This is a genomic window from Sanguibacteroides justesenii (assembly GCF_003204205.1).
In the GTDB taxonomy this organism is placed as follows: domain Bacteria; phylum Bacteroidota; class Bacteroidia; order Bacteroidales; family Marinifilaceae; genus Gabonibacter; species Gabonibacter massiliensis.
Window position 1 is genome coordinate 1 of sequence record NZ_QJPL01000007.1, and the last position, 57,671, is coordinate 57,671.

The 57,671-nt window shown below is 42.8% G+C and carries 46 protein-coding genes (1 of these 46 running past the window's edge); 28 read left to right on the forward strand and 18 right to left on the reverse strand.

Annotated elements, in window-relative coordinates:
* Positions 1 to 517: 517 nt before the first annotated feature.
* The 11 genes from metG (at position 518) to DMB45_RS11615 (ending at position 18,606) form a co-directional block, all read left to right on the forward strand.
* Positions 518 to 2,548, forward strand: a complete 2,031-nt coding sequence (gene metG, locus DMB45_RS11570) for a methionine--tRNA ligase (RefSeq protein WP_041504231.1) — start codon at positions 518 to 520, stop codon at positions 2,546 to 2,548.
* A gap of 298 nt (positions 2,549 to 2,846) precedes the next feature.
* Complete coding sequence (locus DMB45_RS14935) at positions 2,847 to 4,070, forward strand: TonB-dependent receptor (RefSeq protein ID WP_237143305.1); 1,224 nt, start codon at positions 2,847 to 2,849, stop codon at positions 4,068 to 4,070.
* A gap of 60 nt (positions 4,071 to 4,130) precedes the next feature.
* Positions 4,131 to 5,438, forward strand: coding sequence for a TonB-dependent receptor (locus tag DMB45_RS14940; RefSeq protein WP_237143306.1), 1,308 nt, complete (start codon positions 4,131 to 4,133; stop codon positions 5,436 to 5,438).
* A gap of 18 nt (positions 5,439 to 5,456) precedes the next feature.
* Entirely contained in the window at positions 5,457 to 7,181 is a 1,725-nt protein-coding gene (locus tag DMB45_RS11580) for a hypothetical protein (RefSeq protein ID WP_041505084.1), read from the forward strand.
* Between the two features lie 457 nt (positions 7,182 to 7,638).
* On the forward strand, positions 7,639 to 8,232 hold the full coding sequence (locus tag DMB45_RS11585; RefSeq protein WP_052634793.1) for an RNA polymerase sigma-70 factor: 594 nt from the start codon (positions 7,639 to 7,641) through the stop codon (positions 8,230 to 8,232).
* 40 nt (positions 8,233 to 8,272) lie between these two features.
* Entirely contained in the window at positions 8,273 to 9,436 is a 1,164-nt protein-coding gene (locus DMB45_RS11590; RefSeq protein WP_041505085.1) for a FecR family protein, read from the forward strand.
* Positions 9,437 to 9,507: 71 nt separating this feature from the next.
* Positions 9,508 to 13,068: a SusC/RagA family TonB-linked outer membrane protein gene (locus tag DMB45_RS11595; RefSeq protein WP_110688788.1), complete on the forward strand. Its 3,561-nt coding sequence runs from the start codon at positions 9,508 to 9,510 to the stop codon at positions 13,066 to 13,068.
* A 12-nt stretch (positions 13,069 to 13,080) separates the two neighbouring features.
* Complete coding sequence (locus tag DMB45_RS11600; protein WP_041504235.1) at positions 13,081 to 14,616, forward strand: RagB/SusD family nutrient uptake outer membrane protein; 1,536 nt, start codon at positions 13,081 to 13,083, stop codon at positions 14,614 to 14,616.
* Positions 14,617 to 14,642: 26 nt separating this feature from the next.
* Positions 14,643 to 15,257 (forward strand): hypothetical protein, encoded by a 615-nt coding sequence (locus DMB45_RS11605; protein ID WP_041504236.1) that lies wholly within the window; start codon positions 14,643 to 14,645, stop codon positions 15,255 to 15,257.
* Between the two features lie 113 nt (positions 15,258 to 15,370).
* Positions 15,371 to 15,796 (forward strand): hypothetical protein, encoded by a 426-nt coding sequence (locus tag DMB45_RS11610; RefSeq protein ID WP_052634797.1) that lies wholly within the window; start codon positions 15,371 to 15,373, stop codon positions 15,794 to 15,796.
* 20 nt (positions 15,797 to 15,816) lie between these two features.
* Complete coding sequence (locus tag DMB45_RS11615) at positions 15,817 to 18,606, forward strand: M16 family metallopeptidase (protein ID WP_041504237.1); 2,790 nt, start codon at positions 15,817 to 15,819, stop codon at positions 18,604 to 18,606.
* A gap of 62 nt (positions 18,607 to 18,668) precedes the next feature.
* On the opposite strand, the gene DMB45_RS11620 is transcribed toward DMB45_RS11615, so the two are convergent.
* Entirely contained in the window at positions 18,669 to 20,435 is a 1,767-nt protein-coding gene (locus DMB45_RS11620) for a bifunctional metallophosphatase/5'-nucleotidase (RefSeq protein WP_110688789.1), read from the reverse strand.
* Positions 20,436 to 20,615: 180 nt separating this feature from the next.
* On the opposite strand from DMB45_RS11620, the gene DMB45_RS11625 reads away from it, so the two are divergent.
* Positions 20,616 to 22,025 carry a NupC/NupG family nucleoside CNT transporter gene (locus DMB45_RS11625; protein ID WP_082027515.1) on the forward strand — a complete coding sequence of 470 codons (1,410 nt, stop codon included), beginning with the start codon at positions 20,616 to 20,618 and terminating at the stop codon, positions 22,023 to 22,025.
* A gap of 207 nt (positions 22,026 to 22,232) precedes the next feature.
* On the opposite strand, the gene DMB45_RS11630 is transcribed toward DMB45_RS11625, so the two are convergent.
* Genes DMB45_RS11630 through DMB45_RS11645 form a run of 4 tightly spaced genes read right to left on the reverse strand, consistent with a single transcriptional unit; the run spans position 22,233 to position 27,232 of the window.
* Positions 22,233 to 23,510, reverse strand: coding sequence for an MFS transporter (locus DMB45_RS11630; RefSeq protein WP_041504239.1), 1,278 nt, complete (start codon positions 23,508 to 23,510; stop codon positions 22,233 to 22,235).
* Positions 23,503 to 24,828: a SpoIID/LytB domain-containing protein gene (locus tag DMB45_RS11635; protein ID WP_041504240.1), complete on the reverse strand. Its 1,326-nt coding sequence runs from the start codon at positions 24,826 to 24,828 to the stop codon at positions 23,503 to 23,505. Before DMB45_RS11635 ends, DMB45_RS11630 begins: the two co-directional genes overlap by 8 nt.
* 3 nt (positions 24,829 to 24,831) lie before the next feature.
* Positions 24,832 to 25,809, reverse strand: a complete 978-nt coding sequence (locus DMB45_RS11640; RefSeq protein WP_052634800.1) for a DUF4922 domain-containing protein — start codon at positions 25,807 to 25,809, stop codon at positions 24,832 to 24,834.
* The gene (locus tag DMB45_RS11645) at positions 25,802 to 27,232 is read right to left on the reverse strand and encodes a glycosyltransferase family 2 protein (RefSeq protein WP_041504241.1); all 1,431 of its coding nucleotides are present in this window, start codon (positions 27,230 to 27,232) and stop codon (positions 25,802 to 25,804) included. Before DMB45_RS11645 ends, DMB45_RS11640 begins: the two co-directional genes overlap by 8 nt.
* Positions 27,233 to 27,349: 117 nt before the next feature.
* On the opposite strand from DMB45_RS11645, the gene DMB45_RS11650 reads away from it, so the two are divergent.
* A complete protein-coding gene (locus tag DMB45_RS11650; RefSeq protein WP_237143307.1) occupies positions 27,350 to 29,638 on the forward strand; it encodes a sensor histidine kinase in 2,289 nt (762 codons plus the stop codon).
* Positions 29,639 to 29,873: 235 nt separating this feature from the next.
* On the opposite strand, the gene DMB45_RS11655 is transcribed toward DMB45_RS11650, so the two are convergent.
* The 3 genes from DMB45_RS11655 to cls all read right to left on the reverse strand — a co-directional run bounded on the left by DMB45_RS11655 (position 29,874) and on the right by cls (position 35,175).
* A complete protein-coding gene (locus tag DMB45_RS11655; RefSeq protein WP_041504242.1) occupies positions 29,874 to 31,151 on the reverse strand; it encodes a M64 family metallopeptidase in 1,278 nt (425 codons plus the stop codon).
* Between the two features lie 18 nt (positions 31,152 to 31,169).
* Positions 31,170 to 33,617, reverse strand: a complete 2,448-nt coding sequence (locus DMB45_RS11660; protein ID WP_041505087.1) for a bifunctional UDP-N-acetylmuramoyl-tripeptide:D-alanyl-D-alanine ligase/alanine racemase — start codon at positions 33,615 to 33,617, stop codon at positions 31,170 to 31,172.
* 103 nt (positions 33,618 to 33,720) lie between these two features.
* Positions 33,721 to 35,175 (reverse strand): cardiolipin synthase, encoded by a 1,455-nt coding sequence (cls, locus tag DMB45_RS11665; RefSeq protein ID WP_041504244.1) that lies wholly within the window; start codon positions 35,173 to 35,175, stop codon positions 33,721 to 33,723.
* Between the two features lie 109 nt (positions 35,176 to 35,284).
* Between cls and prmC the strand changes: the two genes are divergently transcribed.
* On the forward strand, positions 35,285 to 36,136 hold the full coding sequence (gene prmC / locus DMB45_RS11670) for a peptide chain release factor N(5)-glutamine methyltransferase (protein WP_041504449.1): 852 nt from the start codon (positions 35,285 to 35,287) through the stop codon (positions 36,134 to 36,136).
* A gap of 42 nt (positions 36,137 to 36,178) precedes the next feature.
* Entirely contained in the window at positions 36,179 to 36,628 is a 450-nt protein-coding gene (locus DMB45_RS11675) for a regulatory protein RecX (protein WP_041504245.1), read from the forward strand.
* Positions 36,629 to 36,748: 120 nt separating this feature from the next.
* On the opposite strand, the gene DMB45_RS11680 is transcribed toward DMB45_RS11675, so the two are convergent.
* Together DMB45_RS11680 and DMB45_RS11685 are read right to left on the reverse strand one after the other, a co-directional pair.
* On the reverse strand, positions 36,749 to 37,468 hold the full coding sequence (locus DMB45_RS11680) for a Crp/Fnr family transcriptional regulator (protein WP_052634804.1): 720 nt from the start codon (positions 37,466 to 37,468) through the stop codon (positions 36,749 to 36,751).
* A 16-nt stretch (positions 37,469 to 37,484) separates the two neighbouring features.
* The gene (locus DMB45_RS11685) at positions 37,485 to 39,068 is read right to left on the reverse strand and encodes an NAD+ synthase (protein WP_041504246.1); all 1,584 of its coding nucleotides are present in this window, start codon (positions 39,066 to 39,068) and stop codon (positions 37,485 to 37,487) included.
* 208 nt (positions 39,069 to 39,276) lie between these two features.
* Between DMB45_RS11685 and DMB45_RS11695 the strand changes: the two genes are divergently transcribed.
* The gene (locus tag DMB45_RS11695; RefSeq protein ID WP_041504247.1) at positions 39,277 to 39,819 is read left to right on the forward strand and encodes a 5-formyltetrahydrofolate cyclo-ligase; all 543 of its coding nucleotides are present in this window, start codon (positions 39,277 to 39,279) and stop codon (positions 39,817 to 39,819) included.
* Positions 39,820 to 39,863: 44 nt separating this feature from the next.
* Here DMB45_RS11695 and DMB45_RS11700 read toward each other — a convergent pair whose 3' ends face one another.
* Positions 39,864 to 40,034, reverse strand: coding sequence for a DUF362 domain-containing protein (locus DMB45_RS11700; RefSeq protein ID WP_071595998.1), 171 nt, complete (start codon positions 40,032 to 40,034; stop codon positions 39,864 to 39,866).
* A gap of 499 nt (positions 40,035 to 40,533) precedes the next feature.
* Here DMB45_RS11700 and DMB45_RS11705 point away from each other — a divergent pair, with 499 nt between their 5' ends.
* The 10 genes from DMB45_RS11705 to DMB45_RS11750 all read left to right on the forward strand — a co-directional run bounded on the left by DMB45_RS11705 (position 40,534) and on the right by DMB45_RS11750 (position 48,022).
* Positions 40,534 to 41,106: a 50S ribosomal protein L25/general stress protein Ctc gene (locus DMB45_RS11705; protein ID WP_041504249.1), complete on the forward strand. Its 573-nt coding sequence runs from the start codon at positions 40,534 to 40,536 to the stop codon at positions 41,104 to 41,106.
* Between the two features lie 16 nt (positions 41,107 to 41,122).
* On the forward strand, positions 41,123 to 41,692 hold the full coding sequence (pth, locus tag DMB45_RS11710) for an aminoacyl-tRNA hydrolase (RefSeq protein WP_110688791.1): 570 nt from the start codon (positions 41,123 to 41,125) through the stop codon (positions 41,690 to 41,692).
* A gap of 165 nt (positions 41,693 to 41,857) precedes the next feature.
* Positions 41,858 to 42,235, forward strand: a complete 378-nt coding sequence (locus DMB45_RS11715) for an RNA-binding S4 domain-containing protein (RefSeq protein WP_110688815.1) — start codon at positions 41,858 to 41,860, stop codon at positions 42,233 to 42,235.
* A gap of 10 nt (positions 42,236 to 42,245) precedes the next feature.
* Positions 42,246 to 42,785: a DUF4924 family protein gene (locus DMB45_RS11720; RefSeq protein WP_041504251.1), complete on the forward strand. Its 540-nt coding sequence runs from the start codon at positions 42,246 to 42,248 to the stop codon at positions 42,783 to 42,785.
* A 118-nt stretch (positions 42,786 to 42,903) separates the two neighbouring features.
* Complete coding sequence (locus DMB45_RS11725) at positions 42,904 to 43,944, forward strand: DUF4097 family beta strand repeat-containing protein (RefSeq protein WP_041505088.1); 1,041 nt, start codon at positions 42,904 to 42,906, stop codon at positions 43,942 to 43,944.
* Positions 43,945 to 43,979: 35 nt separating this feature from the next.
* Positions 43,980 to 45,197: a M16 family metallopeptidase gene (locus tag DMB45_RS11730; RefSeq protein ID WP_110688816.1), complete on the forward strand. Its 1,218-nt coding sequence runs from the start codon at positions 43,980 to 43,982 to the stop codon at positions 45,195 to 45,197.
* Position 45,198: 1 nt separating this feature from the next.
* Entirely contained in the window at positions 45,199 to 45,840 is a 642-nt protein-coding gene (locus tag DMB45_RS11735; protein ID WP_110688792.1) for an O-methyltransferase, read from the forward strand.
* 58 nt (positions 45,841 to 45,898) lie between these two features.
* A complete protein-coding gene (locus tag DMB45_RS11740) occupies positions 45,899 to 46,693 on the forward strand; it encodes a thymidylate synthase (RefSeq protein ID WP_041505090.1) in 795 nt (264 codons plus the stop codon).
* A gap of 89 nt (positions 46,694 to 46,782) precedes the next feature.
* Positions 46,783 to 47,274, forward strand: a complete 492-nt coding sequence (locus DMB45_RS11745) for a dihydrofolate reductase (RefSeq protein WP_041505091.1) — start codon at positions 46,783 to 46,785, stop codon at positions 47,272 to 47,274.
* 1 nt (position 47,275) lies between these two features.
* On the forward strand, positions 47,276 to 48,022 hold the full coding sequence (locus DMB45_RS11750; RefSeq protein ID WP_041505092.1) for a hypothetical protein: 747 nt from the start codon (positions 47,276 to 47,278) through the stop codon (positions 48,020 to 48,022).
* Position 48,023: 1 nt separating this feature from the next.
* Here DMB45_RS11750 and DMB45_RS11755 read toward each other — a convergent pair whose 3' ends face one another.
* From DMB45_RS11755 to DMB45_RS11765, 3 genes are read right to left on the reverse strand one after another with little or no spacing between them, the layout of a single operon-like run.
* Entirely contained in the window at positions 48,024 to 49,076 is a 1,053-nt protein-coding gene (locus DMB45_RS11755; RefSeq protein WP_041505093.1) for a CDP-glycerol glycerophosphotransferase family protein, read from the reverse strand.
* Complete coding sequence (locus DMB45_RS11760) at positions 49,076 to 49,810, reverse strand: phosphocholine cytidylyltransferase family protein (protein ID WP_041505094.1); 735 nt, start codon at positions 49,808 to 49,810, stop codon at positions 49,076 to 49,078. Before DMB45_RS11760 ends, DMB45_RS11755 begins: the two co-directional genes overlap by 1 nt.
* Positions 49,811 to 49,820: 10 nt before the next feature.
* Positions 49,821 to 50,879, reverse strand: a complete 1,059-nt coding sequence (locus DMB45_RS11765) for a pyridoxal phosphate-dependent aminotransferase (protein ID WP_041505095.1) — start codon at positions 50,877 to 50,879, stop codon at positions 49,821 to 49,823.
* Positions 50,880 to 51,139: 260 nt separating this feature from the next.
* Between DMB45_RS11765 and DMB45_RS11770 the strand changes: the two genes are divergently transcribed.
* Both DMB45_RS11770 and DMB45_RS11775 read left to right on the forward strand, forming a co-directional pair.
* A complete protein-coding gene (locus tag DMB45_RS11770) occupies positions 51,140 to 51,757 on the forward strand; it encodes a DUF4254 domain-containing protein (RefSeq protein ID WP_041505096.1) in 618 nt (205 codons plus the stop codon).
* Positions 51,750 to 52,808 carry a glycosyltransferase family 9 protein gene (locus DMB45_RS11775; RefSeq protein WP_041505097.1) on the forward strand — a complete coding sequence of 353 codons (1,059 nt, stop codon included), beginning with the start codon at positions 51,750 to 51,752 and terminating at the stop codon, positions 52,806 to 52,808. The genes DMB45_RS11770 and DMB45_RS11775 overlap by 8 nt, the downstream gene beginning before the upstream one ends.
* Here DMB45_RS11775 and DMB45_RS11780 read toward each other — a convergent pair.
* The 4 genes in view from DMB45_RS11780 to DMB45_RS11795 are tightly spaced (at most 41 nt apart) and all read right to left on the reverse strand, a layout consistent with a single transcriptional unit that may run on beyond the window.
* Positions 52,801 to 54,222: a capsule assembly Wzi family protein gene (locus DMB45_RS11780; protein ID WP_237143308.1), complete on the reverse strand. Its 1,422-nt coding sequence runs from the start codon at positions 54,220 to 54,222 to the stop codon at positions 52,801 to 52,803. The two genes, DMB45_RS11775 and DMB45_RS11780, sit on opposite strands and share 8 nt — an antisense overlap.
* 41 nt (positions 54,223 to 54,263) lie before the next feature.
* A complete protein-coding gene (gene ispD, locus DMB45_RS11785) occupies positions 54,264 to 54,992 on the reverse strand; it encodes a 2-C-methyl-D-erythritol 4-phosphate cytidylyltransferase (protein WP_052649387.1) in 729 nt (242 codons plus the stop codon).
* 15 nt (positions 54,993 to 55,007) lie between these two features.
* On the reverse strand, positions 55,008 to 57,116 hold the full coding sequence (locus DMB45_RS11790) for a GH92 family glycosyl hydrolase (protein WP_041505098.1): 2,109 nt from the start codon (positions 57,114 to 57,116) through the stop codon (positions 55,008 to 55,010).
* Between the two features lie 27 nt (positions 57,117 to 57,143).
* A protein-coding gene (locus DMB45_RS11795; RefSeq protein WP_041505099.1) for an ROK family protein crosses the window boundary here: on the reverse strand, positions 57,144 to 57,671 show its 3' portion. 423 nt of this gene lie beyond the right edge of the window; the window shows 528 of its 951 coding nt (coding positions 424-951); its start codon lies off the right edge, out of view — the gene reads right to left on this strand; the stop codon is at positions 57,144 to 57,146.

The window sequence follows — 57,671 nt, forward strand, 5'->3', positions numbered from 1 at the left end:
GTGGACGGCGAGCGTCGTGTTTGCTTTTAGGAGCGACCGGACGACGGATTGTCCGAGCATGGCGAGTCCCGGAAGAGGTATCCCCTTTGTAATTGTAGATTGACGATTGTAAATTGTAGATTCAAAGATTAAAGAGATTAGGTGATTTCGGATTCTTGACGATCGAGGACTGAAGAAGCGGGGATAAAAACGAAGGGGCATACATAGTGGACGGCGAGCGTCGTGTTTGCTTTTAGGAGCGACCGGACGACGGATTGTCCGAGCACGGCGAGTCCCGGAAGAGTTATCCCCTTTGCGATTGCAGATGGACGATTTAAATTATAAAAATCGGAATTGAATCGTAAATCAATTTGTAGTCTGCGATCTAAAATTTGCAAATTACAATCACAGATTAGGTAATATTTTTCTACCTTTGCGAATTCTTAAAGATCATGAAGTTTACGAGGTTATAGAACTTTGAATACGAGTGGCTTTATGGACGTTAGGAGCGTTTAACTTTACAAACTCAAATTTAGATATGAGCAAATTCAAGAGAAATTTAGTTACCACTGCGTTACCTTACGCGAATGGTCCGGTGCATATCGGACATTTGGCAGGGGTATACGTGCCGGCAGATATTTATGTGAGGTATTTGAGAAAAAAAGGAGAGGAGGTCGCTTTTATCGGAGGTTCGGACGAACACGGGGTGCCTATCACGATTAAAGCCCAGAAAGAAGGAGTGACGCCGCAGGATATTGTAGATCGTTATCATAAGATAATAAAGGAATCGTTTGCCGAATTGGGGATATCTTTCGATATCTATTCAAGGACGAGTTCCAAAACCCATCACGAACTTTCGTCTGCTTTTTTTAAAAAATTGTATGATGAGGGTAAATTTATCGAGAAGACCTCCATGCAATTCTACGATGAGAAGGCAGGGCAATTTTTGGCCGATCGTTATATTATCGGAACCTGTCCGCATTGTGGAAACGAGCGGGCATACGGAGATCAATGCGAGGCGTGCGGTACGAGTTTGAATGCCACTGACCTGATTGATCCGGTTTCGGCGATTACCGGAAACAAACCGGAACTGAAAGAGACCAAACATTGGTATTTGCCTTTGAATGAGTATGAGGATTGGTTGAAGAAATGGATATTGGAAGAACACAAGGAGTGGAAGCCGAACGTGTACGGACAGTGTAAATCATGGTTGGATAACGGCTTGCAGCCGCGTGCCGTCACTCGGGATTTGGACTGGGGTGTACCTGTCCCGATCGAGGGAGCCGAAGGCAAGGTCCTTTACGTGTGGTTTGATGCTCCGATCGGGTATATTTCGGCCACGAAAGATTTGACGCCGGAATGGGAAAAATATTGGAAAGACCCGGAGACCCGGATGATTCATTTTATAGGAAAAGATAACATCGTGTTTCATTGTATAATCTTTCCGGCCATGTTAAAGGCCGAAGGGTCTTATATCGTTCCGGATAACGTTCCGGCAAACGAATTTTTGAATTTGGAAGGCGATAAGATTTCGACTTCTCGGAATTGGGCGGTATGGTTACACGAGTATTTACGTGATTTCGAGGGGAAACAGGATGTATTGCGTTACGTTTTAACGGCCAATGCCCCGGAAACGAAAGATAACGATTTTACTTGGAAGGATTTCCAGACCCGGAACAATAGCGAATTGGTAGCGATATACGGTAACTTTATCAATCGTACCTTGGTATTGACACAAAAGTATTTCGATAACCGGGTACCGGAACGGGAAGAACTGACGGATTACGATCGGGAAGTATTGGACGAGATTCCTCGGATTGTCGAACAGGTGGAAAAGAACCTGGATACTTTTCATTTCCGGGAAGCTTTGAAAGAGGCTATGAATCTGGCTCGTTTGGGGAACAAATACTTGGCGGATACAGAACCTTGGAAGGTGATTAAAACGGACGAGGGGAGAGTGAAGACTATTTTGAATATATGTCTTCAGGTTTCAGCCGATCTTTCCACCTTGATGGAGCCTTTTATGCCGTTCTCTTCGGAGAAATTGCGAGGTTTCTTGAATATAGAACCGATAGCCTGGGAGGCTATGGGCGACCAGGTTATTCCGGCAGGACATCGTTTGGGTGAAGCAGGGTTGTTATTCGAGAAAATTGAAGATGCCCAGATACAAGCTCAAATCGATAAACTGTTGGCGACGAAAAAAGCGAATGAACTGGCTGCAGTAAAAGCAGCTCCGGCAAAAGCCAATATCAGTTTTGAAGATTTTTCAAAGATGGATATTCGCGTGGGGAAAATCACAGCCGCCGAGAAAGTGGCTAAAACTAAAAAATTGATGAAGTTAACCGTGGATACCGGGATAGATCAACGTACGGTTGTGTCCGGTATTGCGGAATATTATACCCCGGAAGAAGTCGTCGGACGTCAGGTCAGTATATTGGTGAACTTAGAGCCGAAACCTTTGAAAGGGATAGAATCTCAAGGAATGATTTTAATGGCGGAGAATGCAGACGGAACTCTTTCTTTTGTAGCTCCGGAAAAAGAGTTAAAACCCGGGTCTGAAATTCGCTGACAACTGCAATAAAATAGCATATTTTAAAAATATTTTTAAGAGGTGTTGTTCCTGTAATATAGCCGGGACGACACCTTTTTCATAGGAAAAATTAACATCTAATAAAAAGAACTCTCTCTCTTTTTATAAAATGTTAAACTCGTCTAAAAAATAGATATATTGAATCGAAATACTACCTTTGTAGCTCTCTTAATAAAAAATAAAAAGAAGTGTGAAATGTAATTTTTATCCTACAAGAAATTAATAATTGATTAACATTAAGGGTGCTATTTTGCTTACGAATTAAAAAAGTTAGATTATGAGAAAAGTGTTATTAAAATGCCTGATGTTGTTTATTCCGATGCTTTGTATGTCGTTGGCTACGTTGGCGGACGGCGTTATCAAAGGGAAAATTATTGATGCTAAGACGAACGAGGCATTGATTGGAGCAACTGCAACGATAGATGGGACTTCCATCGGGGCTGCTGCCGATATTGATGGGAAATTCGTGATTAAGACAAAAAAGGAAGGGAAAATGGTCATTTTATTCAGATACGTGGGGTATGAGGAGTTGAAGAAAGAGATAGATTTGAAAGACAAAGAGTTGGATATGGGAACTATAAAACTTACTCCTGTGACGGTAGGTTTGGATGAGGTGAAGGTAACAGCTTCTATTGTGACGAAAGATCGTGAGACCCCGGTGGCTATTTCGAATATCACTCCCTTAATGATTGAAGAAAAATTGGGAAGTCAGGAGTTTCCCGAAATTATGAAATCTACCCCTTCTATCTACGCGACGAAACAAGGCGGTGGATACGGAGATTCTCGTATTAATATGCGGGGTTTTGATTCCAATAACATAGGTATTTTGATTAACGGTATTCCTATCAATGATATGGAGAACGGAAGGGTGTACTGGTCGAATTGGGCCAGTCTTTCTGATGTGACTCAATTTATTCAGGTACAGCGCGGCTTGGGGGCTTCTAAATTGGCTGTTAATTCCGTGGGAGGAACCATGAATATGATTACGAAGAGTACGGATGCTATTAAAGGCGGTGGTTTATATTACGGAATAGGAAATGACGGTTACTCGAAAGCCGCTGTAAATGTTTCGACCGGATTGATGGAGAACGGATGGGCTGTAAGTTTAGCCGGATCCAGAACAGCAAGTACTCATGGGTATGTAGATGCGACTAATTACGAGGCATGGGCTTATTTTGTGAATGTGTCCAAGCGAATCAATGATAATCATCGTCTTTCTTTTACTGCTTTCGGTGCTCCGCAATGGCACAATCAACGCGGACAAATGCATACGATTCAGGAATATCGCGATAACCAAAACGGGACGAGATGGAATTCCAGTTACGGTATCTTGAACGGTGAAATATTCAACGGTCCTTATGCCTATAACGAGTATCATAAGCCTCAGATGTCCTTGAATCATTACTGGACGATTGACGAGCGTTCTTCTTTATCTACGGTGGTTTATTTGTCTTTCTCTAACGGAGGCGGAAGACGTAGCTATGGTGTTAATAAGAATTAGTTACAGTACAACTATACGGACGGAAAGCCTTACGAAGAGACGAAACTTACCCCGGACGGTTTGTTGGATTACGATGCCGTGATGAGAGAAAATCAGGCTTCCACGACCGGTTCCTTGTTAGTTTTGGCAAATGCGATAAACTCTCATGATTGGTACGGTGCGCTGAGTACCTATACCAATCAGTTAACCGATAATATCAAATTAACGGGAGGTTTGGACGTTCGCTACTATAAGGGGTATCACTTTATAAAAATTACGGATTTGATGGGGGGTGCTTATTATAACAATAAGTCTGATTTATTGGCTTACCAGGATCCTAACGTGGCTTTGAAAAAAGGAGATAAGATCGCTTTTGATAATACCGGAGAGGTCCTTTGGGGCGGTATTTTCGCGCAGGGAGAGTACGTGAAAGATAATTTTTCGGGATTCCTCTCTTTTTCGTTGACGGACGAGGCCTATCGCCGTATAGATAACGGTGCCTATAAAAAAGGTGACCCGATGCGTAAAACAAGTTGGCAAAACTTTTTGCCTTGGGGACTGAAAGCCGGAGCTAATTATAAATTCGGTGCTTTTCACAATGTTTATTTGAATGGCGGTTACTTTAAGCGGGCTCCTTATTTTAATGTGGTTTTCAAGAATAACACGAACGTAATTACACCGAACGTGAAATACGAGACCGTATACACTATTGAGGGAGGATACGGTTTAGAAATGCCCACTTTGACAGCCAAGATAAATTATTACTATACCCGCTGGAATGATCGCGGTTTGACCAAGAGTGTCGGTAACGGAAACGTGGCTAATATACGCGGCCTGAACGCCTGTCACCATGGTGTCGAATTTGAAGCCGAATACAAACCCGTTTATAATTTTAACCTAAAGGGAATGTTTTCGTGGGGTAACTGGGTTTTAACCGATAACCCGACGATGGTGGTTTTGGATGCAAGCAACGAAGTTATTAGCGAGAATGAGAAATTATACGTGAAAGACGTGCATGTGGGCAATTCGGCTCAGATGACTGCTGCTTTAGGAGCAAGTTACGAACCGTTCCCTCGTTTTAAGATCGGAGCCGATATGAATTTCTTCGGTAAAAACTATTCCGATTACACGATTGAAAACCGTGTTGCGGCGAGGGAAGAGGGAATCGATTCGTGGAGAATGCCGAATTACGTCACGGTAGATGCCAATTTACGTTACGGCTTGGATTATAAGGGCGTGCGTTTTACCCTGTACACGAATATCAATAACGTATTTAATGCAAAATACATTGCCGATGCTAAGGACGGAGCTTATCATAATGCCGCTTCTTCTTTGGTATATTACGGATTCGGTAGAACTTGGACACTGGGATTGAGATTGAATTTCTAATGATTAAAATTGAAAGATATGCGTAAAATATATAGTTTGATAACATTGGCATTGTTGGGGTTGGCATCCTGTAATCCCATGTCGGATGTGTATGATGATTTGGATGCCAATAAAGAGCCTGTTCATGCCGATATTGTTTACACGCTTGCGGATGCGGACTATGCCACGATCGCCTCTTTAGCTTATAAACGTTGCGAAAACGCTGCAGACTCTGCAAAGGTGAAAACTATCGCGGATAATAAGAATTTTTCTTCTTCTGTTCCGGCTAAAAATTATATTCCTGATTTTTTAACATCGAAATATCCGGCATTGAATAAAAATTCAACAGCTATGGTTACCTATAATTTTTATACGGCGGCAACCAGAATAAATAAAAAGACGTTGGGGGTAGCCGATTATAAAAAAGTAGGAGGAAACGTGGCTCAGTATCTTTGTTTTACGGGGGGAATGCCCGCGAACCGGGATAATATGACAAAGGCTATCGATGCCGATGGAGAAGACGGAGAATTGCTGATCGTGACTTATAACGAGACCTCCGATGCGGTTGACGGAAAAACGGCCAATGTGGTGAACTTCGAAATGAATAAGTATGATTATAAGAGTATTCTGGATTGGGTGAAGAGCAACAAAGAAGAGTTCGTGGATGGAAACAAAGAGTTTTATTTCGGTGTGGATGCAGATCGTCCGAATTTTAATCTGAGCAAAAAAGATTGGGAGAAGTACCAGGAAAAGCACGGTGTGACCATAACGGATGCATTTATCCTTCAACAGGTTAGATCCGGTATAAAGATTTTGTTGGCTAAATTGGGGAATAAGGCTGTAAAGGATGTGATTTACAATGTCAGATATGCCACTTATGGAAACAATAGCGCTCCGAAAAGTGTCGCTTATAAATGTACTTTAGCCGGAAAGACTCCCGAGTTTGAGATCGTAGGGAGTGTGGATCCCGTGTTGACCAAGGAAGTGGTTGCCGTATTCTCGTATAGCGAGAGGTATGGAAACTGGAGTCCCTACACGAAAAAAGATGTTTATATCGTGACGGCCGACGATTTCAGCCAGATGGGTAAGACCGATTGTTTCAATAGCGATGCGGACAATTATTTGCCTCAATTGTTGACGTTAAAATTCCCGTACGCCCAGGACAAGGATGTGGTGACGTTTATTTATAAAAATGACGGAGGAAGCAGTTACTCCATCTATACGGACGAGTATACTTTTACCGCAGGAGCCTGGATGAAATACAATCCGGTTTCTCAGAAAGCAGAACAATTCATGCATAATGGAGAGAAGTGGTTTGCTAATCCTCACATTACATTCGAAATGGGGAAATCGGATTATCAGTATATGTTGGATTGGGTTGATAAAAACAAACATGCTTATTTGGACGAGAAATATCCGGATACCGGAGAGTTCTATTTCGGTTCTACGACCTATAACGTGAATATCAATATGGGCGTGTCTTTATTGGTAAAATATGACGAGTTGGCTGGTGTTAACGAGTTAGCGGGCAAATCCGATGAAGAAGTATTGGAAATCCAGAAGCAGCGTTTGATTACGGAAGGTTTCCCGGCCGTCTTAGAAGGAAAATATCCCGAAGCAGAGCCGGTAGTCGACGGAACGCCGATCGAATACACGATTCGTTTCAAGAGCTATTCTCCGCGCGCTAATTGGGAGGTGAAGTACAAAGGAATAGCGAAGGGTAAATTCGAATACATCGAAGACAGTTATAAAGAACTCCAGTAGATAAAAGTTTTTGGATAGGAAAATCCGGTTCATTCATGAACCGGATTTTTTTATTTGTGAATAATTAAAGATTCAGTGATCAAATGCCTGTCTTGCCCTCTTTCATTACTTGATTATAAATTAGAAAAATGCTGAGATTTAGTGATTCCATGATTAGGTGATTCGATTTTAATCCTACAATCGTCATTTTTTCTATTGTCAATTTTAAATTGTAGATTTTAAATTGGACGTAATTTTTTAATCTGTAATCTGCAAGCGTCAATCACATAATCCTCCAATTTCTAAATCTTAGAATCCTTTAATCACCTGATCATATCGTACCTCTCCCCGTGGATTATTGGTCTAAAATGGTCTATTTGTAAACGGGATGAAAAATATTTCTCATTGCGTCCAAAAATGAATTAAATATGATTTATATTTGAGTTTTAATTGTATGTTCCCATAAAATACAACAAAAATGACAGGAAAGCAAACTCATTTGCATGAAATCTCTATGGATGAGGAAAGATTCAAAAATCTTTTTTATAGCTATTTTGCCTCTATGTGTGTGTTTGCCGAACGTTATTTGGAGGATCGGGAGGCAGCCAAAGACGTGGTACACGATGTGTTTTGCCGGATATGGGAGAAGCCGGAAGAGTTGATGGCTGTGGATAGCGTGAAAAATTACCTTTATATGGTGGTGAAGAATCGTTGTCTAAACGTGTTGCGCAGACAATGTATTCATCATTTGTATTCGGAACGAAGCCTGTTAGAGGTAAAGGGGAGTGATCTTTTTTTTGAAAAGGAGGTAGCCAGAGAGGAGTTGTACCGTTTATTGGAAAAGGCTATTTATACGCTTCCGGATCGAAGTCAAAAAATACTTTTATTGAAACTTCAGGGATTAAAGAATCAGGAGATAGCGGAAAGATTGAATGTTTCTGTAAATACGGTTAACACGTTGAAAGCGAATGCTTATAAGGTTATACGTGTATTGCTGAAGGATAAATATTTCCTTTGTTATTTTCTTTTTTTGCAAAAAAAAAGAATTTTGATTCACTACTTTTCGGAATGAATGTGTCTATTAAGCGTGTCAGTACGGTTAATAGAATTCAATGAGTCAAAATTTGCACGATAAGATAAAACTGATCTTTTATCGGCTGTTGGGTATGGAAGAGGGGAAGGAGAGGAAAGAGTTAGACGAATGGTTAGAGAACTTTCCCTCCGGGCAACAGTTGTTGAGAGAGATGTCCGATGGAGAAGCGTTTGAGAAACGCAAGTTATTTATAGACGGTCTTCAGGTGGAACAGGAGTGGCAACGCGTGATCTCCTCCCGCCGAAAGCATTTCTTAAAAAATATTTATTGGCGTGTTGCCGTGATCTCACTTCCTTTTATGATAGGAGGGAGCGTGTTATATTGGGCCGGTAAAAAAGACCCACACCCCTATATAGCTAAAAGTCAGGTGATAGATGTTCGTCCGGCTACTCGGGGTGCCGTTCTGGAATTGAGCGACGGTACCTTGTGTGAATTGCGGGAAACACCTCAGCGCATCAACGAACGGAACGGTAAGGAGATCGTGAAAGATTCGGTCTTAAACTACCAGGTACAAACACGTCCTGTCAAACAACAGCTAATCTATAATCGGCTTCGCGTGGGCAGGGGGCATGAGTATATGTTGATTTTGAGTGACGGTACAAAGGTATGGCTAAACTCCGACTCCGAATTACGTTATCCGGTTTCCTTCGGGAAAGATATGCGCCGGGTCAGTTTATCCGGTGAGGCCTATTTTGAGGTGGCTCCGGATAGTACATCTCCTTTTATCGTGCAGGTCGATGAAAGATTTGAGGTGAAGGTGTTGGGAACCCGTTTCAATATAAAAGCTTATCTGACGGATATCCGGTACGAAACCACCTTGGTGGAGGGGAAGGTGCTGGTGAAGCAACCGGAAGGAATGGGGGTCGTCCTGAACCCTTCGGAACAGATCGTGATCGGGCGTGACGGAGAACATGAGTTGCGGGAGGTGGATACCGACTATTATTTGGCTTGGCATGAAGGATGGTTTTATTTTAACGACGAACCGTTGGAACAGGTATTAGAGATGTTCGGGCGTTGGTATGATGTTTCTTTTGAATGTTCGGAAGATGTTTTGAAAAAGCTCCGGGTTACCGGAAAAGTAAAGCGGTTTGAAAATCTGCGTGAGATTTTGGATATGGTAGCGAAAATAGCAGGAGTCGATTTTCAGCTTGAGGACAAAGTGGTAAAGGTAAATAAGAAATAACCGGGAGTGATTGGCCCCGCTCCCGATTATCATAAACAATAATAAATTATTATTCATTCAAAGACAAAGTTATGAAAAAAAACGAAGAAGTGCACCCTTCTCCCGGGGGATGGCGTGTGAAAAAATGGTTATTATTTATGCAAAATCTATTGGTTATTTTACTGATGACGACCTTCTCTCTTTATGCCAATCAGACGTCTTTGGCACAAAAGGTTTCCATTCAGGTCAGCAATGCGAATTTGAAAGTCGTTATCGGCATGATTGAAAAGCAGACCCGGTTGGGGTTTATGTACAACGAAATGGAAGTCGTTTCGGTTAAAAATCTGACATTGAGCGTGAAAGAGATGGAGGTCTCCGAAGTGTTGGATATCCTGTTAAAAGGGAGTCCTTTGGTGTATTCCATAGACAAAAAGACGATTTTGATTACTAAAAAGACGGCAGTGGCTACCGATACCGTTAAAGCTCCCGTGAAATGGACGATTAAAGGAAAAGTAACGGATTCGAAAAAAATTCCGCTTCCCGGAGCTTCGGTGTACGTGAAGGGTACCACCTTGGGGGTCTCCACGAATGATAAAGGAGAATATGCCATCACGTTGACGGAACAGAAGAATCTCTATCTTTTCTATTCGTTTATCGGGATGAAGACGAAGGAAGTGTTGATTAAGGGGTCTAAAACGATTGATATTTTATTAGAGGATGAAGCCTCCGATTTGGATGAGGTACGGGTGGTCGCTTACGGAAAGTCGACCAAACGGCAAATTACGGGAGCCGTTTCCTCCATCAAAGGCGAAGATATTTTAAGTGTGCCGAGTTCCAATATAGCGTCCTTGTTGCAGGGGCGCGTGGCGGGAATGGATATTGCCAATATCAGCGGTTCCCCGGGAAGTGCCGGAACAGCTACGATCGTGCGCGGTTTTAATTCGCTGAATTCGGAGCAACGGAATTTGAGTTCTCCGCTTTGGGTGATAGATGGGGTTCCGGTTTCGAACATGACTTCGGCCGTAACGGGAACGAGTGTGTTGGCGGAGATCGACCCGGAGATGATCGAGTCTATCGAGGTGTTGAAAGATGCGGCGGCCGCTTCTTTGTACGGTTCCCGTGCGGCGAACGGGGTAATTTTAGTTACCACGAAAAAGGGAAAAGAGGGGCAGAGAATAATTAAAGCCGGGATTTCTTATACTTATTCTTATCTCCCGAAATTTCCGACCGTTTTTGCGGGAGTGGAAGCCCGGCGTTACAAATTGCAAGCGTTGGAAAACGAATGTTCTGCTTACCTGAATTCGGACCTGCAACAACCGGTATATCCCGTGAGTTATGAGGATGCCTACCGGATGGCTCAACTTTATAGCGGAGGAAAGCCTTCTTTCGGGTATTGGTGGGGTGACGGAACAGAGGGAGGAGCCAATGGTCCGATCCGGGAGTTGCAGGATAGTCTGAATCCGTTTCATAATAATTCGACCAATTGGTTTAAACGTTTTTTTAACGTGGGAAAGATTTTGAATGCCAACGTGCAGGCCTTGTATGGAGCTAAAAATTACAACGTAAGCACCGGAGTGGCTATTTACGATGAAAAAGGAATCGTGAGGAATACCGGTTTTCAACGTTTTACTTTTATGACCAACGTGGGTTTTACGCCGACGGAGTATTTTTCGATAGCGGCGAACTTTGCCGTGTCGTATGCCAAAAGGAAGAGGAATAGCGACGAGATGTCTGGGGTAAAAGGTTCCGGGGCGAATTTACCGCAAATATCCTCGAAACCGTTCAATACTTCGACTTTTTTACCTGACGGCGGAGTCGTAGAGCAAAAATTATTGGAATCCATTGACGGGATAAAAGAGAAAAACGATGATATCCGCCTACGTACCAGTCTCTCTTTAGGAATAAACTTTACTTCTTGGCTTCGTTTCGTGTCGACCAATTCGGTAGAGTATGCCCTGAGTAAAAGCAATCGATTCTCTCCCTCGTATTTGAGTACGAACAAATGGAGCAAAAGTGAAGGGAATTTTGTTGAGAACCGTATGATTCTGACAGAAAACATGCTCACGTTTAGCAGGGAATTTAAAGAGATGCACAAGGTAGATATACTGGTCGGTGCATCGGTACAATACGACCAGATGAATTCCATGGGGGGATTGGGACAAAATGGTCCGAGCGATTACGTGCATTACGTGACGGGAGGCTGGCCCTCTACCTATACCGTGCCTTGGGGAACGATGGCCATGAAAGGGTACGGTTCGAATTTTACGGAATCGGCGTTGATCAGTTATCTGGGACGGGTGAATTACAGCTATATGCAAAAATATTTGCTTGAGGCTACCATACGTCGGGACGGCAGTTCCAAATTCGGAAAAGCAAAACCTTGGGGAACCTTTCCTTCAGTGAGTTGCGGTTGGGTCTTTTCGGATGAAGGATTTATGGACTTTTTCGAGGCATTGAATTTTGGAAAGTTACGTCTGAGTTGGGGGCAGACGGGAACTCAGTTTTCGGAACCTTATTTGGCTTACGGTTTGTTTACAAAAGGCGATCCCTTCTTGGGAAATCCCTCTGTTTTACCCAGTAGCTTAGCCGGTATTGCCAATCCGAATTTATCCTGGGAGACGACCACTCAATACAATGTCGGGTTGGATCTGGATCTGTGGAATTACCGTTTGGGTATTAATATCGACTATTATTCCAGATTGACTGAAGGAGTATTGATGCCGATCCGATTGGCCGGGGATTATTCAATGATAACGAATCGTTTTGAAAATGCCGGTTCGATTTATAATGGGGGCGTGGAAGTCGCCGTAAAATACGATATTATCAGGAGAGACGATTTCAGATGGAAGCTGACCGTGAATTTTGCCCGGAACTGGAATCGTTTCGAGAGCAGTTATAACGGGCGGGATTTGGATAACTACATTCTTGGAAAGCCTTTGAACGGGATTAAATTATTAAAATCTTTAGGCATCATCCAAAACGAGGAGCAATTGGTTTATAAATACATCCAGAACGGGAATAAAGTATTTCTCTCTCCTCAGAATAATGTGCCCCAATTCTATACATTAGGCGATATGCGTTATTTGGATGCCAATGGAGGCGGAGAGATATCCGCTAAAGACGGGGTTTATATCGGTTCGCCTCTGCCGAAGGCCGTCGGAGGTATCATGAGCGAGATCAAATGGAAGAATTTTGACTTTAATTTGTTGTTTAATTACTCTTTAGGCCGGACAATCGTCAATGCAAGCAAGGGGATAGCTTTAACCGTAGACGGTCAAAGTTTAGGGGGACCTATTCTGACAGATATCCGGAAGTATACGTTTTGGACGAAACCGGGAGATGATGTGGATTTTCCCCGATTGGCATACGAGGAGGGGAAGAATAATTTCGGAACGGCAAGCGATCTTTTCGTGGAGAAGGTAAATTTCTTGCGATTGAAAAATTTTATCGTGGGGTATACGTTGCCGGAAGGGATTACGAAAAAGATCGGTTTATCGAAGGTGCGTTGTTACGTGAGTGGAGAGAATATTTTCACATGGACCAATTATACCGGTTTGGATCCCGAGTCGGTAGATATTATGACCGGTTATGATAACAGCAGGTCTTATCCTTTGAACCGGAAGCTTACATTGGGGTTGAGTGTTAATTTTTAATCGAAGAGAGTTATGAAACAGATAATAAAAATTGTTTTTTTACTAATCTCCCTTTTCGGAACTGTATCGTGCGTGGATATGCTGAATCCCGAACCGGAAAATTCCGTGACCTTTTATAATTTTTTCAAAACAGAGGAAGACGTTGCCTCTGCCGTATACGGTATTCATGCATTGTATCGAGGTATGTTTGATGGTTACCCTGTTTTTGAAGGATCGGGTGAGCTTGCAGATCATGTAAAGTCTTCCGATGATGATCTTCGGGGATTTCGAAACTTGGATGGCACATTAATCACGAATGATAGATATTTCCTTTCTTGGAAGGGGTGGTATAATATTATCACGCAGGCATTGATCGTGATCGAAAATATCGACCGGGCTAATTTACCGAAAGAGAGACATGATAACTATTTGGGACAGGCTTTGTTTTTTAAGGCGATGGCCTATTTTAAAATAGTTCAGGCTTGGGGAGATTGTCCTTACGTGAGTGTTTCGTACGAATTGAAAGAACGGGGTCGGGAATCGTGGAAAACCGTTTTGGATAAAGAGATTTTGGAAGCGGAACGGGCGGCTCTTTTGTTAAAACCCTGGAGAGAGTTGATTGATAACAAAAGTTCTGCTATAACAAGCAGGCAAATTCCCGGGAGGGAAGCTGTTTACGCTCTTTTGACCCATATGTACGCTTGGAAGGGATCGTTATGTGATGATATGGATGCCGTGCAGAAGGGGATCGATGCGGCCACTTACGTGATCAAAAAGGGAGGGTTCTCTTTGGCTAAAACGCCGGAAGAGGTTTGTACCAAAGTGATGATGGGAAAACATCCCGAATGTATTTTTGAGGTGGAATTATTATGGTCCGAGGTTTGGTTACAAGGTTATTATCATATGGAGAGTCTTTATGAAGGGTATCCGATAGTTCCTTACACGCCGGTAGGGGATATCATTAATAATACTTTGCATATCAATGCTTCGAGAGTATTGGAGATGTACCCGACTCGGGTAATCGACGGAGAAACCATTACCGATTTGAGAAGAGAGGCTTATTTTTATAAACCTGCGGAGATGATCGATAGTGTGGATTCCAAAGGATGGGCGTTTCTGCAGAAACGCCGGGAAGTGGTTTTAGATAAAACGAGTTCACCCACTAAACCGGAGACTTGGTTTCGGAACTTCGACGGAAATGTCATTGTTTATCGTTTGGCGGATATCGTTTTATTACGGGCGGAATTGTATGCTAAGAAAGGAGATACCCAGCCGGCAATTGATGATTTGAACGAAATCAGAGGACGCGCTCTTGCCAAGGAGTATTCTGCTGACGAGGGAGACTTGTATTATGCTATATTTAAGGAACGGGAAAAGGAACTTATTGCGGAGCGGCATCGGCGATATGATATCGTTCGAACCGGTTTTTACGGGGAATTATCGGATGCATGGCAAAAACTGACTCCGCAGGACGTGGAGGACGGTGCCGTTTATCTGCCAGTTCATGTCGCAGCTTTTTATGATAATTCTTATATGCGTCAGAATCGTTTTTGGGCAAAACAATGGTAATGGTGTTAATGAATAAATAATCGGATATGGATAAGATAGTATTATATTTAATCGTGGGGATCGTCCTGACAGGATGCACGAAAGAGAACTTTATCGATACGGGACTTGCTGTCGGTTATCAAGATTGTTCCATGTTGGAATATATGAAAAATAACCCGGGAAACTGGGATTCCACGGTTGTGATGATCGAACATGCCGGATTGGAAAAACTATTTGACGGGAAGGATCCCGATTATCCGAAGTTTACCTTCTTCGGGCCTAAAAAATTGTCGTTATTACGTTATCTGTTGGATAATGATATTGAACGTATTAAAGATATGGATCCGGAAGAGTGTAGGGAGATGATTTTAGAATACGTGTGTGTGGATCTGATATTAAGGAAAGATGTTCCGAAAGGAACCGCCTCTCTTCCTTGGCCGCCGATTCCCGGAGAGGGAGGAATGGATATCTCCATGTTGGGCGGGAACGCCTGCCGGTTGTTTGCTCGTACTCAGGATTATGAAGGACTTCCGGAAGCCGGGGCGACTTATATTTATTTGGAATCCAGGCGAAAGACTACGAATATCGCTACTTCGGATCTCCGGTTTACCAATGGGATCATTCATGCGTTGGCTACAAAGCATACGTTTGGATCTTTGTAGATTAAGTGATTGTGTTATTATATTGATCATCCAATCTCAAAATCATGAAATCACTGAATATGATCGGTTTAATCATGATATAATGAAGGAATTGAATTAAAAATAGAAAAGAGATGAAACAATTGATATTTGTATTTATTATCGTATGTGCTATTGCTTCTTGCGAGAAGAAGAAAGTAGGTTTCCTGATTGTGGATCAGGCCGGTTATGATCCGGACGAGATGACTGTTTTATGGGCTTCGGGGTTGGATCCGGTAGAAGATTCTACCCGGATCCGGTTAAAATTTCCCTGGGTCTCTCCGGAGGTACAGGGTGTATTGGGAACGGTGCCTTATCAATACCTGATCGATAAAATTTATACATCTGACGGGGATGAGACCTCTTTTCGAAAATATACCCGTATGCGGATCGGAGACGGAAGTTTTGAAATTCCCTTCGATCACCAGATAAAAAGAGGGAAGTATGTAATAGGCGTGACGATTAAAAACGAAGGTTACACTATCAACAAGGACTCCCTGTTTACCATTATTGTAAAATAGATAAAAAGGATGGCGGGTATATGAGAAAGATGATTTTACTGTTTTTATTGGGGCTTGTTCAGGGAAACCTTTTTGCCCAGTACGCTCCGGAAGATACGGTACCGTTGAATCCGGCGGTACGTTACGGGAGGTTGAGCAATGGACTGACCTATTACGTCTGTCGTAATACAGCTCCGCGGCAAAGGGCTGATTTTTACATTGTACAAAATGTGGGCTCCCTGATGGAGAATGACGACCAAAACGGTTTGGCTCATTTTTTGGAACATATGGCTTTTAACGGAACGGAGCATTTTCCCGGAGATGCCATCACCGAGGTATTGAAGAGAAATGGGGTGGATGTGAGTTCGCACCTGAATGCGGCTACAGGATATAACGAAACGGTATATCGTTTAAGTAATATACCGACGCAAACGGAGAGTCTATTGGATACTTGCTTGTTGATCCTGCATGACTGGTCTCGCTATATCTCTTTGGACCAACGGGCGATTGATAAGGAACGGAAAGTGGTTCTGGAAGAAGCTCGTACCACATCGGGTATGGCAAAACGTTTGTCAGAGAAGACGATGCCGGTCTTGTTGAAAGGCTCTAAATACGCGAAGCGGAATACAATCGGGGATCCGGATGTGATTAAAAATTTTAAACGCCAAGCCTTGGCCGATTATTATCATGAATGGTATCGTACGGATCTTCAGGCTATTATTGTGGTCGGGGATTTTGATGCAGAATGGATGGAGAAAAAGGTTATCGATCTGTTCTCCAAGATTCCGGTGATAGAAAATCCGACTCCCCGGCCTTTTTACCAAGTTCCATTGTCCGGTAAAGAGTCCTATGTGTTGGCCGTAGATAAGGATGTGCCTTACTCTTTCGTGTCATTGAATATTCTTTCCGAGGCTGTTAAACCGGAATGGAAAAATCATCATTATATGAGGGAAACTTTAGTCGAGGCTTTGTATGGTTTGATGTTTCAGACGCGCATCGGTAAGTTGACCCAACAGAAAAATTCACCCTGTTTGGCGGCGGATAGTAAGATGGCTCCTTTGGTAAGAGGTTATCGGGCGTATGTTATTTCGACGACGGCTAATTTGAATCAGGAGGGAAGAGCATTGGAGAAGGTATATGCGGAAAACGAACGATTGAAGCGTTATGGATTTACAACAGGGGAGTTGGAGAAGGCCAAGCAATTGTTACTGATGAGCTTTAAGACGATGTATGAGAATCTGGATAAAATCGAGAACTCGCAGTTGGTTGCCGAGTTTCAGGCTCATTTCTTGGAAAATGAACCGGCTCCCGGATTCGATTACTATTATCGGTTTGCCGAATCCGTTATTCCGACGATTACCGTGGAAGAGGTTTCAAACAAGGCGAAAAAATGGATTACGCGTGAAAATATGGTCGTATCGATTGCCGGTCCGAAAAATGCCATACACCTGACTAAAGGAGATGCTTTGAATGTATTGAAAAAAGTGGAGAAAATGGAGATGGAACCTTATGCAGAAGAGAGACCTACCGGGGATAAGGAGCTGATAACGGGAAATCTAAAAGGGGGTAAAATCGTAAAAACTACCGATTTGCCCGCTTGGGGAGCCGAAGAGTGGGTTTTGAATAATGGAGCTCGTATTCTGTTTCGGAAAGCCGACGGTGACAAAAATCAGGTGGTGATGACGGCTTACAGCAAAGGAGGGACTTCTTTGTTCGGACCCGATTTGCTTCCTGCCGCCATGATGTTGGGTAAGTTGATGCCGGCTTACGGAATCGGTGCGATGAGTCGGAAGGAGTTAATGAATTACCTGATAGGAAAAAACGTGAGCATCGCGATCAATTTGAATAATGTGGCTGAAAACATATCGGGCTCGTCCACTCCTCAATCTTTGGAGACTTTGATGCAGTTGTTTTATCTGACTTTTGAGCAACCTCGTTTTGATAAGGTAGCTCATGAATTGATGATGCAGCAGGCGAAAGCCTCTTTGCAAACTTCGCCGATGAGTGACTCTTTGCAGATGATATTAAACGATTATAATCCCCGGGTCATATTGTATAATCAGGAGTTTTTGGATAAGGTTACCTTGGCTAATATCGAAAAGGTGTATCGGGACCGAATACAGGATGCCAGTGATTTTACCTTTTTCATCGTGGGCGATGTAGATGCGGGGAAAGTCCGGCCTTTGGTTGAGAAATACATCGGATCGATTCGTTCTGTTTACCGACGCGAACATTGGAAAGATAACGGAGTGAGGTGTCCTCAAGGAGTTACCCGGAAAGTGATCGAACGACGGGGAGAAGTTGATAAGTCTGCTGTCGTGGAGGTTTATTCCAAAGAGATGGCTTATACCGTCCGGGATAATTATTATTTCGGTATTTTTCAGCATATCTTGAGATTACGGTGTACTCGAAGTATTCGTGAGGGAGCCGGGGGAACCTATAACGTGAGCGTGGAAGGTTCTTCTCAGAGGGAACCGTATCCGGTTTATAATCTGAGTATCAGTTTTGATTGTGATCCGGATCGAGCGGAAGAGTTGAAAAGGATTCTTTTCCACGAGATCGATCGGATGATCAAAGAGGGGCCGACTCAAGCCGAAATCGTACAGATCGCCATGATTATACGTAACCAACACGAACAGTCTAAACTGCATAATTCATATTGGTTGAATGTTTTAACCATGATGTCTTTGTATGGGATAGACGTGACCGATCCGAAGAATTTTAGTGAAATCGTTGATTACTTGACCCCTGAACATATCCGGAATTTTGCAGAACGTTTTTTTACCGATGCGAATAGGATGGATATTGTTTTTGAAACAAAAAAGAGATAGAGGTTGAAAGATCGGTTTTAGTTGTAAAAAGGGTTGCTTTTTAATCGAAGCAACCCTTTTGTTTATTTGTTGTATAATAATTTATAATCCTGCGCTTTGCCTTTCTTATACCATTTCTCCGGAATAACCTTCCATTCGTTTCTGGGTTGAGGATCCAATACTTTTTGGCGTTTGATGTACTCCGCGATGTAATAGCGGATGTCTTTCTCTCGGACGTCGATGATGCGTTTCGTTAATTCGGCCTTGGGAATTCCTGCTCCGCGGGTGAGATGTCCTCCTCCTCCGTTACCCTGGTAAGAGTTTACAGCTACCTTGTACATATGTTCCGGATAGAAAGGAGTACCGTCGGTCATGGAGAGGATGGTGACCCGGTGACCCGGTTCTTTACTTACGTCCACGGTATATTTTATACCTGCCGCGGCAGAGAAATTGAAAAAGTCGTTTTGTAAGAACGGATATCCTTTTTTATTCGTTAGAATCTCTCCTTCCGCGTCTTTTTTAAAGTTTAGCAGATGATCTTTTGGGGATTGCATGGTATTGAACTGCATAGCCGCGGCGTATTCCAAGTATTTGCGTATTTCTTCGCCGGAAAGCCGCATCGTATAGAGAGAGTTCTCGTAAGCGTAAAGATTAAACATGTCTTTCATGGTAATTATTCCGGCTTTGATGTAGGCATCCTGCGAAAGGATGGAGGCAAAAGAGATTTCCGCTCCGCTTTCTGCTAATTGGGCTTCGTTGATGAAATCGATGAACGCCGAGGGGCCGAACATGGCGTCCCGTCCCGAAAGCGGACTTTTGAACGTACCTAATTCCGTGTCGATGTATGATTTGGCCTTATCTATTGCCGGAGTAAAAGTTGAAATGTAATCCTTATCCGTAGTTACCTTATCCAGATCGATCAGTTCGCTTCGGTAAGATTTTCGATACCGGTCGCCTTCCCGTTTCAAGGAAACGACAATTTTACCGAGATAAGTACCGTGGGATTTTGGATCCATTAATAAAACCTTATGGCCGAAATCGTTCGTCAGCTCTTCTTGCTTCTCCGTATGATCATGGCCGAAAATAACGATATCGAATCCGTCTACCTGTTGTGCAACTAATTTACTGGCGTTTTCGTTTTTAAGCGTTTTTTCGTTGGCTCCTCCATAGGTGTAGTCGTACCCGGAATGGAAAAGTCCTATGACCATATCCGGTTTTTCCTGTTTTCGGAGGATGTCGATCCATTTTTTCGAAGATTCGATCATGTCTTCGAATTCGATTCCTTGCCAAAGATGCTCCGGTAACCATTGAGGAATATTAGGGGTCGTCATTCCCAAGATAGCAATTTTAATTCCTTGTCGCTCCACTATTACATAGGGTGTAAAATAGGGCTTACCTGTTTGGCTGTCGATTAGATTTGCAGATAGCCAAGGAAATCGAAATTCTTTCTTTATGCGGTCATAAACCGGGTGACCGGCTTCGATATCATGGTTTCCCACGGCGGCGGCATCGTATTTCAAGTAGTTCATGACTTGAGCCTGGATGTGTGGGGTAATGGTGTCAATAAAATTATAGTAGTAGATCGAGGGTTGGCCTTGAAGAAAATCGCCGCCGTCTAACAGGAGTACACTTAATGAGTCTTTGGCCCGGGCTTCTTTGAGGAGGGTCGAAGCGTTGGCGAGACTATGAGAAGTTTCTTTTCCTTTTTTTAAATCGTAATTGAAAATACTGCCGTGGACGTCACTGGTACAGTAGATGGTAAGTCGGGCTTCTTCCGGTTTGGATGAACAAGCTTGTAAAAGGTTTAGCAGAAGTAATATTCCGGAAAACCATGAAATGATTTTTCTCATAGATATGGATTTATTCGTGTGTTTCAATAATATAAGATATAAGGGTCGTATCCGGGGCAAAACTATGGATTTTTTTGTTAAAAAGAATCTTTTCTATCGCTAAAAAGAGTAAATTCGCCCTGATTACTGCTAATGAAGCAGGTGCGTTTTATAATATAATGAACATCAATAATAACAGATATGGGTAAGATTGGAAAAATAACGGTACTGACGATGGGATTGTTTATGTTGACGGCAGGGAATCTTTTCGCTCAGGCCGGAGGAGGAATACATAGTGCGGTGAATATTGAAAGTCATATTTCGTTTATGTCTATTTTGAGGGGAGTTATAGGTATGGTGAGTATACTCGGGATCGCCTGGTTGTTCAGTAGCGATCGTAAAGGGGTTTCCTGGAGAGTTGTGGCGATTGGTTTGGCAATACAGTTGATTTTGGCCATAGGTATTTTATATCTCCCTCCGGTTCAGGCCGTATTTGATTTCGTGGGAAAAATATTCGTTACCATATTGGATTTTACGCGTGCCGGAAGTGAGTTTTTGTTAGGAGGATTGATGGATACGACCAAGAGCGGGTATATTTTTGCTTTTCAGGTGCTGCCGACGATCATTTTCTTTTCAGCTTTGACTTCGTTGTTGTTTTATCTCGGGATCATACAGAAAGTAGTATACGGAATGGCTTGGGCAATGACTAAATTGATGAACTTGACCGGACCGGAGTCTTTGTCTGTTACGGGAAATATTTTTTTAGGACAAACGGAAGCTCCTTTAATGGTTAAGGCTTATTTGGATGATATGTCTCCTTCAGAAATATTTTTGGTGATGACGGGTGGGATGGCAACGATTGCCGGCGGCGTGCTTGCTGCTTATATCAGTTTTTTGGGTGGGGAGGATCCGGTACAGCGATTGTTGTTCGCCAAGCATTTGTTGGCGGCTTCCGTGATGGCTGCGCCGGGAGCTGTCGTTGTCGCTAAGATATTGATTCCTCAGACGCAGAAAATTCAAAATACGATCGAGGTACCTAAGAATAAAGTAGGCAAGAATGTTTTGGATGCGATCTCCAATGGTGCTTCCGAAGGAGTGAAATTAGCCGTGAATGTTGCCGGTATGTTGCTTGTGTTTGTTGCTTTCATCGCCTTTGCCAATTATTTGTTTGCCAAATTTGGACATATCGTGGGATTGAACGATTGGATTGCCGAGCTGACGGATGGGAAGCAACATGAATTGTCCTTGCAATTGATCTTGGGGTATTTGTTTGCACCATTGATGTGGTTGATCGGTATATGTCCCGCGGATATCGTACACGCGGGTAGTTTGTTGGGACAAAAAGTGATTATGACCGAATTCATTGCTTATGTGGATCTGGCGAGTTTGAAGACGGCAGGGGCTTTTGCCGAGATGAAGTCCGTAATCATGTGTACTTACTTTTTGTGCGGGTTTGCCAATTTTGCCTCTATCGGGATTCAAATCGGAGGAATCGGAGGATTAACTCCCAAAAATAAGCCGCTTTTGGCTAAATTCGGTTTAAGGGCTCTATTGGCGGGAACCCTGGCTTCTTTGATGTCGGCCACGATTATCGGTATGATTATAGGATAGGAGGATTCTGTGATTGAGAGATTCTGTGATTGAGAGATTGGGTGATTGAGAGATTGGGTGATTGAGAGATTAGGTGATTGAGAGATTAGGTGATTGGGGATTAGAAAGATTGACCATTGCAGGATTAAAATCGAATCATTTAATCACCGAATCACTGAATCACTGAATTTTATAGGGTTCGATCGTTGATCAAAAATCTATTTGCCATTATAAGTTTTTATGTATTTTCCGGGCGGCCAGGAAGCTGGGGATGGTACAGAGCATGATCCAGATAAAGAAATGCTGATACCCTACCTCTTTTTGAATCCACCCGGAGATCATGCCGGGAAGCATCATGCCTAAGGCCATAAAACCCGTACAAATGGCATAATGGGCCGTTTGTTCCTTTCCTTTACTGAATAGTATCATAAAAAAGGTCAAAGCCGTAAACCCGAAACCGTAACCGAGTTGTTCGATAGCGATACAGGAAGATATAAGGTATACGTTATCGGGGCGGGCATAAGCTAAATAGAGATAAACTAAATTGGGTAGATTCATGGCTGCCGTCATCCACATGATCCAATGTTTGAGGCCGTCGCGTGCTATCACGACTCCTCCGGATATTCCTCCAGCTATAAGGGCTATCAGGCCGACTACGCCGTATAGGGTGCCTACTTGCAATGTACTCATCCCTAATCCGCCTGTTTCCGGTTTGTCTAATAAGAAAGGAGAGGCGATTTTCACTAATTGGGATTCGGCTAAACGAAACAGGAGCATGAACAGCAGGGCCGTGACGATACCCGGTTTCCGGAAAAAGGATAGAAATGTGTCGAAAAAGGCTTTCAGATAATCATCGTTTTTAACCGCAGTATCCTCTTGGGGTTTGGGCAACACGAATTGATGATAAAGAAAGAGGATAAGAAATATGCCGGTAAGTAGATAAAAAGTAATCGACCAAGCCTTCGATACGGCGATCTCCTCCGGAAGTTGAATCGAATAGGTTTTTTCGAGCCATCCGGCGAACATGACGATAAGGCCTTGCCCGGTGAGCATGGCCAGGCGGTAGAACGTGTTGCGTATACCTACGAAAAAAGCCTGTTGTCGGGTATTTAGTCCTAACATGTAGAACCCGTCGGCGGCAATGTCGTGTGTGGCGGAGCTGAATGCCAATAACCACATAAAAGCAAGGGAGTAGCGAAAGGCGTTAGGTCCGGGAAGGGTCAGGGCAATGCAGGCTAAGCTGCCGCCGATCGTTAATTGCATGGAAACGACCCACCATCGTTTGGTTTTCATGATATCGACCAGCGGACTCCACAGGGGTTTAATCACCCAGGGAAGATAAAACCAACTGGTATAAAGAGCTATGTCCGTATTGTCTATTCCGAGACGTTTATACATGATAACGGCTAAGGTCATGACAATTACGTAGGGAAGGCCCTGGGCAAAATAGAGCGTGGGTATCCACGACCAGGAAGACTTCCGTGTAGGGTGGGTTTGTTTATTCATGGTCTATTTTTTCGAGGTCGGTTCCCGGAAAGTAGTGTGCTAAAATTTCCCGGTAGTTGTATCCCTTTTCGCTCATGACGGCAGCACCGATTTGGCAAAGTCCGACACCGTGCCCCCAGCCGGCTCCTTTGAAGGTAAATCCGATCGTATTGTTCCGGGAATCTTTCCGGGAATCGACAACAAAGGCCGAACTATAGAGATGGCTGGCGGAAAATGCTTTACGGATAACCAATTCTTTCCCAATGATCATACTTTTCAATGTTCCCACGATCTTGACCTTCACGAGTCTGCCGGAAACGCCTCTTTCGATAGGCTGTATCTCCACGATTCTTCCGAAGTCGATCCCGAGCTTTGATTTTACCAATTCTGAAAGTTCGGTCGTTTCGTAATAGACTTCCCATCGGAAGAAGTTCCGGGTCTCTTGATCGTAATCGTTTAAAACGTTGGACAGTATGGCTTTGTCTCTCGTGTTGCAAAAAACGTCGGGAGAAGACAATATCCATTTTCTCGCTTCTTCTTCCTGACGTAAATCGGGTGTCGAAGTTTGTACGGGAGTGTCTATGACCTTAGTCAGGTACGCGTGATTAACGGGCTCCCAGGTGTTTTCAAAAAGTTCGGATACTCCGCCGCAACATTTGGAAAATCGGGTGTCGCAAACTTCTCCCTCGTAAGTCAGAATTTCTCCTTGCGTGGCCTCTACGGCCTGAGAAACAATAGGTGTGTAAGCTTTGCTGATTCCTTGATAACGCTGACAATGATCATCGGCGCATACATCGAAATGCAGGTGGTCTTCCCGATCGTACCAGCGGATGTATTCCGTTTCCGTCTGTACGCGGGAAGGATTTGCCGTCCTTCGGAAAGATTTGGCTTTTTGGGCCAACAACCAGCTCCGGGAGATAACGGCATGTGCTTTTAGCAATTCGAGTGAGGACGTGGCGCTCATTTCCGATGAGATGACGCTGACCAAATAATCTTCCAAAGGTAAGATGTTGATTGCCGTAAGATGTTTTTTTTCGTCGATGATTTTAAGAGAGCCCTTAAATTTTTGATTTTCCTTACGTTCCCAGTGGAAGTGAATGCCGATAATTACATCCGGCAATTCGAAGTGGGAAGAGGTATAATCTGCGGGAATGAGGGTGAAACCGGAAAGAATGACTTCCTCTTTTTTTTCTTGTCGGAATATGATTTTTTCTTGTCGTTTGCATACGGTGTATTCTCCCCGGTATGTTTTTCCGGAGTTTTTTTCTATGAATTCTCCGTGTAAATGGAAACGGATTGAGGGGGAAAAGAGTATTCCGATTTCAATATGTGGTCTCATAGTTTATAAGTTAGGGTGTTCGATATACCGGATTAAATTGTTCCATTGGTTATCGTCCAAGGTTAATTGTCCGAAAAGATCCGACAGCAAAGGAGCGTCGAACCGTTCGAAATCTTCTTTCCGGGGGGAGATCACCACTCCGGCGAAATCGACACATCCGGGACTAAAAAGAATATGTTCTTTCCCTTCCGCGAAAAATTGCCGCGGGCGATGTTTTTGCCGGGGAAACAGGACGACGTACCACTCTCCGTTTTCGTACCAGACAAACAGGTTAAGCATCGGTTCGGGATCGTTCGGGGTTACCTTGCCTATTTCTGTCAGGAGATATTGGAAGGCTGTCTGCATTATTTTCTCATCTGCCGTCCGTAGAATCAGATTCTTTCGGATGTAACGCGTGATACTTTCGATTTTGAAAGTGACAGGCGAAGCGATGGAACTTATCTTCTCCTGACAGGTTAGGAAAGCCGGGAGTATGGTCTCTTTGGAACAATTAATCACGTCGTTTTCCAAGGGCATCGAATGTCTAGGGACCAGTTGGAAATGCAAATGATCCGGTGCGGAAGCTCCGCTTCGGGGGCCGTTATAGAAAACCGTGTAATCCGGAAAATCTTTGGCCATGGAGAGCATATCTCTGAAATAATTCTCCAGTACTTGCGGGATATGTCTTTTGGCCGGTACGGTAAAGTGCGGGGTGAAAATGGGAAAGGGGTTGATCCGTATGTCGAAATTTTCGTTGTAGCTCACGCTGTCCTGCGAGGCAGGCAGATGTTCTTTACACAAAAAACAAGGTCTGGATTGAAGCGATAGCCTATCGATGCGTGCTGTCGCCGATACGATCCGGTCGGGATTGCATTGTATTTTTATTGAAAAATCGTCGAACTCTATCGTGCGGTAAAGTACTTCGTTCAACCGATTGTAATTGTTATTTGCCATTTCCCAGTGGGAGAGCTGGTGCTTAAAAAAAGATTCCAAGTCAATCATTTTCCTTTCTTTTTAGATTATATCTGATTCGACCCCATAACTCGATGGTTCTTATTTTGTCTTTGTAGGTATTGTGCTCGTTTACCTTCGTTATCGTTAAATCCGCGTCCGAATTGCCTTCCCAACGGCGGCATAGGTATACAGGAGTATATATTCGTCCGATACGGTACCGGCGGCAGATAGCAAGGGCTACGGCGTAGTCTTCGCCGTAGCTGACATTCGGAATTTTAATTTTCCTCAGGATAGGGGTATAGAAGGCTCTCGGTGCACCTAATCCGTTTATTCTTAATGCATTGTTGTGTCCGTTTTCCATGCTCCACTCTTTATGGTCGATTATTCCGGGCGGAATCTCCTTTAAATTAAAATCTACCATCCGATAACTTCCCACGAGCATGGCACATTGATGCTTGTAAAAAGTATCGATCAGGAGTTGCAGGACCTGATCGTCGATATATAGATCGTCGCTATCCAGTTGAACGGCAAATTTCCCGCAACAGTTTTGCATGATGGCGTGGGTCCAGCATCCGCCTATTCCTGTTTGTGGTTGATCGGGAATCAAATGAACGATTCGTTTGTCTCCGCGGGATAGATCGCGGATAATTTCTGTCGTTGAATCGGTAGAATGGTTATCAATGACGATTACATTGAAATCGAATGTCGTTTTTTGGTTTAGGGCGGAACGAATAGCGTCCGCTATCGTTTTTTCCCTGTTTCGGACAGGAATGATAACGGATGCTTCGGTCGTGAATTTTTGTTCATTCAAATCGACCGTCTCGAATTCGGGAGGTAACCAGGCATTTATCGCTTTTAGATGTGTCGTACAAGCCTGTTCCATTTCGATTTGAACTTCCCGGTTTTGGGGATTCACGTAGTCGAATTGTTTTTCTCCGGATAACCTGAGATCCTCTTCCGTATCCGTGTATAAAAATTCAGGAATCCTGATAATCATTCCCTCCCGCGATAGACGTAGCCGTAGATCATATAAGGCTGCGTACCGGTACGTTGTGCGAATCTTTTCGACCGCTTGTTTGAATTTTACGGTGTTAAATAAGATTAACGAACCGAAATCAAAATCGTTCCGTAGACTGCCGATTTGATACTCTATGGTAGGATGAGGTAAAGATACTCCTTTTTTTAGGGAATAATGATCGGAATAGACCATTGTCGCTCCTGTCGTTTCCGCTACTTGTACCATACGTTCCAAGGCGTAGGGAGCAAGCTTTACAGGGGCATTCTTGAGATAAAACAGGCAAAATGGAGTTCTTATTTGTTTAGCCAATTCTTTGAGGGTATTCGTTTGATGAATAGGTTCCCGTAATGGAATTATATTTTCAGTTTCTAATTGGGACTGAAATTCTAATTTGTTTTGTAAGAATATATTATCACTCTTGTCTACCAGAAAGCAAGTAAGTATACGATTCATGAAAAAATGATTTTAGATGTTGCTCAAAGATATATTCTTTTTAGCATGAATTTATTTCTTTTTATTAGTTTTTCTCCGGAATTATTTATCTTTGCTGGAATGTTATCACTATTCGGCATGTGGCGATTAATAGGATTGAGGTTAAAAATTTTACTAATAATAGGGTTATCTGTCTTGCCCATGATGGTTATGGGCGAGAAGGATTCTTCTCATCCGATATTGATTATCAGTTCCTACAATCCGGAGACACAGCAAACCTCGAACAATATTTCCGAATTTTTGGATGAATACACGACTAAAGGCGGAAAGTTTCAGGTAAGCATAGAAAACATGAACTGTAAAAGTTTTTCGGAAGTGCTTGCCTGGAAGTCGCGCATGAAAGAAATTCTTTTGAAATATACGGGAATAAATCGTCCCTCTTTGATCGTGATTTTAGGACAGGAGGCTTGGTCCTCTTATCTCTCTTTAGATAGCGAGCTTACAAAAGATATCCCATTGGTATGTGGTATGGTCAGCCGGAATGCTATTTTCTTGCCGGATTCCAATGTCGTCGATTTAAGTACGTGGAAACCGGAGAGTATAGATGTGCTTGCAGATGTGGACACAAGTGTACAAATGAGCGGTTTTGTATACGATTATGATATTGTCGGGAATATAAGGTTAATACGGGATTTTTTTCCGGAGACAAAACATATCGCTTTTATTTCGGATAATAGTTACGGGGGAGTTTCCTTGCAGGCGTACGTGAGGGAGGAAATGCAAAAGTTTCCCGAATTGGATCTGATTCTATTGGATGGCCGCGAGAATACGGTTTATCTCATGAATGAGAAAATTGAGAATCTGCCTGAAAATACGGTGATTCTTTTAGGAACGTGGCGTGTGGACATGAATGACGGCTATTTTATGAGGAATGCGACCTATTCCATGATGATGGCTAATCCCAAGATTCCGGCTTTTTCCGTTACTTCTATCGCTATTGGCCATTGGGCCGTGGGGGGGTGCGTGCCCGAGTACCGGACGGTCGGAAAAGATTTGGCTCAACAGGCTTTGGCATGGGAACGTCAAAAACGGGATACGACACTGAAGATGCAGTTTATTCCGAATCAGTATGTTTTCGATTACAGGAAGTTGCAGGAATATGATTTCTTGAATAAATCTCAGGTTGACCATGCTCGATTATTTAATAAGAAAATATCTTTCTTTGAAGAATACAGGTATCAGATAGTCGGCTTCGCTGTTACCTTCATTATTTTATTGCTTGGTTTTTTAATTTCTCTCTATTTTTATATTCGGACCAAACGATTGAAGGATGCGTTAGAGGATGCCCAGAAGGATAATATCCTTATATTGAATAATGTCAACGCGGGAATTAAGTTTATCAATCCTGATTTTACCGTGAAGTGGCACAACGGAGTAGATTTTGAGACTCCGGAGTGTAATATTCAGTCTTCCACGGGAAAAGTTTGTTACGAAGTATTGAGAGGGTTGGATGAGCCTTGTACTTATTGTCCGGTTGTGACCGCTATGAAGGAGAGAAGGGCTACCGAGGTGATTGCCAAATATCCCTCCAATACGTATGTCTATATGTATGCTAATCCGGTTTTTGATGCGGAACAAAACTTGTTAGGCGTGGTTGTCCGACTCGAAGACGTGACCAAACAAAAGCAGGTGGAGATGGAGTTGCGTTTGGCCAAGGAAAAAGCCGAAGAATCGGATCGTTTGAAATCGGCTTTTTTGGCCAATATGAGTCATGAGATCCGTACTCCGTTAAACGCTATTGTCGGTTTCTCCGAAGTGTTGACGGCTGACGAATACGATGCGGAAGTCCGTAAAGAGTATGTTTCTATCATACAAAAGAATTCGGATTTATTGTTGCGCCTGATCAATGATATTTTGGATATTTCCCGTTTGGAGACAGGACGATTGAAATTTAGTTACGAGTATTGTGAGGTGATCGGCTTGTGTCGTAGTGTAATGGCGACTACGGGGCATGCTAAGCCTCCTCGAGTGGAGTATGTCTTTAAATCTCCCGTGGAGAGTTTCGAATTGATGACGGATGTCCAGCGTTTGCAACAAATATTGATCAATCTCATGTCGAATGCCAATAAGTTTACCAAAGAGGGGAGCATTACGTTGGAAATCAGAATCGAAACGGCGGAAGGCAGAATTTATTTTTCCGTATCGGATACGGGTTGCGGAATTCCGGAGGATAAACAAAAGAAGGTGTTCGAACGTTTTGAGAAATTGAATGAATATGCTCAAGGAACAGGCTTGGGATTGGCTATATCCAAGATAACGATTACCATGATGGGAGGAGATATCTGGGTCGATAAAGATTACAGGGAGGGAGCCCGTTTCGTATTCTGGCATCCGTTACACATTCAGCCGGTTAATGAAAGCGAATAAAGGGCTCCTGGAAAATTCAGTTATTCAATTTTAAATCATGTCATTGTAATGGAATAATTCTGCGATTTAGTGATTCGCTTTTAATCCTGAATTCGTCAATCACCTAATCTCTCAATCACCTAATCTCTCAATCACCTAATCCTTTAACCCCTCAATCTCTCAATCCCTAAATCCTTTAATTCCCTGTCATTATATCACAAAAGTCCGGATTTTATGTCCGGACTTTTAGACGGTATCATTCGGAATAAAATCGTATTTGTTGTTGGATGGCTCTTGTACACGCTGGACAGAAAGCTTCACCCTTGAGAGAGTTCATCAGGCAATCGGGCCAAGGTCTGTAAACGCCTTTGGAAACGTAACCGCCTCCCTCGTAGACCCCTAATCGGGTCGGATTTTCAGGGTCGACGGGTGTGGGGATGGGGGTATTTTTATCCATTAAGTTTTTCCATTTTTTCCCGAAATCGGTCAGCGTCGTCAAATTCGGTTCCCAAGGTTCTATTTTGGGAGGATAAAGATCGTTGTATTCGGCACCGCCCACGTATTCGTCTCCTAATCCGGCAAAAAGATGCCCGAATTCGTGTACGTATACTTTGGCCGAGTGTAAATTACCGGATATGCTCACGCCGTAATGGTTATAGATGGCTCCTCCTCCGTATTTTTGCGTGTTCACGATGATGTAAATGTAGTCGTACGGAACGTTTGCGGCTAAATCTTTTACACTTTTAAAATCGTAGGTCATGATATAACGTTCCGAATCGAAGGTGTAGAAAGAGGAGTTCAGAATCGTATTTTTCCATATGTACTCACCCGGAATATCAACTCCGGATTCCTTCGAGGGAGCCAGAACGGCGCGTACGTTGAATTTATTTTTATTCTCTTTGTAAGGCGAAAAGCTGAAAAGCCCTTCTACGAATTGGTGACAATCGGCTTTGAATTGCTCCATTTCGTCTGCCGAATAACCTTCCGGGAGCAAAACGATATCCACCCGTTTGGCAGAGTTACCCGTGTACATTACGTCATAAGTGGGATATTCCAAGCGACGGTCTTTGCTAATGAAATAACTGTTCACGTCTACCGTGTATTCGAATTTTTTCACGAAAACGCCTTTTTTATTCCGGGCTGTAATCTCAATACGTACATTCTCTTTCGGAAAGGGCATGGTTACGGCTTCCGGGCAACTACGGCGAGTTGTCAGGGCTTCGTCTGTCATTCTCCATTCTCCGAAAAGACTGCAATACCCCCTGGAGTAGATTAATTTATTGGTTTTAAGGTCATAGACGTTCAGGTAATAATTACCGTATAAGGTAGTATCGATTAAATTGGTTTTGGAACCGCCCCAATAGGGCTCTTCCCGTAATCCCTCGAAGAAGATTTCATCCTGTTTGTTGTCTCCGCAATGGGAGTAATCCAGCCGGAGGGTTTTGTTATAGAAATAGGTGTCGAATTGTGCAAAACTATTTCCTGCCGAAAACAGGAGGATAGATAGAAATAATAGTCGCATTCTGTTTTTCATAAATTAAAAATTATTGTTTTACTCTTTGTAATATACTCGTTTCACCCGAGAAGATACTCCCGTCAAAATCTCGTACGGTATGGTACCGAGTTTGTCGGCTATTTCCGTTACGGGAATATGTTTCCCGAATATTTCCACTTCCTCGCCCACGAGAGCGTCCGTATCGGTAATATCTATCATGCATGTATCCATGCAGATATTTCCGATGATCGGAGCTTTTTTCCCTTTCACGTATACTTCGCCGACCCGATTGCTCAGATGACGATTCAGTCCGTCTGCATATCCCACCGGGATAACGGCAATTCGCGAAGGACGGTCGGTATAGCTTTTACGTCCGTAGCCGATCGATTGACCCGTTGGAACTTCCCGAATGGAAGAGATATGCGTTTTAAATGTACTGACAGGCCTGAGGAGGGCATGATCGGAGCTGATTCCGTGTAAGCCTATTCCCAATCTGACCATGTCGAAATGATATTGCGGGAAACGCTCGATGCCGGCAGAATTTAAAATATGTCGCCAGATTTTATAATTGAAATGCGCCTGGATTGTGGTTGTCATATTTTCGAAGAGATGAATTTGGTTTAAGGTAAACTCATCGTGTATGCTTTCGTCGCTTCCGGCTAAATGGGAGAATAGAGAACGGATATATACGGTCCGGGGGCGGTTGAAAAAACGGAGTAATTCCGGCAGATCTTTTTCGTCAAATCCGGAACGGTTCATTCCCGTGTTGAGTTTTACGTGTACCGGAAAATGTTTTATTCCGTGTTTACCCAGGGCTTTTTCAAAATCTTCCAAAATATCGAGAGCGTAAATCTCCGGTTCTAATCCGAACGTGATCATATTGTCGAATGCTTCCCGTTCCGGATTCATTACGGCAATAGGGAGAGTGATACCCGCGGCCCGTAATTCTATTCCTTCATCCGCGAAAGCAACCATAAGGTAATCTACCCGGTGATATTGAAGGAGTGAAGCGATCTCTTTGGACCCGCTGCCGTATGAGAACGCTTTTACCATAACCGCTAATTTGGCAGACGTGAGAGAGCGGAAATAGTTCAGGTTATGGACCATCGCATCCAAGTCGACTTCCAGGATGGTGCCGTGCGACTGTTTTTGCAGGAAACCGGCAATGAATTCGAATTGGAAGCGCCGGGCTCCTTTGATCAATATGACTTGATTTTTAAAATTATTCCGGTTCTCCTGTTTTAAAAATTGCTCGGTATTTTCATAAAATCGGGAGTTGTCGACGGTAAAGTAGTGCTGATACTCTCTTAATTCTTTCCCGATGCCGATGAAACAGGATATTTTTGCTTGCTGTAACAGCATGGCAATACTCTTGTACAGCGTCTGTTTGTCTTCGCTTATATCCATAAAGTCGGATAGGATGACCACCCTCTCTTTGTGGGGATCCTGTATGGATAGACTATTCAGAGCCAATTGAAAGGAGGCGGGATCGGAATTGTAGTAATCGTTGATCAGGATGCAGTTGTTGATACCCTCCTTTATCTCCATACGCATGGCTATAGAGGAGAGATGTTTTACGAGCCGGGTGATGGAGCTTGGTTGTATGCCTTTGAGTAATAGTACGCAAACGGCATTCATCGTATTTTCGAAAGAAGCGGCGTCCGGAAACGGTATCGTGAGTAAGAACGAGATGTTCCCGTGTGTGATTCTTACTTGACGACTCTTTGCGTCGATATCCAATGTTTCGGTTTTTACGATTGCTTCCGGGCTATCCCCCCAAAGAAAGAGCCGTACTCGGTCCGGGAGTTGTTTTTTTATGAATTTCAGTACTTCTCCGGCTTGCCCGACGAGAGTTTTGCAGGAGGTAAATAACTTGGCTTTTTCGGTTAGTTTTTCCTCTGTCGAGGTGAAATTTTCATCATGGGCCTCCCCGATATGAGTAAATAGGCCTATATCCGGGCGGATCATCTGTTCCAAGCGTTGCATCTCTCCTTTTTGAGAAATTCCTGCTTCGATCACAGCGATCTCGGTCTCCTCTTCTATACCTAACAAAGAGAGCGGTACGCCCACTTGTGAATTATAGCTTCGAGGGCTGCGATAAACCCGGTAATTTTCCATTAAAAGTTGAGAAAGCCATTCTTTTACAATGGTTTTGCCATTACTACCCGTAATTCCGATTATTTCGGCTTTCGATTGTTGACGGTAGTGGGCGGCTAATTGTTGCAATGCGGATAACACATCGTCTACCCGTATAAAATTGGCTTCGGTCAATCGGTCGAATTCGGACCTGTACTCATGGATAACGAAAGCCCGTACCCCGTTTTCATACAAAGAAAGAATATAATCATGCGCATCGTGATTTTGTCCTTTTAGAGCGAAAAAAAGGGTTTGGTCGGCATAAATGACAGAACGACTGTCGATACCGTATTCACTTATTGTTACGGGACATCCTTTTTTCAGGTCTCCGCGGATGACACGGGCGATTTCTTCGATTGAGTACATCATACGGCTATAATTAATATCTTTAATTCGCAAAAGTATAAATTAATCGGATATCTTTCCGTCGGGAACGTTATAAATAATTATATGCCGTTATCCTTTTCGCTTGTCATAGGAGGGGGGCAAACAGACGGGCAAGAGACTCTTTTATCTTGTCTTTCTTGGGTCTGAATTTCCATTGTTGTATGCTGATCTCGCCGCTACCTTTCAAGTCGTTTATAAAATCCGTAGCCAGCTTGCGGCTAACGTTCCGGTCGTAGATGATCATGTTCAATTCGAAATTCTGCTCAAAGCTGCGAATATCCATGTTGGCGGTTCCTACACTCGAAACGAGTCCGTCTATGATAATTAATTTGCTGTGATTGAATCCTTTGCGATACCTGAATACCCGTACGCCTGCCTCTAATAACTCTTCGACGTATGAACGGGTACACCAATAGGTAAGCAGGGAGTCTGATTTATAAGGAATCATGATACGTACGTCCACACCGCTCATCGCTGCTGTTTTTAATGAATTGATGGTCGTTTCTCCCGGCATGAAGTAAGGCGTAGAGATAAACACGTATTTCTTCGCCATATTTATCAACGTGAAATAGGCTTGTTGAATAGACGTCCAGTCACTATCGGGGCCGGAGGAGACCGCTTGCATGATGACACTTCCTTCTGCTCCTTTGTTAGGAAGATAGGCCTCTTTGTTGAGTAGAAGTTCTTGCCGGACAAAATACCAGTCAATAAGAAATACGACCTGGAGTGAAGTCACGGCTTCACCTCGGACCTTCAGGTGCGTGTCGCGCCATATTCCGATGCCGGGCAGACCGTGTAAATACCGGTCGGCAAAATTAAGCCCTCCTAAAAAGCCGACCTCCCCGTCCACGACAACAATCTTTCTATGGTTTCGATAGTTTACCTTATTCGTAAACAGGGGAAACCTTACAGGGAGGAAAGGGTAGATCTGAATGCCGGCGGCCTGCATTTCACGGATGTAACTTTTAGGCAGTTTCCAGGAACCGACGTCATCGTATATGACTCTCACTTCCACTCCTTCCGTCGCTTTTTTGATCAAAATGTTTTTTAGCCGTTCGCCTAATTCTCCTTTTTCAATGATATAGTACTCCAAATGGATGTATTTTTTGGCTTTGGAAATAGCCAAGAAGATGGCTTTAAAGGTTTCTTCCCCGTTATTTAATATATCTACCGTATTATTACGAGAAAGCAAAGCCTTGCTGTTGTTCAGCAAAAGTGTCATGAGCCGTTTTACGGTTTCCATGTCTTCCCTTTTCAACAGTTCGGTCTTTTTTATACGTTGTTTTTGATCTTCACTCATGTATTGGAGCCACTTGAAGTCTCCCAGCCCTTTCATGGAGAACATTTTAATCCTACGGTAATTCATACCGAAATAGATGTAGAACAGCAGTCCGATACCCGGAATCAGACTGAGGACGAGCATCCATGCCAAAGTCCTGACGGGACTCCTGTTTTCCATAATGATGGTATACATTACGCCAATAACGGTAATGACATATAAAGTAATGATAATATAAAATACGATCGTCGTCCACGCCATGCTGCTACTCCTTGTCTTTTCTATTTTTTTGTTTTACGAATCACTTTCTCTTTCTGTATATTTTATGATTTTCAAATTTTCTCCCGTTCAATTTTGTTATCTTTGTCTTATGAATACGATCTTCGATTTACAACAGTACGCATTGCATGTATTAAAAGATACTTATGACGAAAGGGAAATCCGTTCTCTTTGTTCTCTTATTTTTCAATATGCTTTGCATTATACAAATATAGAAATCCATCTGAGAAAACACGAACAATTAGATAAAAGCTTTATCAATAAATTTTTACAAATACTGGAAGAGCTGAAAACGGACCGACCGATTCAATATATTTTGGGTGAAACAGAGTTTATGGGGTTGTGTTTTAAATTAAATGAAAATACGTTAATTCCCCGTCCGGAAACAGAGGAAGTGGTTATGCGGGTGGTCAATTCCGGGATTTGTATGCCAGCCCGGCTTTTGGATATCGGGACGGGAAGCGGGTGTATTGCGATCGCTTTGGCGAAGCAGATGGAGGGATTGGAAGCGGAAGGTGTCGATATCTCTTTGGAGGCTGTCCGGCAGGCAAAAGAGAATGCTCGGATAAACGGGGTAACAGTGGATTTTTATGTACGGGATATTTTGCGTTGGAGAGAAGAGAAATGGCCTGTTTATGATGTGATCGTGAGCAATCCGCCCTATGTCCGTTTTTCGGAACGGCAATTTATGCATAATCGCGTATTGAATTATGAGCCGGAACGGGCTCTTTTTGTATCGGATGAAGATCCTTTGGTGTTTTACCGTACGATTGCCGATTTTGCTATGTCTCATTTGAAATCGGGAGGGGCTCTCTTTTTCGAGATAAATGAAGCATTGGGAAATGAAATGGTAAATTTATTGTCGGGAATGGCATACGAGGGGATAAAGATAGAACAGGATATACACGGTAAAGATAGAATCCTTTGGGCTAAAAAAGGGTAACTTAAATTCAGAATATAACAGAATCGGTTTATAACGAGGACAATGGATGTGAAAAAGGCTTTGCATATAATTGCAGCTCAATGCAGCAAGAAAGAGTATTGTAGTTTCGATGTTATCGTGAAGTTGCAACGTTGGGAGTTGACGGGAACGGATATCGCGGAAGTTATGGCTTTTTTGGTAAAAAATCATTTTGTAGATGACGAACGTTATGCCCGGGCTTACGCGATGGATAAGTTTCGGTTTAACCGTTGGGGAAAACAGAAGATAGAACGTATGCTTCGGCAAAAGCAGATAGCGGAACATATCGTTGCCGGGGCTTTGAACGGTTTACCCGACGAGGCTTATGATGAAGCGTGTATCTCTTTGCTGAAACAAAAGGCCCGAAGCTTGAAAGAGGACGATCCCCGCAAACGTAAAGCCAAGCTTTTCCGTTATGCCCTCGGTCGGGGGTTCTGTTACGAAGTCGTTTCCCGTTGCATTAAACAGCTTTGATTTAAATTTTACTTCATATTTTCCCGGCCGTAAAAATGGATGAGGATAGAATGAGCGAAGTTTGTCCGTCGAAAGAGTGATTTCAACTTATGTGCATCGGTATAATTCAGGTGAAAATACTCATCCTAAATTACTGACTTTTTCCAAGGCTTCCATATCGGTGATCTTTATTTGTTTGCCGTTCAGCTCCACGATACCTTCCGAGGCAAAATTCGATAATGTGCGAATAGCGTTGGAAGTAGTCATGTTGGAGAGATTGGCGATATCTTCCCGGGAAAGGCAAACTTTTAACGTTTGACCGTCATCTTCGCATCCGTAAGTCTCTTTCAATACCAGTAGGGATTCGGCCAACCGTCCCCGGATATGTTTTTGCGTCAGGGTAACGGTCCGGCGGTTGGAAAAACCGAGGTCGGTGGCTAAAGCGCGGATCACGTTCATGGCTACATCGGAGTTACTTCGGACGATGCCGAAAATCAATTCGGTTTTCATGATACACACGATGGAATCTTCTATGGCCTCGGCGGAGGCTATATGGTTTTCTTCGGCAAAAAAAGCGCGGTAGCCGATGAAACCGACGGGCTTGGCCATACGTACGATCTGATCCCTCCCCGATACACCTTTTTTGATGATTTTGGCTTTTCCGGTGATCAAACAAATCAGACCGAAAGGCTTATTTCCTTCCTCGTATATCAGATCTCCTTTTTTATAACTTTTACAGATACTGGTTTGCCGGATAATGCTCTTGCTGCTTTCATCCAAGTCGGCAAAGAGAGAATTAGGGCTATCGATACAAATATTGCAATATTTCTCGTGTAATTCCTTGTCTTTGATTGTTCTCATAGGTTAGGTCGGTTATTTACGTTAGTTTGGCAGTGAGAGGCATACGGCGTCCGTTTCCGAAAGCTTTTTTGCTGACTTTTAAAATGGGGGGACATTGTGCCCTTTTGTAATCGTTCCGGTTTACCATCGTGATTGTTTTTTCTACGATCTCCGGGGCAAATCCTTGAGCAATGATCTCCTGTTCGGACAGGTTCTCTTCTATGTATAACTTTAATACGGCATCCAATACGGGATAGTCGGGGAGAGAGTCCTGGTCTTTTTGCCCGGGGCGGAGTTCTGCCGAAGGCGGTTTTAGTAGGGTGTTTTCCGGAATAATTTCCCGTTCCCGATTGATGAACCGGGCTAATTGGAATACCTCCGTCTTGTATACGTCTCCCAGAACGGATAAAGATCCGCATAGATCTCCGTATAAAGTTCCGTAGCCTACTGCCGCTTCGCTTTTGTTGGATGTGTTCAATAAGATGTTTCCGAATTTATTCGACATGGCCATGACCAGGGAGCCTCTGACACGTGCCTGAAGGTTTTCTTCCGCCACGTTGAAGGGTAAATCCCGGAACACGGGCTCTAAAGTGTTTAAAAAGGAGTCGTATATCTCTTTTATGGGTAAAATTTCGTGAGGTATATGCAAATTTTTCGCCAAGTCGATGGCGTCTTTCACGGAATGATCCGTGGAGTAATGGGAAGGCATTAATATTCCCTTTACATTTTCACTCCCGATAGCTTCTGCGGCCAAGGCGGCGACGACAGCGGAATCGATACCGCCGGAAAGACCTAAGATGGCTTTGGTGAAATTATTTTTTTTGAAATAATCTTTTATTCCTAAGATTAAAGCATCGTGAATCAATTGTATTTTTTCCGGTAATTTCTCTTGGAGAGGCTTACTCTTGGCCAGTTGAAAAGTATCGACCAGCAGAAAATCCTCTTCGAAAGCGTTTAATCGGTGTGTTAGGATACCCTGTGCGTTAAATACCAACGTGTTGCCGTCAAAGATAAGGGAAGTGTTCGCACCGACGTGGTTTAAAGAGATGACGGGGGCCTTTTGCTTTTTGGCCATGGAAGCAAAAACCTCTTTCCGGTAGGCGCAACTTTCGGTCGTGAAAGGTGTCGCACCCACGTGGATGATGAGCGAATCCGTCTTTTGGATACTTTCTGCTTCGTATTCGTCAAAAATGACCCGGATATGCTGATCTTTATAACGGATGGCTGTATTTTCTTCCCCCGCAATGAAATAGCGACTCTCGTCGAATACGTCGTAATCGCTAAGGATGGTTTTGTTGGCTCCTCCCCGAACTTCCTTATTGTACATGAAAAAGATAGCGTTGTACAGAATACCGTCTTCTATATCGAGATTGGGACATCCTACTAAAGCGGCTATGGAATCGCAGGCCTCGGCGATTTTCTCGATACTGATCCGGCAAGCGTTTACAAAATACTCTTTTTCGAACAGATCCTGAGGATAAGCCCCGCATACGGCGTGTTCCGGGAATACGACAAGATCTGCTTTCATCGACTTCGCTTTTTTGATAGCCTTTATTATAAGCTCCTGATTTTTCTGTATATCACCGATGTGGTAATCGATCTGGGGTATTGCTATTTTCATAATTCCTTCATTGTACTGCCGGGCAGCACGATCTGTTTTAAGTTTATAAAATCAATCTTTTCCGTTACGAGGATTAAGATTTTTAGCTGTCTTTTCCGTTATACCTGTCACAGGTAATTTTTTTTTGTTTATGACGGATGAATTTTGTTTTCCTGAGGCAAATTTACGAATTTTGGGCTGAAATAACGATAGAAATTTGTATAAGTTTATGATGATAGAAAAAAAAGAGATCCGGAAACAGATCAAGGAGATAAAGAGCCGTTACGCGTTGGATGAGAAGAAGAAGATGTCCCGTTCCATTTGGGATCAGTTGGAGAAAGACCCCTCGTTTGAACAAGCCGAGGTCGTCTTGCTGTATTGGTCTATGGATGATGAGGTGTATACGCACGATTTTGTTTGTAAATGGGCGGATAAGAAGGTTATTTTGTTGCCTTGCGTGAAAGGGGATATTTTGGAGTTACGAATGTTTAAAGGGGTGGATTCTCTTGCTCCCGGAGAAAGTTTCGGAATATTGGAGCCACAAGGCGAGTTATATACGGATTACTCTTCTATCGATCTGATCGTTGTGCCCGGGGTAGCCTTTGATGCACAAGGGAATCGGTTGGGCCGCGGCCGCGGATATTACGATCGAATACTGAAGGAGACGCACGTGGCTAAAAAAATAGGGGTATGCTTCAATTTCCAATTTCTGAAGCGTGTTCCGGTAGACGAATTGGACGTGAGAATGGATAAAGTAATCCATGAGGCATAAAAAAACCGTCCTTAAAGACGGTTTTTGAATCTTTTTTATGATGATTAAGCTTCTTTCGGAGCTCCAACAGGGCATACTCCTGCACATGCTCCACAAGAGATACACTCGTCAGCATTGATTTGATAGTGATCATCACCCATAGAGATTGCTCCAACAGGGCACTCTGATTCACATGCTCCACAAGAAATACAATCATCAGATATTACGTAAGCCATTTCTATAAATTTTTTTGTTAATAATGCCGCAAAATTAGAATCTATAATTGAAACAAAAAATTTTTTGCTTATAAAAAGACCAAAATCATTGAATTTAGATTTGTTCTATTCTTTATTTTGGGATTTTTACAATGATTCTATATTCACGTGATCTCGGATTTATGAAGTTGTAATGAGTTTATAACGTGTTGATTGGTAGTATAAATATAAACGATTCAGCTATTCGGCTCTTTCAGGATATTCTTTCGCCTGATGATGGCGGATACAGACTCGGTACGATAAAATGCGTTTTGAACGAGGTCAGGCAATCCGAGTTATGATTATGCGTTATATATTTTCACGGTATAAGGAAAAAGGATTTGTATTTTGTCATTATTTCTTTAACTTTGCGGCAAAATTTTGAGAACGGGGGTTTTAAAATCGTGCAATGGGAATACGGATATGGTCTATAACCCCGAGGCTTTAATTCGCATTTGAGTAGCACATATGAATATAGATTATGCAAGTATTTGAATTAAAAGGAGACGTAAGAAGTGATTTAGGGAAAAAGGCGACAAAAGCTTTGAGAGCCGAAGAAAAAGTTCCATGCGTGCTTTACGGTGGGGAGGCTAACGTACATTTTGCCGTTGCGGAACGTGATTTAAGAAAGTTATTGTATACTCCTAACGTATACCTTGTAAAATTGACGCTTGATGGAAAGTCTTACGATGCAGTAATGAGAGAGATTCAATTCCATCCTGTAACCGATCGGGTGTTGCATATTGACTTCTATCAAACGGCGGATGATAAACCGGTTGTGATTGAAGTTCCGGTGAGAACGGAAGGTTTTGCCGAGGGTGTGCAAGCCGGAGGTAAATTGGTTTTGGTCAGTCGTAAGTTGAAAGTAAAATCTCTTCCGAAAGATATGCCTGACGAGCTCGTTTTGAATGTAGAGAAGTTGGGGGTAGGTAAATCCATTAAAGTGAAAGATTTGGATTTCCCGCATATTGAAATCGTGAATGCGAAGAGCGTGGTTGTTGCTCAGGTTAAGTTAACAAGAGCTGCAAGAGCCGCACAATCTGAAGCTAAATAAGTTGTAAGTAGACAAGATGAAATATCTTATTGTGGGATTGGGAAACATAGGTCCCGAGTACCAGAATACACGACATAATATAGGATTTAAAGTATTGGACGCTTTTGCTAAGGCGTCCAATGCTGTTTTTGAAGATAAGCGTTACGGGGCCGTAACCACGGTAAAAGTAAAGGGGAGAACCTTGATTTTACTGAAGCCGAATACTTATATGAACCTGAGCGGAAAAGCCGTGGCTTATTGGTTGCAGAAAGAGAGAATCGAGTTGTCGGATGTGCTCGTTATCGTGGATGATCTGGCATTGCCCTTTGGTACGATTCGATTGAGGGGGCAGGGAAGCGATGGAGGTCATAACGGTTTAAAAAGTATTAACGAATTATTGGGTACTCAGGCGTATGCCCGTTTGCGCTTCGGGATAGGCAACGATTTTGCTCGCGGAGGACAAGTCGATTACGTGTTGGGGCATTGGACTCCGGAGCAGGAAGAGAAGATGCCCCGGATGCTGGAACATTGCGGAGAGATCATTAAAAATTTCATTTTCGTGGGGCTTGTAAAAACGATGAGTCAGTTTAATAATTGTAAATTCTGAAATCGGATGATTAGATGATTGGTGATAGAGGGATTGAAATTGAATAACCTAATCATTGAATCACGAAATTCTTCTAATTTACAATGAGCGATTCTGTGATTGGAGAGAGTTACGATTTTCGATTTTAGAGAGTTTGAACGGAGTTTGGATCAAAAGTTATCGGATATGGACGAGAAGGTAAGGATAGATAAATGGCTTTGGGCCGTACGAATTTTTAAAGCTCGTTCTCAGGCAGCCGAGGCATGTGGGAAGGGACACGTTTCAATCGGGGAGGTGCACGTGAAGGCTTCTCGGGAAGTGAAGGTCGGAGAGGTCGTGAAAGTGAGAATTCCTCCGATAGAGAGGGAGTATGTCGTTAAACAGGTTACGGATAAACGTATGTCCGCCCAATTGGCTGTTGATTTTGTAGAAGAGATTACGCCTCAGGAGAGATTGGATATATTGAAAGGGACACATATGATGTTTGAGCACCGGGATCGGGGTACGGGACGTCCGACCAAACGGGACCGGCGTTTAATAGATAAATTGAAAGGTGACGTTTAAAATTTGATTTATGTTGATTGCACGCGAAAAGAGAAAAAGTAACCTTGCGGAGTATATCCTTTACATGTGGCAGCTGGAGGATATGTTGAGGGCATTGCATTTGGATATGACTTTGGTGGATCAACATATCGTTAGTGGTTTTCAAGTAGATGAATCGACTCGTAAAGAGATGCTGGACTGGTATGATAATTTGGTCGAGATGATGAAGAAGGAAGAGGTGACCCGGGAAGGGCATTTGCAAGTCATTAAAAATATGGTAAGTGAATTGACAGAGATGCATTATCATCTTTTACACCAAACTCATGATGTCCGTTACCGGCATATTTTTATGGCAGCGGCAAATAATTTATTGGATTATCGACGTAAATCCGATTTATCCGAGGAGGTTTCCGACGTGGAATTGGCTCTGCATGCTCTTTATGGAAATTTGCTCCTTAAATTACAAAAGAAGGAGATACACGCTCAAACGACGGCGGCGATGGAATCTTTCAGCCGTATGCTGGCCTATTTGTCTGCCGTATACAAACGTATGGAAGAAGAGAACGAGTGAGAATGACTGATAATTAAATAATATTTCTAACTTTGAAATCGGGCAGATCCGTCTGTCGGCAGAGTATGGATGATGGGAGGACGGAGAATAAAGGTTTGTCAAATCTAAATTATTTATTATGAAAAAAGCGGTGTTTATAGCTATTCTGATCTTTGTAGGCATAGCGTGTCGGGCGGAAAATCGTTCCAGAACATTTAAAAAGAACTTTCCTGCCTCAGCCGTGAAGGAATTGAGAGTATGGAATCGTTTCGGGAACATCGATGTCCGTCAGGAAGGTAACGAATTCGAGATCGAAGCCGTTATTGCAATGGAAGGAAAATCGGGGGCAAAGTTAGATGAATTATTAAAGTATATATACATACAGGTACAGGAAGAGGGGGAAGTTTTGGATGTTAAGACCGTTTTTGAAAAAGATATGAGCATGCTGCAAAGGGTATCGTCGGTAATTGTAAATGTGGATTACCACATTAAGGTGCCGGTAGGGAAGAATGTTAAATTAGAGGTGGAAGATGGTAATATCCTTTTGGGAGATTTTGTCGGAAATTTGAGCGTAGGAAGTGTTTCTGGAAATTTTAAGGCCCATTCCGTAAAGGAGGGGGTTTTTATGGTTAATTTCTCTAAAGGAGATTTCGAAATTGAGGAGTTGACACAGCTGAAAGGAGAGTTCAAATCGGCTAAAGTAAAAATCGGAGGGGGAAAAGAGGTAAAATTAAATTGTACTTCGACGACATTGCAATTGATGGAAGCCGATCATTTGAACTTGAAAACCTCGGGTGGTACCTGCTTTTTGGGAATGATCGATTGTTTAACGGCAGAATCTTTTTACACCAAATACGAGATTCAAGATATCGGAGATTCTTTGCAGATGAAAACCCGATGGGGTGAAGTTAATATTCGGAATATTCATTTCTCTTTTGCCGTCGTAGAGATCAAAAGTTCTTCGACGAAGTTAGGGTTGACGTTTGGTGAAGGAGCAGGTTATGATTTAAGTTTGAAATATAATCGGGGAGTAAAAGTTGATTTACCCGAATCCTTTCAATTGGAAACGCAGCCTGTGACCGAGAAAAATATAATTTGGAGAAAAGGAGCGGTCGGGGATAAAAAATACGATAGTAAGGTAGTTCTGGAGTTATCGGGAGGAAATCTATTTATACAGTAATGAGGATCCGTGTGCGGGCAAATGAAGGTGTAAAGATGTATCAGACACATATTTTTCAGAATGGATTGAGACTTATTCATTATGAAGTTCCGAATAAAGCGGCTTATTGCGGGTTGATCATAAATGCCGGAAGTCGTGACGAGCGAGAAGAGGAGTTGGGGGTAGCTCATTTTATAGAACATGTTATCTTTAAAGGAACGGAAAAGCGGAAGGCTTATCATATCTTAAGTCGTTTAGAAGATGTAGGTGGTGAATTGAATGCTTATACCACGAAAGAGGACACCTGTATTTATGCCACTTTTATGCCGAAAGATTACGAGCGGACATTGGAGTTGTTTGCGGATATTGTTTTCCATTCCGTGTTTCCCGAAAAGGAGCTTGAGAAAGAGAAAGATGTCGTGCTGGATGAAATTAATTCCTATAAGGATAGTCCCGGGGAGTTGATTTTTGATGATTTCGAGGAATTGATCTATAAAGGATATCCTATCGGTCGAAATATTTTGGGTGATGAGGCTGCCGTGCTGCGTATTGATCGAAAAATGATCCTTGATTTCGTGAAGCGAAACTACAATCCCGAGCGGATGGTTATTACTTCAGTGGGAGATATGCCGTTCGAAAAGATCGTTCGTTTGGTTGAAAAATATTTTGCCGTTTACCCGAGAGGATCGGAGATTTTAAGACGGACTAAACCGGAGATCTATTTGCCCCGTTTCGTGAAAGAAGAGAGGGATACTTATCAGAGTCATTGTATTATCGGAAATGTCGCCTACGACCAAACACAGGAAAAACGGGTGGTTTTATCGTTGCTTGTTAATCTTTTGGGTGGACCTGGAATGAACTCCCGATTGAACCTGAACATCAGGGAGCGTTATGGTTTGGCTTATAATATAGAAGCTTCCTATACTCCCTATTCGGATACAGGGGCTTGTATGGTTTATTTCGGTTGTGATAAAGAGAATGCAGCCTGGTGTTTGGATTTATGCCGGAAGGAGATGCGCTTGCTCTATGAAGAGAGGTTAGGTCCTGTACAATTGAAGAGAGCCAAGGCTCAGATGATAGGGCAGATTACCATCTCCTCGGAGAACTATGAGAACCTGATGCTTTCTATCGGAAAAAGTTTTTTAATATACGATAGAGTGGATAGTTTGGAAGACGTTTATGCCCAGATAGAGAGTATTACGCCGGAAATGTTGATGGAGGTGGCGCAAGAGATTTTTGATTTGGAAAAACAGTCTATTTTGTTATATAAATGATATGTTGGAAATGAATGCGGAATTGGAACGGTACATTTTGTCCCATAGCGAACCGGAGGATCCTTTGCTATCGGAGTTGACTCGTTCAACCTTTCTGCATGTACTGCGTCCCAGAATGCTGTCCGGAAATCTGCAAGGACAATTTTTAAAGATGATTTGCCGGATGACGGGAGCCCGGAGGATATTGGAGATAGGAACCTATACCGGGTATTCGGCTATCGCTATGGCTTCGGGTTTGTCGGAAGAGGGGTGTTTGCATACCATTGATATCAATGATGAGTTGGAAGATTTTACCAGAGAATACATAGAAAAGAGCGGTCTGGCTCATCGGATCGTTTTTCACGTGGGGGATGCCCGGAAGGTAATTTCAACGATAGATGAAGTTTTTGACTTGGTATTTATCGATGCTGACAAGCGGGAATATTCCGATTACTATCGTTTGGTATTTGATCGGGTGCGTCCCGGAGGAGTTATTATTGCCGATGATGTGTTGTGGGACGGGAAAGTGCTGGAACCTGTAGGAAATCCTGATGCCCAAACGAAAGGAATATTGGATTTTAATGCTCTCGTGCAGTCGGATGCACGTGTGGAGAATATTTTACTGCCCATTCGTCACGGACTGATGTTGATCCGGAAAAAATAAATATCTTTGTTCTGAAAACCGATAAGATGGTAAGCTTATTCTCAAATTTTCATGAAATATGAAACAATATTTAGAATTATTAGATAGGATATTACAAGAAGGGGTTGAAAAAACGGACCGTACCGGTACGGGAACGATTAGCGTTTTCGGCCATCAGATGCGTTTTGACCTGTCAGCCGGTTTCCCGTTGCTGACCACTAAAAAATTGCATTTAAAATCCATCATATATGAATTATTATGGTTTCTTCGAGGCGATACGAATGTGAAATATTTGCAGGAACATGGCGTACGGATATGGAATGAGTGGGCGGATGAGAACGGGGACTTGGGACATATATACGGTTATCAATGGCGTTCTTGGCCTCGTCCTGACGGTACTCATCTGGATCAGATTTCACAGGTAGTAGAAGATATAAAACATACTCCAGACTCTCGTCGGTTAATCGTGAGTGCATGGAATTCCGGGGATATTGAGAACATGGCGTTGGCTCCTTGCCATGCCCTTTTTCAGTTTTACGTGGCCAATGGAAAATTATCCTGTCAGCTGTATCAACGGAGTGCCGATTCTTTTTTGGGTGTTCCTTTTAATATCGCGTCTTACGCTCTTTTGACCATGATGATGGCTCAGGTGTGCGATTTACGGCCGGGAGAATTTGTACACACTTTGGGAGATGCCCATATCTATTTGAATCATATCGATCAGGTGAACTTGCAGTTGTCCCGGGAACCGAGGGACTTGCCTGAGATGGTAATTAATCCTACCATAAAATCCATATTCGATTTCCGGTATGAGGATTTTGAACTGCGGAATTATAACCCGCATTCGCATATAAAAGGAGAAATCGCAGTCTGATGAATTTTAAATCGTAGATTTAAAATTGTAAATTATAGAAATGGATTTAATTTATAATTTTCAATCTGCATGTTAATCTACAATTAATTATGGTTTTGTCAATAATAGTAGCAGCAGCAGAAAATAGCGTTATCGGTAGGGATAACGGGTTAATATGGCATTTGTCGGGAGATCTGAAGCATTTCAAGGCAATCACCACGGGACATACGGTAGTGATGGGAAGAAAGACTTTTCAATCTATGGGACGGGCTTTGCCTAACCGGAGGAATATCGTTATTTCCCGTAATCCGTCATTTGTTGCGAAAGGATGTGAATTGGTCGATTCCATTGAAAGAGCATTGGAGCTGGCAAAGGATGAGGAGGAAGTTTTTATTATCGGTGGCGGTACGATATACCGGGAGTTATGGGATCAGGCCGATCGTCTCTATCTGACGGTCGTTCATACGGTGTGCGACGGGGATACGAAGATCCCTTCCGTGGACCCTGGATGTTGGGAAAAAGAAGGTCAGGAAGATTTTCCGGCGGATGAAAAGAATGAGTTTGCCTATTCGTTTATCAATTATCGAAGCAAGAAAAAGTAGAATGATTTATCGGATTAACCCCAAGTATAAAGAGTTTGAGTCGTTTATCTTAGCTATTCCCCAACGTTTCGAACGAGAAGGTGAAGTGTTGGAGGCGGATCGGAATGTGATAAAAGTGCTGGAGATAAACGGTCTCCGGTTAAATGTCAAATCTTATAAGAAGCCGAATTGGGTGAATCGCTTTGCTTATGCTTATATTCGGAAGAGCAAGGCCGAACGTTCTTTCATTTATGCCAATAAATTGGTAGAGAAGGGTATTGGAACGCCGGATCCTGTAGCCTATATTCTATATAAAAACGCCTGGGGGGTTACTCGCAGTTATTATATCTCTTTACAAGTGGATTTTGATTATGAATTCAGGGATTTGAAGAAAAAACATCCGGTCGACATGGAACGGATATTGAGGGAGTTTACCAGGTTTACCTATCGGCTTCATCAAAATTCGATCTATTTTTTGGATCATTCGCCAGGTAATACATTGATAAAGAGGGAGGGAGATGCTTATTGTTTTTATCTGATCGATTTGAACCGGATGCAATTTAAGTCGATTTCTCCTTTGGCCGGATTAAGAAATTTTTACCGTTTGAATGCAGACGATGAAATGATTGGCATTATGGCCGATGAGTATGCGCGGCTAACGGGGGGAGATAGCAGGGAGATGTCCGTTTTGTTGAAAAAGTGGACTCATGAACATGATGCCAACGTATTGAAACGCAAACAAAAAAAAATAGCCCGATGTAGACGGTAGCTTACTTTTTCCGTATTTTTCCAAATTTTTTTATACTCGTGTATTTACGCCATAGGTTAAGCTTCCGGTGTGAGGGGACACCGTGCCGTGCAATGTAATCTCTGGCGGCATCAAGCATGCGATGAGCTACTTTACCATCCAGGTAAGGATCGTAATTTTCGATGATCCATTTTCGCTTGTTGATGCATTCTTCGTCGCGTTGAACTCTTTCAAAGGCGTCGGAAAGTTCTTCCGCTTGTTGTATATCTTGCCAGTAAATATCTTTGGCAATGGTTTTATAAGTGATTACCGGTTTATCCAGCAAAAGAAATTCGTATACGGTCGAAGAGGTGTCGCTGATCATAACGTCGGCCATCAATTGGTATTTGGTAATATTGTGATCCTCTATCCAAAGTATATTTTCGTGTTGTTCGGAGAGTGCTTTGTATTCTTCCATCCACTCCGGCCGGGTAAGGGGATGGAATTTTAAGATCAGTAAAATATCTTTTTCTTTCGCTATTTTAACCAATCCCTCTTTGATGAAAGGAAGGGAGGTCAGGGAGGGTGAGAATGTGGGAGCGTACAGGAGAAGTTTACTTTTACGGTATTTTTCCAATAGTTCTTTTTTCTCGTTATCAAAAGTATGCAGGTTCGCGTATATCCAGTCTTGGCGGGGCCAGCCTGTTTCGACTACTTCGAAATCTTTATATTTTTTGGCCAAAGCCTTGAACCCTCGGGTAAAGAAGGGCCCTTGGGTAAAATAAGTGTCAAAATAGCGACGGATCACCCAATGATCTTTTTTTTCTGCGGCATAACCGTGAAATATCTGTATTTTTACCCCCGGCAGGTAATAGGGAACAATGTTACACGGAACGAAAATGACTTCCGGAGAGAAATCGTAGACTTTCTGTATGCTATTGGTCCATCGGGTTTCGTTTCGTAAAGGAAAATCAGGAATATTTTTTTGATGAACATACCATAGTAATTCATGTCCGCCCTCCTGTTCGGCTTCCTCTTCAATCGGTTGCAAAATGTTGATGGCGTATTTCTGCTCACAAAATAGTACGATTCTCATTATAATAGGTGTTGGGGTATTTGTTTTACTGCATGCTGAAAATCTTCTACCGTATCCAGCTCCATGGAAAAATAATCGCTGGTGTCGACGGGATAGAAATAATGTCCTTTGGGAATCAACCTTTCAAAAGCCCGTTCATAAAAAATGTTATCCAGTTTTTCTACCGTAATCATTTGAGATAGCTCGTGATAAAGAGCCGTAAGATAGGAGTTGGAGATTTTCTCTATCCCGATGGATTCTCCGATTGCTTTCTCGATAGAACAGGTTTTGCTGATCTCGATAATTTGATTCTTCTCGTTGGTAATCACTTTAATCTCTTCTTCTCCAAGATGATGAGCGTTTAAAGCCAGGCAATTCTCGTGAGGGGACACCTGCAATAGCCGGATCATTTCTGGGTCATAGAGGATGTCGCTATCGAGTAATAGAAATTCGTTCTCGCGAAGAACTGCCGGCAAGGCTAACCATAAGGAATAGATGTTGTTGGTACTCGCGTATCTCTCGTTGTAAATGAATCGAACCGATAAGTTCGGATAGGTCGTTTTTACAAATGCCTCGATCAACTCTTTTAAATAACCGGTGACAATGATAATTTCATCTACCTGATGCAAAAGTAATCCGTCGATAGCCCGTTCCAACAGACAGCGATCACCGATCTTCAATAAGCATTTGGGTTTATCGTCTGTAAGCGGACGTAAGCGGGAAGCTATACCGGCAGCAAGAATGACAGCTTTCATAAAAATGAATTTACGGTTTGAAATTCTTTGCTACTTCTTTTATCGTATCGATAACCAAACGGTTTTGTTTTTGGGTTCCAAGGGTAATCCGCATGTGAGTATTGATGTTTTCCTCGTTCATAAATTTCACGATCAGCCCTTTTTCTTTTAATGCTTTCTGAAGTTCGGATTTCATGGCGATCGGATATTTTACGAGGATGAAATTGGCATCGGATCGGTACACTTTGAAACCATCCAATACTCCTAACTCTTTTCTGTAGGTTACTCGATCTTCTGCCATTAAGTCCGCTATGCGTTGATAGTAATCACTGGCTTTGAATACGGCAATTCCGATCTCTTCGGAGATTCGGTTGTAACCTAAATATTTGGTACTGTAATTCAGAAACGGAGTCAGATTGCTACCCATGAAGGCAAAACCTAAACGCAGTCCGGGCAGTCCGTAAAATTTGGAAAGTGTTCTGACGATTAAGAGGTTGGGGTATTTTTCTATTAAAGGTTTGATGTAACTGGTATCTTTATTAGCGAATGAAGCGTAAGCTTCGTCGATAACAACGACCGTATCCTTATCGATAAAAGATAGTATTCTATCCAACTCGCTTTCCGATAGGGAGTTCCCAGTCGGATTATTCGGGGATGCAATTAAGATCATTTCCGGTTTTTCCTGTTCGGTGATTTTTTGCATTCCTTCGATATCGTATTTGAAGGTATCGCCCTCCTCGTATAGAGGATAGAAAATGGTACGTCCGTTTACTTCTTCAGCAATAGACTTATAATACCACCAGGAAAATTTGGGTATGAGTAATGTTTTAGTTTTGGGACCTCCTGCTAAAAAACAATGTACCACTTGTTTTAAAATGTCTTCTCCGCCGTATCCTAAAATGACTTGTTTCTCGGGAACACCGTAGAGTGTGGAGATATAATCCGATAATATACTTTTTTTCCCTTCATCGTAAATACGGGTGTAAAAACATAATTTATTGGGATCGAAATTCTTTAGTACTTCTCCGATTTCAGGTGCAGGACCGTAGTTGTATTCATTGCGGTCGAGGTAAGTTATCTTATTTTCCATGGTTATTTTATATGGTTTCCAAAACATTCAAATAAATAGTTGCTTTAAAATGAAAAAAGCGTTTATTAATGATATGCAAAACTACATGAAATAATTTAATACGCCAAAATAACCGCTCTCTTTCGACATAGAGAATGCGTAACCGAAACGGGGGTGTATTTGACATAAATAATAAATGTTAACATTCATGTGTGCCCGTATTATGGAATGAAATTATAATTTTGTTATCTAATGTATAATCTGTCAGATTCGTAGTGTAGATGTCGTTTACAGAATGGAGTTATAGGATTTTTGATGATGCAACACATGCTTATCATCTTGTAGGTGAGGTTGAGGCGAAAGTAGTCAACCCGTACGATGAAAAGAATATTGCTTATCATTTGTATGTAAAAAATTGGACGGATGCGATACAATGGCATCTGGAAGATATTATTCGGGATCCGGATATTGTTCCGGAGGAAGCGTTGAGAATAAAACGTCGGATAGATGTGTTGAATCAGATTCGTACGGATATTGTTGAAAAAATCGATGATTGGTTTTTAGCGAAATATAAAGACGTAAAGACCGGACCGGATGCTGTGTTGAATACGGAAAGTCCCGCGTGGGCATTGGATCGTCTCTCGATTTTGGCTCTTAAAATTTATCACATGGAACAGGAAGTGGAGAGAAGAGATGTAATTCCTGTCCATGTAGAGAGATGTAGGTTTAAATTGGATGTGTTAAAGTGCCAGCGTCAGGATTTGATTGTGGCGATTGACCAATTATTGGCGGATATCGAATCGGGTAAAAAATATATGAAGGTTTACAGGCAGATGAAGATGTATAATGATCCGATGCTGAATCCCGTATTGTATAAAAAGATGGAGGTGGATGATTAAAAAGGTTTTAATTATTCGTTTTCGTCGGATTGGAGATGCCGTATTGTCAACCGTGCTTTGCAGTACTATTCGTAAAAACTTTCCGGAGGCGGAGGTGCATTATCTCTTGCATGATCCGATAAATACCTTATTCGAATATCATCCCGATATTGATAAAGTGATCTCTTTTCCGGCGAAGGATAGTGTCGGGAGTTATTTGAAACGTGTTTGGCGATTGATGCGGAAAGAGAAGTACGATGCGATTATAGATACCCGTGCCACTTTTACTTCTTTGTGTTTCTCCTGGTTTTCTTTTAAAACAAAATACCGTATCGGGACTCGGAAGAGTTATTCTTTCATCGGTCATAATTACCGGATCGCCAATCAAAAAGACGATACTTTAGATGAGGTCTCGCGAAATTTGTTATTGCTGAAGCCGTTGGAACGGTTAAAACCGTTGGAATACGTGTCCGATTTTCGACTATGCATTACTTCGGAAGAGAACCGGGATTTTCATTCTTTTATGGAGCGGGAAGGAATTGATTTTTCCAAGCCGGTAATTGTCTGTACTCCTTTTACCCGGGTAAAAGGAAAAGCATGGAGTATGGAGAGAATGAAGAAAGTGTTGAGACTGATCATTGAAACTTATGACGCCCAATTGATATTCAATTACAACGAGCGGGAAAAGGAGGCTGCTTTTCGGCTCTTTCGGGAGATGGGAGAAGACGAACACCTTTTTATTCATATTGAAGCCGATTCCATAAGAAAGTTGGGTGCCATGTGTTTGCAGGCAGACTTCTTTTTTGGTAATGAGGGCGGACCTCGGCATATCGCTCAGGCCTTGAACATTCCTGGCTTTGCTATTTATCCGCCTTGGGTGGATAAGACTAAATGGTTGCCTAATCCGAGTGAACGTTACCAGGGAATTAGTCCCCGGGATGTAATTCTTCCGGATGAATGGCAGAGCCTGACGGACAGAGAACGTTTCGAGCGGATTACCGTCAAGGAGGTGTGGGCGAGATTACGGCCTATGCTCGATAAATTTTTGGCTTCGAAATCCGGTATTACTTAATAAATCCTTTTCTGCTTATTCTAACGGTAAGCCCGATGTTATTTTTGAATACTTTTCCAAAATCTCCGTATATACCCGTGTCGATATTTACGGGCAAGTGCCGTAAGGGCAATCTGGCTTCCAATCCGAAAGAGAATTGACGGTGAGAACCCTCGAATTTTTTTGAATAAGTTCCGTAGTTGATGGAATAGGATAGCATAGCCTTGTAAGGAACTTCCCGGAAAGCCTTTCCTTTTATTCCTATATAGTGAGCTATAATCCGGTTATTGTATATGCCTGAACCTCCTTTTTCCATGTCGGATAACATAAAGGGGGAACCGATGGTGCGTTGATACAGGGTCCAACCGCTCCGGTACTCGCCGTTATTGAAATAATTGTCACAGCCTCCTAATATTTTTTTACCGTACGTGGGGCTGTTCGGATCTTGATGTTCCATCTCTTCTGGTGTCGCTGGCCGGTCGTGACGGGAACCGGATTGGTATTTGGTGTAATAGAATTCATACGTAATATCGCTGATCCATTGCTCTTTATTTTTGGCTCCGTAATAGAAATTATAAGTTCCGTCCGGAAAAGAACGAAAATCGGTGCCCGATCCGTCTTCAAACGGGATGTCGTGATAAAACGTCAGGGTGTAATTGTCTCCTATGTAATTGATGCGTAAATGTTCTCTTCCCAGGTGATTTCCCAAAGCGTTGATCATATCGCTTTGGCTGGCATCCGAGCCTCCTTCCTTGGCGGCGACGATTCGCAAATAATCTTTGAACGAAGAGGGTTGTTTCCCGTATACCGGAGATTTTCCTCCCCATTGAGCCCAATGTTCCAGACCCATGATAAGTTCGATCCGTCGGTGAATCGTGAATTTTACAAATAGGGACTTGTTGTGCAAACGGGTATCTTTTACATAGCGGTCATCGATCATCTGATAATCGGCCCAATTGAATTTAAAGGCAAAAAAATCCCCGATGGAGAGGTAGTCGCTGCTAAGGTTGTAACCCGGCATGGTTCTGGAATTGCCGGAACGGACGAAATTGCCGTTGGTGGAGGAAGTTCCGTTGTACTCTTCTTCCGGGTGCATCATTCCTAAATCCAACCGAAATTTTTTCCATTTGGCACTAACGTAAAGTTGGTCGACCAATAGGTTATTTTCTGCCTGGGAGAGATAGACAGCCCCGGAAAAACCATAAGCGAATTGTATTTTATGTTTATGGTTGAAATCCGAGAAAATGCCGGCTTCCAACAAGCCGCCTTTGCCGTTGGGAATAAGACCGTGACGGTTGGAGATCATCCAGAAAGGTAATTCGTTTTTCGACGAGATAAAACCGGTAAGGGAGGTCTTATATTCCATACTTCTTTTTTGAGCACACGTGACACCCGGAAGTAAAAATATCCCTAATAAGATAATTACTATTCTCATTTAAAAAGTTCAATTATACACAATACAACACACAAAGGTATCTAAAAATCGATAGAATCCTTGCGATCTGGGTTATTTCTCGTCAAAAGAAGTTTTTCTATTACCGGGATATCTTCTTTATAGGTTAGCTTGATGTTGGAAGGTTCTCCTTCCACTATCTTAATCGGCACGTCGGGAAAATAGCGACGTATCACGCTGCAATCGTCGGTACAGGTGAATTGGGGATCGTTTTGTGCCAATTGGTATGCTTTTTTTAGAATGGTTGAATGAAATCCTTGGGGAGTTTGGACGTGGAACAAAGTCTGACGTCGGGGTATGGCAGCGATAAACCGACCGGTCGAATCGCTCTGTATGATGGTGTCAGTTGCCGGTATGGCCGTAGTACACGCTTCATGGGTATTGAGGTTTTCGACAATACGATGAATGATGGAATGAGAGACTAACAAGCGAACGGCGTCATGAATGATAAAGAGCACGTTTTCGTCGGTATAGGAACTTAAGGCTGCCAGAGTGGAGTGATAGCGTTCCCTGCCGCCCGGTACGATTTTTTTTACCTTGTGAATCTTTTCCGCATCTACGATATGCTGGGCTTGCGTGATAAAATCTTTGTGAATAACGATGATGATTTCGTCTATATCGGGATGTGTTTGAAAGACGGAAAGCGTGTGTGCCAATACGCTCTTTCCGGCGATTTCTAAAAATTGTTTCGGAATATCATTCCCCAGTCTTAATCCGGAACCTCCGGCCAATATGACGCCAATGCGTTTCATGATAAATCTTTGTGTTTATAAGTTTGTGGTAGGTTGATCCGTCAGTATGAATTCCAATTCACCTCCGCGAAGGATTTCTTCGTGTGTGATCCATGGACGTTTTAAAGGATCTCCGTTCAATAATATCTTTTTTACATATATGTATTGATCGTTTTCTTTATTGGCCTTGATAATAAAACGTCTGTCTTGGCCCAGTTTTAAAATAACCTTTTTGAATAAAGGTGTTCCTAATCGATATTTGCCGTCACAGGGATTTACCGGATAAAAGCCGATGGCTGAGAAAACATACCAGGTAGATAATTGGCCGTAATTGTCGTTTCCCGGCAGTCCTTCTGGAGTATCGGAGTAAAGTTTTCTGATTTGGCTGACGTGGTATTGTGTCTTTGTCGGAACTCCGGCATAACTGAACAGATAGGGTGTGTGCTGTAACGGACCGTAAGCCTGTTCGTAATATAGAGTACTGTCTATTGAGGCATATAGACTGTCTAACCTGGAGATAAAAAACTGTTTTCCTCCTTGAATATTAATGAGCCGTTCGATTTCGTGAGGAATAAACCACGTGTTTTTCCGAGAGTCGTCGGTTTGTTTGAACCGGCACTGTTTGTCTTTTTCTTCAACCCACCCCGTTGCCGTGTCGAATAGTTGTTCGTAATTTCGGGAGGATTGTATAAAAAAGAGGTAATCGTCCTCTTTGTTTAATGCTTTTGCCATTTGTGCGGCACACCAGTTGTCATAGGCGTGGGTCAGACTTTTCAAAACGGAATGTTCCGTCAACTCGCCGGGAATAAAGTGGTACCGACGTAACGCGTTGATTTCCGGTGACGGATTGGTTAACGTGGCTTTGATGGCTTCGTAGGCTTTTTCTATGTCGAAATTGCGGATTCCCTTCAGGTAGCTTCCCGTGATAACGGATATGGCCGGATTGCCGATAGCTCGTTGCGGGATGATCCCGCGGGGAAGAATGCCGGTTTGATCGTAATGGATCAGTAAAGATCGAATGATTTCGTTTGCCTTTTCCCGCTGGGTAATGGTTAATAGCGGGTATTGAGTCCAGCAAGTGTATTGTAACGGAGCTAATTTATATTGAATCCCTTTCCCTACGGAGTGTACTTCTCCGTCTACTCCCGTGTAATTTCCGTGTGCGTCAGAGTAGACGGATGGGGTTAAATAAGCGTGATATAAAGCTGTATAAAATATTTTGGCTGTTTCGGAACTATCCGTTTTTATTCTTATTCTGGAAAGCGTTCTTCTCCATTGTTGTTTGGCGTCTCTCTTTACTTTATCGAAACTCCAGTGGGGTATTTCTTTATTCAAATTTGCAATAGCCCCGTCGCTATTGGCGGAAGAGATACTGATTTTGGCGATGATTTTGTTGGTGATTTGTCCGAAGTCTATCCAGGCGTAACTTTGGGGGAGGGTAATCCTTTTCCCGTTGGCAAGAGGCCGTAGCGAATCGTTGCCGGCCCACACGTTTACATCTTGTGAAAATTGAATGAAAAAGTAGATGCGCCTGGTCTGGTTGTCCTTTATGTATTTCCGGTATCCTTGAATACTTCTGTTATCTACTTTCTTAATGGATGTTTCTTGCGAGCCTTCTTCTTCATGGGGTGTTATCATGTCCAACACCAATCCGTAATTGGCAGCCGTGGGAAACTGGTAATATTGTATACCGCACCGTTCCGTAACGGAAGATTCCGTTTTAATCCCGTTTTTAAACGTGACACTATAATAGCCGGGTTCTGCCTGTTCGTCCCGATGAGAGAAACCTGCATAACAGGAGCGAATGAAATGCATGGCATTTTCTCCCGAATGTGGCTTTTGGACCGTGGGGAGGATCTTTATACCGGGGTGTTTTTCCATTGTCAGGTTTCCCGGATGAATAAAAGAAAACGCGGATATAACGGAATCCTTATACGTGTATCCTTGTTCTCCGGAAGTATTGACGGTGTTCGGACCGAGTTGTATCATTCCGAAAGGGTAGGCTGCGCCGGGAAAACAACCTCCTTGTCCGTTTGTGCCGATAAAAGGGTTAACGAGATCGGTTATGGGCATTTCGCGCTCTCTGGTACAGCTGGTACTGATTAGTAAGTATAGGAAAGAGAGCAATAGAAGACTTGTTTTCATAGTTTCGGTTTTACGATATGGATAAAACTAACCTAATTCATTCCATGCCAAGGCAGAGGCTCCGAATATGGCAGCATTTACCGGTAAAGAGGAACGTAGGATTTTAACCTTTTGTTTGTAAACGTGAAGTAAATTTTTCTCCATTTGTTCTTGAGTGGTTTTGAATAACCATTCTCCCGCGTTGGCAACTCCTCCTTGGAGAAATATGGCTTCCGGGCTGGTAATGGCTACTAAGTTGGCTAATGCGCTACCCAATTCTTCTCCGGTATGTTGGAATGCTTCTAAGGCAATAGGATCCCCTTTTTCCGCTGCTTCGTATACTTTCTTGGCTGTTAATTGGTGGAAGGGGATATCTCGTAATTGGCTTTCGATGTTTTCCGTGGCGAGTAATTCACAAGCTGTACGTTTTATTCCGGTAGCTGATACGTATGTTTCCAGGCATCCTCTCCTGCCGCAATTACATGCTCTTCCGCGGGGATGTACAATCGTATGTCCTAATTCTCCCGCTAAGCCGTCATTTCCATATACCAATTGGCCGTTTATTACGATTCCGCT

Excerpts from the sequence above, each read along its gene's own strand:
- metG (WP_041504231.1), top strand. The coding sequence starts at position 518 with ATGAGCAAATTCAAGAGAAATTTAGTTACCACTGCGTTACCTTACGCG.
- DMB45_RS14935 (WP_237143305.1), top strand. The coding sequence starts at position 2,847 with ATGAGAAAAGTGTTATTAAAATGCCTGATGTTGTTTATTCCGATGCTT.
- DMB45_RS11580 (WP_041505084.1), top strand. The coding sequence starts at position 5,457 with ATGCGTAAAATATATAGTTTGATAACATTGGCATTGTTGGGGTTGGCA.
- DMB45_RS11585 (WP_052634793.1), top strand. The coding sequence starts at position 7,639 with ATGACAGGAAAGCAAACTCATTTGCATGAAATCTCTATGGATGAGGAA.
- DMB45_RS11590 (WP_041505085.1), top strand. The coding sequence starts at position 8,273 with ATGAGTCAAAATTTGCACGATAAGATAAAACTGATCTTTTATCGGCTG.
- DMB45_RS11595 (WP_110688788.1), top strand. The coding sequence starts at position 9,508 with ATGAAAAAAAACGAAGAAGTGCACCCTTCTCCCGGGGGATGGCGTGTG.
- DMB45_RS11600 (WP_041504235.1), top strand. The coding sequence starts at position 13,081 with ATGAAACAGATAATAAAAATTGTTTTTTTACTAATCTCCCTTTTCGGA.
- DMB45_RS11605 (WP_041504236.1), top strand. The coding sequence starts at position 14,643 with ATGGATAAGATAGTATTATATTTAATCGTGGGGATCGTCCTGACAGGA.
- DMB45_RS11610 (WP_052634797.1), top strand. The coding sequence starts at position 15,371 with ATGAAACAATTGATATTTGTATTTATTATCGTATGTGCTATTGCTTCT.
- DMB45_RS11615 (WP_041504237.1), top strand. The coding sequence starts at position 15,817 with ATGAGAAAGATGATTTTACTGTTTTTATTGGGGCTTGTTCAGGGAAAC.
- DMB45_RS11620 (WP_110688789.1), bottom strand. The coding sequence starts at position 20,435 with ATGAGAAAAATCATTTCATGGTTTTCCGGAATATTACTTCTGCTAAAC.
- DMB45_RS11625 (WP_082027515.1), top strand. The coding sequence starts at position 20,616 with ATGGGTAAGATTGGAAAAATAACGGTACTGACGATGGGATTGTTTATG.
- DMB45_RS11630 (WP_041504239.1), bottom strand. The coding sequence starts at position 23,510 with ATGAATAAACAAACCCACCCTACACGGAAGTCTTCCTGGTCGTGGATA.
- DMB45_RS11635 (WP_041504240.1), bottom strand. The coding sequence starts at position 24,828 with ATGAGACCACATATTGAAATCGGAATACTCTTTTCCCCCTCAATCCGT.
- DMB45_RS11640 (WP_052634800.1), bottom strand. The coding sequence starts at position 25,809 with ATGATTGACTTGGAATCTTTTTTTAAGCACCAGCTCTCCCACTGGGAA.
- DMB45_RS11645 (WP_041504241.1), bottom strand. The coding sequence starts at position 27,232 with ATGAATCGTATACTTACTTGCTTTCTGGTAGACAAGAGTGATAATATA.
- DMB45_RS11650 (WP_237143307.1), top strand. The coding sequence starts at position 27,350 with ATGTGGCGATTAATAGGATTGAGGTTAAAAATTTTACTAATAATAGGG.
- DMB45_RS11655 (WP_041504242.1), bottom strand. The coding sequence starts at position 31,151 with ATGAAAAACAGAATGCGACTATTATTTCTATCTATCCTCCTGTTTTCG.
- DMB45_RS11660 (WP_041505087.1), bottom strand. The coding sequence starts at position 33,617 with ATGATGTACTCAATCGAAGAAATCGCCCGTGTCATCCGCGGAGACCTG.
- cls (WP_041504244.1), bottom strand. The coding sequence starts at position 35,175 with ATGGCGTGGACGACGATCGTATTTTATATTATCATTACTTTATATGTC.
- prmC (WP_041504449.1), top strand. The coding sequence starts at position 35,285 with ATGAATACGATCTTCGATTTACAACAGTACGCATTGCATGTATTAAAA.
- DMB45_RS11675 (WP_041504245.1), top strand. The coding sequence starts at position 36,179 with ATGGATGTGAAAAAGGCTTTGCATATAATTGCAGCTCAATGCAGCAAG.
- DMB45_RS11680 (WP_052634804.1), bottom strand. The coding sequence starts at position 37,468 with ATGAGAACAATCAAAGACAAGGAATTACACGAGAAATATTGCAATATT.
- DMB45_RS11685 (WP_041504246.1), bottom strand. The coding sequence starts at position 39,068 with ATGAAAATAGCAATACCCCAGATCGATTACCACATCGGTGATATACAG.
- DMB45_RS11695 (WP_041504247.1), top strand. The coding sequence starts at position 39,277 with ATGATGATAGAAAAAAAAGAGATCCGGAAACAGATCAAGGAGATAAAG.
- DMB45_RS11700 (WP_071595998.1), bottom strand. The coding sequence starts at position 40,034 with ATGGCTTACGTAATATCTGATGATTGTATTTCTTGTGGAGCATGTGAA.
- DMB45_RS11705 (WP_041504249.1), top strand. The coding sequence starts at position 40,534 with ATGCAAGTATTTGAATTAAAAGGAGACGTAAGAAGTGATTTAGGGAAA.
- pth (WP_110688791.1), top strand. The coding sequence starts at position 41,123 with ATGAAATATCTTATTGTGGGATTGGGAAACATAGGTCCCGAGTACCAG.
- DMB45_RS11715 (WP_110688815.1), top strand. The coding sequence starts at position 41,858 with ATGGACGAGAAGGTAAGGATAGATAAATGGCTTTGGGCCGTACGAATT.
- DMB45_RS11720 (WP_041504251.1), top strand. The coding sequence starts at position 42,246 with ATGTTGATTGCACGCGAAAAGAGAAAAAGTAACCTTGCGGAGTATATC.
- DMB45_RS11725 (WP_041505088.1), top strand. The coding sequence starts at position 42,904 with ATGAAAAAAGCGGTGTTTATAGCTATTCTGATCTTTGTAGGCATAGCG.
- DMB45_RS11730 (WP_110688816.1), top strand. The coding sequence starts at position 43,980 with ATGTATCAGACACATATTTTTCAGAATGGATTGAGACTTATTCATTAT.
- DMB45_RS11735 (WP_110688792.1), top strand. The coding sequence starts at position 45,199 with ATGTTGGAAATGAATGCGGAATTGGAACGGTACATTTTGTCCCATAGC.
- DMB45_RS11740 (WP_041505090.1), top strand. The coding sequence starts at position 45,899 with ATGAAACAATATTTAGAATTATTAGATAGGATATTACAAGAAGGGGTT.
- DMB45_RS11745 (WP_041505091.1), top strand. The coding sequence starts at position 46,783 with ATGGTTTTGTCAATAATAGTAGCAGCAGCAGAAAATAGCGTTATCGGT.
- DMB45_RS11750 (WP_041505092.1), top strand. The coding sequence starts at position 47,276 with ATGATTTATCGGATTAACCCCAAGTATAAAGAGTTTGAGTCGTTTATC.
- DMB45_RS11755 (WP_041505093.1), bottom strand. The coding sequence starts at position 49,076 with ATGAGAATCGTACTATTTTGTGAGCAGAAATACGCCATCAACATTTTG.
- DMB45_RS11760 (WP_041505094.1), bottom strand. The coding sequence starts at position 49,810 with ATGAAAGCTGTCATTCTTGCTGCCGGTATAGCTTCCCGCTTACGTCCG.
- DMB45_RS11765 (WP_041505095.1), bottom strand. The coding sequence starts at position 50,879 with ATGGAAAATAAGATAACTTACCTCGACCGCAATGAATACAACTACGGT.
- DMB45_RS11770 (WP_041505096.1), top strand. The coding sequence starts at position 51,140 with ATGTCGTTTACAGAATGGAGTTATAGGATTTTTGATGATGCAACACAT.
- DMB45_RS11775 (WP_041505097.1), top strand. The coding sequence starts at position 51,750 with ATGATTAAAAAGGTTTTAATTATTCGTTTTCGTCGGATTGGAGATGCC.
- DMB45_RS11780 (WP_237143308.1), bottom strand. The coding sequence starts at position 54,222 with ATGAGAATAGTAATTATCTTATTAGGGATATTTTTACTTCCGGGTGTC.
- ispD (WP_052649387.1), bottom strand. The coding sequence starts at position 54,992 with ATGAAACGCATTGGCGTCATATTGGCCGGAGGTTCCGGATTAAGACTG.
- DMB45_RS11790 (WP_041505098.1), bottom strand. The coding sequence starts at position 57,116 with ATGAAAACAAGTCTTCTATTGCTCTCTTTCCTATACTTACTAATCAGT.